This is a genomic window from Neptuniibacter sp. 1_MG-2023, from assembly GCF_030547185.1.
Lineage (GTDB): Bacteria > Pseudomonadota > Gammaproteobacteria > Pseudomonadales > Balneatricaceae > Neptuniibacter.
Genome location: NZ_JAUOQR010000004.1, coordinates 1 through 57,671, shown reverse-complemented (window position 1 = coordinate 57,671; position 57,671 = coordinate 1). Strand labels below are relative to the sequence as shown.

51 protein-coding genes (1 of these 51 running past the window's edge) are annotated in these 57,671 nt (G+C 43.0%); 23 read left to right on the top strand and 28 right to left on the bottom strand.

The genetic code is table 11. From position 1 onward, the window contains the following. Together Q4492_RS06445 and folX are read left to right on the top strand one after the other, a co-directional pair. A protein-coding gene (locus Q4492_RS06445; protein ID WP_303416433.1) for a sensor histidine kinase crosses the window boundary here: on the top strand, positions 1–779 show its 3' portion. It extends 184 nt beyond the left edge of the window; 779 of the gene's 963 nt are visible here — the last part of the coding sequence; its start codon lies beyond the left edge, outside the window; its stop codon occupies positions 777–779. 53 nt (positions 780–832) lie between these two features. Then, on the top strand, positions 833–1,195 hold the full coding sequence (gene folX / locus Q4492_RS06440) for a dihydroneopterin triphosphate 2'-epimerase (RefSeq protein ID WP_303416432.1): 363 nt from the start codon (positions 833–835) through the stop codon (positions 1,193–1,195). Here folX and Q4492_RS06435 read toward each other — a convergent pair. The 3 genes from Q4492_RS06435 to Q4492_RS06425 form a co-directional block, all read right to left on the bottom strand. Further along, positions 1,192–3,129 (bottom strand): M48 family metallopeptidase, encoded by a 1,938-nt coding sequence (locus tag Q4492_RS06435; RefSeq protein ID WP_303416431.1) that lies wholly within the window; start codon positions 3,127–3,129, stop codon positions 1,192–1,194. The genes folX and Q4492_RS06435 overlap by 4 nt on opposite strands. Before the next feature lie 56 nt (positions 3,130–3,185). Next, entirely contained in the window at positions 3,186–3,779 is a 594-nt protein-coding gene (locus Q4492_RS06430) for a LemA family protein (RefSeq protein ID WP_303416430.1), read from the bottom strand. Positions 3,780–3,936: 157 nt separating this feature from the next. After that, the gene (locus tag Q4492_RS06425) at positions 3,937–4,140 is read right to left on the bottom strand and encodes a 2-hydroxymuconate tautomerase family protein (RefSeq protein ID WP_067862089.1); all 204 of its coding nucleotides are present in this window, start codon (positions 4,138–4,140) and stop codon (positions 3,937–3,939) included. A 172-nt stretch (positions 4,141–4,312) separates the two neighbouring features. On the opposite strand from Q4492_RS06425, the gene Q4492_RS06420 reads away from it, so the two are divergent. Beyond that, positions 4,313–4,963, top strand: coding sequence for a DsbA family protein (locus Q4492_RS06420; protein WP_303416429.1), 651 nt, complete (start codon positions 4,313–4,315; stop codon positions 4,961–4,963). Positions 4,964–5,037: 74 nt separating this feature from the next. Here the strand turns inward: Q4492_RS06420 and Q4492_RS06415 are convergent, their stop codons facing one another. Next, positions 5,038–5,484 carry a cold-shock protein gene (locus Q4492_RS06415; protein WP_067862093.1) on the bottom strand — a complete coding sequence of 149 codons (447 nt, stop codon included), beginning with the start codon at positions 5,482–5,484 and terminating at the stop codon, positions 5,038–5,040. 249 nt (positions 5,485–5,733) lie between these two features. Between Q4492_RS06415 and Q4492_RS06410 the strand changes: the two genes are divergently transcribed. Beyond that, positions 5,734–5,946, top strand: coding sequence for a SlyX family protein (locus tag Q4492_RS06410; RefSeq protein WP_303416428.1), 213 nt, complete (start codon positions 5,734–5,736; stop codon positions 5,944–5,946). A gap of 11 nt (positions 5,947–5,957) precedes the next feature. Beyond that, positions 5,958–8,276 carry a glycerol-3-phosphate 1-O-acyltransferase PlsB gene (gene plsB / locus Q4492_RS06405; RefSeq protein WP_303416427.1) on the top strand — a complete coding sequence of 773 codons (2,319 nt, stop codon included), beginning with the start codon at positions 5,958–5,960 and terminating at the stop codon, positions 8,274–8,276. A 38-nt stretch (positions 8,277–8,314) separates the two neighbouring features. Here plsB and Q4492_RS06400 read toward each other — a convergent pair whose 3' ends face one another. The 5 genes from Q4492_RS06400 to mpl all read right to left on the bottom strand — a co-directional run bounded on the left by Q4492_RS06400 (position 8,315) and on the right by mpl (position 12,772). Beyond that, positions 8,315–9,127, bottom strand: coding sequence for a class I SAM-dependent methyltransferase (locus tag Q4492_RS06400; RefSeq protein ID WP_303416426.1), 813 nt, complete (start codon positions 9,125–9,127; stop codon positions 8,315–8,317). 25 nt (positions 9,128–9,152) lie between these two features. Further along, on the bottom strand, positions 9,153–9,956 hold the full coding sequence (locus tag Q4492_RS06395; RefSeq protein ID WP_303416425.1) for an undecaprenyl-diphosphate phosphatase: 804 nt from the start codon (positions 9,954–9,956) through the stop codon (positions 9,153–9,155). After that, a complete protein-coding gene (tsaB, locus tag Q4492_RS06390) occupies positions 9,957–10,640 on the bottom strand; it encodes a tRNA (adenosine(37)-N6)-threonylcarbamoyltransferase complex dimerization subunit type 1 TsaB (RefSeq protein ID WP_303416424.1) in 684 nt (227 codons plus the stop codon). It lies immediately after the preceding gene. A 111-nt stretch (positions 10,641–10,751) separates the two neighbouring features. Further along, positions 10,752–11,384 carry a flavin prenyltransferase UbiX gene (locus Q4492_RS06385; RefSeq protein ID WP_303416596.1) on the bottom strand — a complete coding sequence of 211 codons (633 nt, stop codon included), beginning with the start codon at positions 11,382–11,384 and terminating at the stop codon, positions 10,752–10,754. A gap of 11 nt (positions 11,385–11,395) precedes the next feature. After that, positions 11,396–12,772 carry a UDP-N-acetylmuramate:L-alanyl-gamma-D-glutamyl-meso-diaminopimelate ligase gene (gene mpl / locus Q4492_RS06380; RefSeq protein ID WP_303416423.1) on the bottom strand — a complete coding sequence of 459 codons (1,377 nt, stop codon included), beginning with the start codon at positions 12,770–12,772 and terminating at the stop codon, positions 11,396–11,398. Between the two features lie 225 nt (positions 12,773–12,997). On the opposite strand from mpl, the gene Q4492_RS06375 reads away from it, so the two are divergent. From Q4492_RS06375 to Q4492_RS06365, 3 genes are all read left to right on the top strand, one after another. Beyond that, complete coding sequence (locus Q4492_RS06375; protein ID WP_303416422.1) at positions 12,998–13,999, top strand: class 1 fructose-bisphosphatase; 1,002 nt, start codon at positions 12,998–13,000, stop codon at positions 13,997–13,999. Positions 14,000–14,102: 103 nt separating this feature from the next. Beyond that, positions 14,103–14,636: an inorganic diphosphatase gene (gene ppa / locus Q4492_RS06370; protein ID WP_303416421.1), complete on the top strand. Its 534-nt coding sequence runs from the start codon at positions 14,103–14,105 to the stop codon at positions 14,634–14,636. Between the two features lie 208 nt (positions 14,637–14,844). Then, the gene (locus tag Q4492_RS06365; protein ID WP_303416420.1) at positions 14,845–15,300 is read left to right on the top strand and encodes a hypothetical protein; all 456 of its coding nucleotides are present in this window, start codon (positions 14,845–14,847) and stop codon (positions 15,298–15,300) included. Between the two features lie 359 nt (positions 15,301–15,659). Here the strand turns inward: Q4492_RS06365 and Q4492_RS06360 are convergent, their stop codons facing one another. Beyond that, a complete protein-coding gene (locus Q4492_RS06360) occupies positions 15,660–16,430 on the bottom strand; it encodes a ParA family protein (RefSeq protein ID WP_303416595.1) in 771 nt (256 codons plus the stop codon). 317 nt (positions 16,431–16,747) lie between these two features. On the opposite strand from Q4492_RS06360, the gene aroQ reads away from it, so the two are divergent. The 9 genes from aroQ to purD all read left to right on the top strand — a co-directional run bounded on the left by aroQ (position 16,748) and on the right by purD (position 25,497). After that, a complete protein-coding gene (aroQ, locus tag Q4492_RS06355; RefSeq protein WP_303416419.1) occupies positions 16,748–17,185 on the top strand; it encodes a type II 3-dehydroquinate dehydratase in 438 nt (145 codons plus the stop codon). Positions 17,186–17,223: 38 nt separating this feature from the next. After that, a complete protein-coding gene (accB, locus tag Q4492_RS06350; RefSeq protein WP_303416418.1) occupies positions 17,224–17,673 on the top strand; it encodes an acetyl-CoA carboxylase biotin carboxyl carrier protein in 450 nt (149 codons plus the stop codon). Between the two features lie 31 nt (positions 17,674–17,704). After that, positions 17,705–19,045 (top strand): acetyl-CoA carboxylase biotin carboxylase subunit, encoded by a 1,341-nt coding sequence (gene accC, locus Q4492_RS06345; protein ID WP_303416417.1) that lies wholly within the window; start codon positions 17,705–17,707, stop codon positions 19,043–19,045. A 130-nt stretch (positions 19,046–19,175) separates the two neighbouring features. After that, a complete protein-coding gene (gene prmA / locus Q4492_RS06340; RefSeq protein ID WP_303416416.1) occupies positions 19,176–20,072 on the top strand; it encodes a 50S ribosomal protein L11 methyltransferase in 897 nt (298 codons plus the stop codon). Between the two features lie 12 nt (positions 20,073–20,084). After that, on the top strand, positions 20,085–21,023 hold the full coding sequence (locus Q4492_RS06335) for a DUF3426 domain-containing protein (protein WP_303416415.1): 939 nt from the start codon (positions 20,085–20,087) through the stop codon (positions 21,021–21,023). 151 nt (positions 21,024–21,174) lie between these two features. Then, the gene (gene dusB / locus Q4492_RS06330) at positions 21,175–22,161 is read left to right on the top strand and encodes a tRNA dihydrouridine synthase DusB (protein WP_303416414.1); all 987 of its coding nucleotides are present in this window, start codon (positions 21,175–21,177) and stop codon (positions 22,159–22,161) included. Positions 22,162–22,181: 20 nt separating this feature from the next. Continuing rightward, positions 22,182–22,466 (top strand): DNA-binding transcriptional regulator Fis, encoded by a 285-nt coding sequence (fis, locus tag Q4492_RS06325; RefSeq protein ID WP_067862124.1) that lies wholly within the window; start codon positions 22,182–22,184, stop codon positions 22,464–22,466. A 35-nt stretch (positions 22,467–22,501) separates the two neighbouring features. Then, complete coding sequence (gene purH, locus Q4492_RS06320; protein ID WP_303416413.1) at positions 22,502–24,082, top strand: bifunctional phosphoribosylaminoimidazolecarboxamide formyltransferase/IMP cyclohydrolase; 1,581 nt, start codon at positions 22,502–22,504, stop codon at positions 24,080–24,082. A 128-nt stretch (positions 24,083–24,210) separates the two neighbouring features. Next, a complete protein-coding gene (purD, locus tag Q4492_RS06315) occupies positions 24,211–25,497 on the top strand; it encodes a phosphoribosylamine--glycine ligase (RefSeq protein WP_303416412.1) in 1,287 nt (428 codons plus the stop codon). Between the two features lie 29 nt (positions 25,498–25,526). Here the strand turns inward: purD and Q4492_RS06310 are convergent, their stop codons facing one another. After that, positions 25,527–26,708 (bottom strand): CHASE2 domain-containing protein, encoded by a 1,182-nt coding sequence (locus tag Q4492_RS06310; RefSeq protein WP_303416411.1) that lies wholly within the window; start codon positions 26,706–26,708, stop codon positions 25,527–25,529. Further along, entirely contained in the window at positions 26,660–28,309 is a 1,650-nt protein-coding gene (locus Q4492_RS06305; protein WP_303416594.1) for a FecR domain-containing protein, read from the bottom strand. Before Q4492_RS06305 ends, Q4492_RS06310 begins: the two co-directional genes overlap by 49 nt. A 247-nt stretch (positions 28,310–28,556) precedes the next feature. On the opposite strand from Q4492_RS06305, the gene Q4492_RS06300 reads away from it, so the two are divergent. Continuing rightward, complete coding sequence (locus tag Q4492_RS06300) at positions 28,557–30,077, top strand: M48 family metallopeptidase (RefSeq protein WP_303416410.1); 1,521 nt, start codon at positions 28,557–28,559, stop codon at positions 30,075–30,077. A 72-nt stretch (positions 30,078–30,149) separates the two neighbouring features. Here Q4492_RS06300 and Q4492_RS06295 read toward each other — a convergent pair whose 3' ends face one another. Together Q4492_RS06295 and Q4492_RS06290 are read right to left on the bottom strand one after the other, a co-directional pair. Beyond that, positions 30,150–31,562 (bottom strand): hypothetical protein, encoded by a 1,413-nt coding sequence (locus Q4492_RS06295; protein WP_303416409.1) that lies wholly within the window; start codon positions 31,560–31,562, stop codon positions 30,150–30,152. A gap of 31 nt (positions 31,563–31,593) precedes the next feature. Further along, positions 31,594–32,808, bottom strand: coding sequence for a murein L,D-transpeptidase family protein (locus Q4492_RS06290; protein WP_303416408.1), 1,215 nt, complete (start codon positions 32,806–32,808; stop codon positions 31,594–31,596). Between the two features lie 336 nt (positions 32,809–33,144). Here Q4492_RS06290 and Q4492_RS06285 point away from each other — a divergent pair, with 336 nt between their 5' ends. Beyond that, complete coding sequence (locus Q4492_RS06285) at positions 33,145–33,516, top strand: histidine triad nucleotide-binding protein (RefSeq protein WP_067862141.1); 372 nt, start codon at positions 33,145–33,147, stop codon at positions 33,514–33,516. A gap of 110 nt (positions 33,517–33,626) precedes the next feature. Next, positions 33,627–35,531: an ATP-binding protein gene (locus tag Q4492_RS06280; RefSeq protein ID WP_303416407.1), complete on the top strand. Its 1,905-nt coding sequence runs from the start codon at positions 33,627–33,629 to the stop codon at positions 35,529–35,531. An 88-nt stretch (positions 35,532–35,619) separates the two neighbouring features. Here the strand turns inward: Q4492_RS06280 and Q4492_RS06275 are convergent, their stop codons facing one another. Together Q4492_RS06275 and Q4492_RS06270 are read right to left on the bottom strand one after the other, a co-directional pair. Further along, the gene (locus tag Q4492_RS06275; RefSeq protein WP_303416406.1) at positions 35,620–36,060 is read right to left on the bottom strand and encodes a PilZ domain-containing protein; all 441 of its coding nucleotides are present in this window, start codon (positions 36,058–36,060) and stop codon (positions 35,620–35,622) included. A 104-nt stretch (positions 36,061–36,164) separates the two neighbouring features. Continuing rightward, positions 36,165–37,199 (bottom strand): DUF2333 family protein, encoded by a 1,035-nt coding sequence (locus Q4492_RS06270; protein ID WP_368389433.1) that lies wholly within the window; start codon positions 37,197–37,199, stop codon positions 36,165–36,167. 759 nt (positions 37,200–37,958) lie between these two features. On the opposite strand from Q4492_RS06270, the gene Q4492_RS06265 reads away from it, so the two are divergent. The 3 genes from Q4492_RS06265 (at position 37,959) to Q4492_RS06255 (ending at position 42,394) form a co-directional block, all read left to right on the top strand. After that, a complete protein-coding gene (locus tag Q4492_RS06265) occupies positions 37,959–38,894 on the top strand; it encodes a bifunctional enoyl-CoA hydratase/phosphate acetyltransferase (RefSeq protein WP_303416405.1) in 936 nt (311 codons plus the stop codon). A gap of 2 nt (positions 38,895–38,896) precedes the next feature. Further along, complete coding sequence (locus tag Q4492_RS06260; RefSeq protein WP_303416404.1) at positions 38,897–40,084, top strand: acetate/propionate family kinase; 1,188 nt, start codon at positions 38,897–38,899, stop codon at positions 40,082–40,084. A gap of 279 nt (positions 40,085–40,363) precedes the next feature. Continuing rightward, the gene (locus tag Q4492_RS06255; protein ID WP_303416403.1) at positions 40,364–42,394 is read left to right on the top strand and encodes a methyl-accepting chemotaxis protein; all 2,031 of its coding nucleotides are present in this window, start codon (positions 40,364–40,366) and stop codon (positions 42,392–42,394) included. Positions 42,395–42,545: 151 nt separating this feature from the next. On the opposite strand, the gene Q4492_RS06250 is transcribed toward Q4492_RS06255, so the two are convergent. The 12 genes from Q4492_RS06250 to Q4492_RS06195 form a co-directional block, all read right to left on the bottom strand. Further along, entirely contained in the window at positions 42,546–43,778 is a 1,233-nt protein-coding gene (locus Q4492_RS06250; RefSeq protein WP_303416402.1) for a DEAD/DEAH box helicase, read from the bottom strand. Positions 43,779–44,100: 322 nt separating this feature from the next. Then, the gene (locus Q4492_RS06245) at positions 44,101–44,622 is read right to left on the bottom strand and encodes a DUF2569 domain-containing protein (protein WP_303416401.1); all 522 of its coding nucleotides are present in this window, start codon (positions 44,620–44,622) and stop codon (positions 44,101–44,103) included. Positions 44,623–44,948: 326 nt separating this feature from the next. Beyond that, on the bottom strand, positions 44,949–45,182 hold the full coding sequence (locus tag Q4492_RS06240; protein WP_303416400.1) for a hypothetical protein: 234 nt from the start codon (positions 45,180–45,182) through the stop codon (positions 44,949–44,951). Positions 45,183–45,656: 474 nt separating this feature from the next. Continuing rightward, a complete protein-coding gene (gene rlmB, locus Q4492_RS06235) occupies positions 45,657–46,397 on the bottom strand; it encodes a 23S rRNA (guanosine(2251)-2'-O)-methyltransferase RlmB (RefSeq protein WP_303416399.1) in 741 nt (246 codons plus the stop codon). A gap of 1 nt (position 46,398) precedes the next feature. Continuing rightward, complete coding sequence (gene hemH, locus Q4492_RS06230; protein ID WP_303416398.1) at positions 46,399–47,409, bottom strand: ferrochelatase; 1,011 nt, start codon at positions 47,407–47,409, stop codon at positions 46,399–46,401. 133 nt (positions 47,410–47,542) lie between these two features. Then, the gene (adk, locus tag Q4492_RS06225; RefSeq protein ID WP_303416397.1) at positions 47,543–48,202 is read right to left on the bottom strand and encodes an adenylate kinase; all 660 of its coding nucleotides are present in this window, start codon (positions 48,200–48,202) and stop codon (positions 47,543–47,545) included. A 280-nt stretch (positions 48,203–48,482) separates the two neighbouring features. Next, positions 48,483–51,095: a phosphoenolpyruvate carboxylase gene (gene ppc / locus Q4492_RS06220; RefSeq protein ID WP_303416396.1), complete on the bottom strand. Its 2,613-nt coding sequence runs from the start codon at positions 51,093–51,095 to the stop codon at positions 48,483–48,485. A 144-nt stretch (positions 51,096–51,239) separates the two neighbouring features. Continuing rightward, positions 51,240–51,620: a hypothetical protein gene (locus tag Q4492_RS06215; protein WP_303416395.1), complete on the bottom strand. Its 381-nt coding sequence runs from the start codon at positions 51,618–51,620 to the stop codon at positions 51,240–51,242. A 3-nt stretch (positions 51,621–51,623) separates the two neighbouring features. Continuing rightward, the gene (gene mazG, locus Q4492_RS06210) at positions 51,624–52,445 is read right to left on the bottom strand and encodes a nucleoside triphosphate pyrophosphohydrolase (protein WP_303416394.1); all 822 of its coding nucleotides are present in this window, start codon (positions 52,443–52,445) and stop codon (positions 51,624–51,626) included. A 36-nt stretch (positions 52,446–52,481) separates the two neighbouring features. Then, a complete protein-coding gene (relA, locus tag Q4492_RS06205) occupies positions 52,482–54,746 on the bottom strand; it encodes a GTP diphosphokinase (protein WP_303416393.1) in 2,265 nt (754 codons plus the stop codon). A gap of 270 nt (positions 54,747–55,016) precedes the next feature. Beyond that, positions 55,017–55,910 carry a cysteine synthase CysM gene (cysM, locus tag Q4492_RS06200; RefSeq protein WP_303416392.1) on the bottom strand — a complete coding sequence of 298 codons (894 nt, stop codon included), beginning with the start codon at positions 55,908–55,910 and terminating at the stop codon, positions 55,017–55,019. Positions 55,911–56,058: 148 nt separating this feature from the next. Then, a complete protein-coding gene (locus Q4492_RS06195) occupies positions 56,059–57,273 on the bottom strand; it encodes a bifunctional alpha/beta hydrolase/OsmC family protein (protein ID WP_303416391.1) in 1,215 nt (404 codons plus the stop codon). Positions 57,274–57,671: the final 398 nt, after the last annotated feature.

Below are 57,671 nucleotides of genomic sequence, written 5' to 3'. Positions count from 1 at the left end.
TAGCTACACTCGGTACCATAGCTGCGGGCATGGCCCATGAAATCAATAACCCCCTCGCATTTGTAAAAAGTAATATAGAGTCCTTAGGGCGATACCATTGTTCATATACTCGGTTAATTTCATTTATACAGAACATCAATGAAGCGCTACCAAGTACAGTACAAGCTGATTTGGAAAAGCTCTTCGAAGAGGAAGATATTGAATTTATTCAAGAAGACCTTCCTGAACTGATGACTGATACAGTTGAGGGATTAACTCGCGTACGCGATATTGTGATGAATTTACGCAGTTTTGCGCGAATACAGTCAACTGGCCGCAGTTCTGCAAATGTAGTAGACGGTATTCTCAGTACCTTAAAGCTACTCAATAGCGAGTTAAAGAACACCGTAGAAGTAAAATTAGATCTTGAGCCAATACCTGAGTTTCCCTGCAACTTAAACGAACTTAACCAGGTTTTTCTAAATTTAATCATCAATGCCAAGCACGCGACAGAAGACAGAGAAAAACCAATAATTGAGATATCTACTCGTACCGTACAATCTGAAATTATTATTGAAATCACGGATAATGGTTCAGGTATGAGCGAGGAGGTAGAAAAAGAGATTTTTGTTCCTTTTTATACAACTAAGCCTATAGGCTCAGGTACGGGGATGGGATTAGCCATTGCTTACGGTATTATAAAAGACCACGATGGAGAGATCAGTGTTCACAGCATTGAAGGTCAAGGGACAACATTTACAATTAAGCTACCCACTCATCCATCCGAATCGATCGAATAAGCGTATAAAACTTACTAACCTAATGCATTAAGGTTTTTCAAGGAAACAGGTTCATGCTCAGCAACGCAATTATTAACATCACCAATCTTCGCCTACGTACTTTTATCGGGTTTAATCCCGACGAGATGCAAAAACAGCAGGATGTTGTAATCAATATTGAGATTCAATACCCCGCTAGCAATGGCTTTGCCAACGATGATGTAGAACAAGCCTTAAATTACAAAACAATTACTAAAGATATTATTCAGCATGTGGAAAATGGCCGTTTCTTATTACTTGAGAAGCTGGTTTCTGATGTCTTAGAAATCTGTAGCAACCATCCTTGGACTCGCTACGCTAAAGTCACTATAGATAAACCCCACGCGCTTAGATTTGCCGACTCTGTATCACTTTCACTGGAGTGGCAAAAAGATTAATGTGGCTCAATAAATAGAGGAATAGGCGCATCCATAACAACGGCTATACTTGAGACGATCTCTCTTTCAAGTGCAGTCACCTCGCCATCTTGATAGATACATTTTTTAATACCTGTAATAAGACGAGGTTTAAGGGTGGGATAAGCGTATGACAACGCATTGACCGCCCGAATAAAACGCTCTAACTCACACGCATCTTCAGATAGCAGACTTATATTATATAAGCCCGCTGAGCCAGCCCCTCGATTAAATGCTCTCTGTGCATCGGCTTCCTGTTCATGGCCTTTATGCGCAAGTACCGACAAGATCAATTGGTATTCATCACTCAGTGCTTTAGCCTCTTTGTAACGTGGTTTAGAGGCCTTAACCGGTTCAAACTCACCCGCTAAATAATGGCGCACAAGTTGATATAAACACCACTCAAAGAGATCAGTCTTCGCATCGGCTCTAATCAGTAGCAATAAAGTATGCTTGAACCTTTTATATTGCTCCTGCGACATACACTTCAGGGCCGGTAGCAATAATTCAATTAAAGGTAAACGAGCACTAATATCTAAATGTTCAACGACAGGGTAAAGCTGACGCATTAATGGCTCAATTCCCTTAATTCCGCTTTGCGCTATAACCTGCCACTGTTTCTCTTGCAGAGAGGGTTCTATATGAGTAATCAATAAATAACATACAGCAATGGCGCCAAAAGGATCATGAGCTTGTTCATGTAATAGAGCAGGAATACCATCGATCTCTCGCCTGATCTGATCTAAATCAGCACTTCCAGAAAAGAGCACTTCTGGATCTATACCCGAGGTAACGGCAGCACCAGTAATAATCGCCTGAGAAAAAGCCTCACGCTTTTCTGCTTGAGTTAGCTTCTCCTCTTCCTTTTTACGTTCACGTGTAACCGTACTTCGATAAAGATAATTACCGTCCCAATCGGGATCGACTTTTAAAATCCTATCCACTAACGGTGGATGAGTCGCCATCATGTTGCTCAGCTTGCTAATCGCTTGACCAAAAAACAGATGGCTGACTTCACTGCGATGGCTATCATTGATCTCTGTACCGCTACTATAACCACCGATCAACTTTAAAGCATTAGCTATACCCTCAGGATTACGGGTAAATTGAACAGCACTGGCATCGGCTAAAAACTCTCGCTGACGGCTAACAGCTGCACGAATAAGATTTCCGAAAAAGGTACCTAGCCAACCAATCACTAGTAACGCAATTCCCAGTACGGCAACCCGACTATCTGATCGACGACTTCGACTCCCCCTAACCAGCAACTCCCCAACTAAACCAATAAAAACAATACCATGCAATAAGGCAATAAGTCGCAGATTGAGTCGCATATCGCCGTTTAGAATATGACTAAATTCATGGGCGATAACACCTTGAAGTTCATCACGTTTAAACTGCTGAACACAGCCTTTAGTCACACCAATGACCGCATCCGCAGGTCCATTACCTGCGGCGAAAGCGTTGATACCTATTTCATGTTCTAACAAGTAAACCGCAGGAACAGGCATACCTGAAGCAAGGGCCATCTCCTCAACTACATTAAGTACTTGTAGGTGATCTGCATCTTCACTATTCGGATAAAGACGGACCCCGCCCAATGATTCAGCAACCGCTTTACCCCCTGAACTTAATTGAAACCACTTGTATAAAATGGCACAACCAACAGCACCCGCAACAGCTAAACTAACTAGACCAAAAGTATTCCAAGAAAACAGCGCAGCGATAGTTTGAGTATCGGTCTGTGATACAACACTCAATCCCCGCTGCATGGTCTCCTCTTGGGTGACAGACCAGACCACAAGCCCGATTAACAGGTTCGTAAGTACAATTAAGCCAACAACCGCTAATATGAAAAGAGAAACCAGCCAGCCTGTTTGACGCCGAGCCTTATCCTGCTGTGTAAAAAAGTCCATTTATCCCTTACCTAACAAGAATCTCTACTAATCTATTCATAGCAAAGTTGGGCATATTAAAAACTAACTTTAGGCGCAGCTTGGATTTCAACACTATCTTCAAACTCTAAGAGAGAAGCATCTTTAGGGTGACCAAACATGGACGCGAAAAATACAGGCGGGAAAGATTGTCGATAAATATTGTAAGCGGTTACAGCATCATTAAAAGCTTGGCGGGAGAATGCCACACGGTTTTCAGTGGTTGTTAACTCTTCTGAAAGCTGCATCATGTTTTCATTAGCCTTAAGGTCTGGATAATCTTCCATCACTATATTCATGCGCCCTAAAGCGCCCTGTAAGGCATTTTCTGCACCGGATAGCTGCTGTATTGCATCATCAGTCAAGGTGGCTGCTGCACCCTTTAAAAGCGCAGACGCTTCATTTCGCGCATTAATAACAGCTTCGAGCGTCTCTCGCTCATGGCTCATATAACCTTTAGCCGTTTCAACCAAATTTGGTATGAGGTCGTAACGGCGCTTTAACTGAACCTCGATCTGAGAAAAGGCATTTTGATGCCTATTTTTTAAGGTAACAAGCTGGTTATAAATACTTACTACATAAAAGACAGCACCTAGAACTATCACCAAAAAGACAATCGTACCTACTTCCATTATGCAGCTCCTTTGTTATGGATCATGTAAGCTTTCGACTATAAATCAGAATAGTCAGGGAGGAAACCTACTTATTAGCAGCTCTTCCCATCTTCTCTTAATTAACTCCGTTCAATCTGAGCGGCAATATAGAAAAATGCTATGATCTACTGAGGCTCTACTTTCCTTGTTTTCTTCTTTCAGTGATAACCTCCCCACCTACTCCCCAGTTATCGGTATTAACCTCATCAATCACAACAACTGTCGTTGCAGGGTTTTTATTTAATACATCCACTAAAAGCTGAGTTGCACCTTCAATAAGTTGTTTCTTCTGCTCTGCTGTCACAGCTTCATCTGTAATCTTAATATTAACGTACGGCATACTTCATACTCCTTGGATAGCTTGATATTTAGCAACAAGCTTAGCGTGCAAGATTCCGCAACACTATAAGATTATAAAGAAGCATCTATTCACTTTTTTTGAACAAAAATAATGAACTAACTTTTTAAATAACAGTCTCTTAGTGACTGACTACTTATTTAAAAGCTGACATATGACATCACCTACTCAAAATGAACAGGTTTATCCACGATTTATCTATGTATTAGACCCAATGTGTAGCTGGTGCTGGGCTTTTAGTGACACAGTGCATGAATTACAACGCAGTTACCCATTTCCTTGGACTTTATTCATGGGCGGCCTTGCTCCAGATAGTAATGAGCCTATGCCCATAGAGATGCAACAAAAGCTGCAATCTATATGGCAGCATATCGAGCAGCAAACAGGCACTCCTTTCAATTACGATTTCTGGTCGAACAACACGCCCAAAAGAAGTACATATGCTAGCTGTAGAGCAGTCATTAGTGCAGAAGAACTTTCACCGGGAAGCGGCTTAGAGATGACTCGCTTAATACAAAACGCTTATTACCTAAATGCAAAAAATCCATCAGAGTTAGATACGTTAATAGAGTTAGCTCAACAACAAGGCCTAGATATTTCCGCGTTTAAAACACTAATGAGTAGCCCAGAGACTCAACGCCAACTTGAAAAACAGATAAATGCCTCCCATGGACTTGGTGCTCAAGGGTTCCCTAGCCTCTTTATTGAAACCAAAGAAGGGATCATCAAAGCACTTAGTTACGGCTACACGGACGCCATCAAGATAAAAAGCAGAATAGATTCGGTGCTAACAGAGACGGAATAAAATGGGGAAGAGCATTGGAAGGTGTAACAGCGAGACTGAATTGATCAGTCTCGCTGGGCGTGCTACAAACAGGTTTAGTCGCGAACGACTGAAACATCTTCTGCTTGTAAGCCTTTGTCGCTTTCACGTACGTGGAAACGTACCTTTTGGCCTTCCGCTAATGAACGGTGACCACGACCACGGATATTGCGAAAGTGAACAAAGACATCATCATCTTCACCGCGGGTAATGAAACCAAAACCTTTTGACACATTAAACCACTTTACTGTGCCTTGCTCACGATCGTCATTCTCATCAATATACTCTTCTTCAGCACCATTAAATGCCGAAGCCCCAGATTGAGCATTGTTACCAAGTGCAGCAAAGAAAGATGCAGCAAATGTCACAACGAACACAACTGCTAACGCAGCAATATTAGATAACTCAACTTCTATACCAGCTACCGGACCCAACAAAACAGTTACCAACACTGCGGCGATAGCACTCACAATCAGACTACGAATCAACTGATTAACCCTCATTTATTATATTGTCATTTATCACATTAAAAACACTTAGAATTGGCAGCATAAATCATTATTCCCACCAACTACAGAGGTATATCTAATTTTATGATTTTTTTCAACAGCTTATGCAAATAAAGCGAATAAAAATCAAACACCGTTTAATATCGGGGCCTGATAAACTATGCTAGTAGGCTACGAATTAAGTCTTATCACAACCTTAAACCGAACACTGTAACATTAGCCATTTTAGAAACGGAAACAATCATGACAGAGCAGGAACGTATTGATGAACTGGAAACTCGCGTTGCTTTCCAAGAAGATACGCTGGATAAACTTAACAGTATTGTTTCTACTCAAGAGCTAGAAATACTGAAGCTAACAAGAATGATGAAAGTATTCAGTCAGCAAGTAAAAAGTCTAACTCTTGATCTACCTGCAAATAGACCTGAGGATGAGCCACCTCCTCCACACTACTAAGGTAAGTGCACATGATCCCATTGTTCGAGCGCGGCATACACTCCTTAGGGGGTATGTTTATAAATTTAGTAACCCGTCCGAAGTTGGTTAATCCACAACTATTATTACCTACACAACCAACCTCAGATCATATTTATTACATACTTGAATCCAATAGGCTCAGTCACAAACTTCTTTTAAAAAATCTACTACGCAAACAGCAACGCCATATTAAAGAGGAACAAATCCTTTTTGCTGACTCAAAAGGCCAAGCCCCTCTACGAGAAGCCTTAGAAGTTTTGGTTAATGCCCAAAACAGCAGTGAAAAATTTAATACTCTAATTATACCTGTTGCGATCTTTCACGGCCGCCTCCCTAATAGAGAAAAATCATGGCTTAACCTTTTGTATGCCGAGACCTGGCATGAAGCTGGGCCTATAGGTAGTTTTTTCCAACTTCTATTTAATGGCCGCCAAACCTTAGTCCGCATAGACAAAGCATTAGATCTCAAACAGCTACTCCAACAAGAAGATGATAGTGAAGCCACCGCTCGTAAAGCTGCCCGGGTATTACGCACCCATTTCAGCATCACTCGCCAATCAATCATAGGACCTGATCTATCCCATCGACGCACATTAATTAACCTTGTTATAAAAGATCCAAATGTACAGCAAGCCATTGATCAACAAGCCAAAGAACGAGGCACTAGCCGGCATCGTATTGAACGGCATTGCGCACATACACTCGATAAGATTGCTGCCGATTTTAGTCCCATAACTACACGTATATTAGATCCACTTTTAAACTGGGTATGGGGACGCTTATACAGAAAAGTTAGGATCGCAAATATAGACCGCGTCCAAGAGATCGCTAAAACCCATCAACTTATCTATCTGCCTTGTCACCGTAGTCATATGGATTACCTGCTTTTATCTTGGGTACTGTACAGACACGGATTAATGATTCCTCACGTCGCCGCAGGCGAAAATCTAAATATCCCAGTCATAGGGCCCATACTAAAACGCGGAGGGGCAATCTTTATGCGCCGCCAGTTTCATGGGGACCCGCTTTATAGCTGTCTATATAAAACTTACTTAGAACAGATGACCCATAGGGGCCACTCTTTAGAGTATTTTATTGAAGGGGGTCGCAGCCGTACTGGACGCTTACTGGCAGCAAAGACCGGATTACTCTCAATGAGCGTGGAGTCTTATAGAGACAATCCTCAAAAGCCGGTTGCCCTCATTCCTGTTTGGGTCGGATACGACCGCCTTGTAGAAAGTAAAAGCTATCAAGAAGAACTGTCAGGCGGAAAAAAACAGCAAGAATCTATATCCACTGTATTAGCCACCAGCAAAATACTCGGACAAAAATTTGGTAATACTCTATTGAGCTTTGGTGAGCCTCTTCTTTTAGAAGAGCATATTCACCCTGAGTACTCATCAAAAGAGGATGTAAAACAGATAGCAGCAACGGTTATGCGCAGAATAAATCAAGCGGCAGAAATAACCCAAAGCAGCTTGTTAGCCACCTGCCTACTAGGCGGAAGTCCATTACAATCGGTGGCAGAGTTAAGCGACAAAAGCTCTCGCCTACTTAACCTAATCAAAACGCTGAACCCCCAGCTACAACTCATCCCTGAAGGAAAACCTTCCGATTGGATTAACGAAGCCGCAAAAATGCAGCAAGTTAATCAAAAGATCAATTTAATTAAAATAGATCAACATCAAGCGCAAGAGCTGTGCTTCTATCGAAACAATATTCAGCATCTGCTTATTCTACCCAGTATGTATTTACTACTTGCGCACAGGCTTGAAAACGGTAAAACCCAAAGCATTAACCGTACAATTCGGATGATCTATCCCTTTATTCAGGCAGAACTTTTCTTACAGTGGGAGCTAACTGATCTCACAGATTTACTTAAACAAGTACGTGAAGCGCTGATCGAACAGAATTTACTAGAAGGTGATGCAGATAAAGGCTGGACAACTACTGCCAACCCTCTCGTGAACACCCTAATCCTAACCGCTGAACCTATTCTTTTACGCTATTACATTGTGCTACGCATACTCGCTCGCTATAACGAGATTAGCGCAGAAGATCTGATTGAAAGCAGCCAAAATATTGCCGAACATATTCACAAAGAGTATGGCTACAGCACGCCTGAGTACAAAGATAAAAGAGTTTTAAACTCATTTATTGAGCAACTTCATGCGTTAGAGTTTCTACGGGAGGAAAACGGTCGCTTAAGCTGTAATTTCGATACAAGCGCTCTATTCGCCCAAGCTAAAAAGATTCTGAAACCACATATGATTTCACTTGTGGATTATAAACTCGGAAGTAAAGGCTAATCCAAAACACTATAGGTATAAGCTCCTACCGCAGGAGCTTATAGTTTTTTCAGCGGATAAATATCGTAGCGGCTCGATTTCCCCTCAAACTGTAAAGAGGGTTTACGATCAGCTAAAAAAGGAGCTTTTCTAGGCCGTTTAACCACTACACGATTTTCTGCAATGGCCAGAGCAGCCTCTAATAATTGGTCCGCATCCAGATCATCGCCAACAACGGGGCGAAAACTACGCATCTCTTTTTTTACCAATGCACTTTTATCGCTATGTGGAAACATAGGATCAAGATACACCACCTGATAATGTTCCCCTTGTAACGCCTGTTGCTGCATCCACTCGATGCTATTCGCTTGATACAACGTCATACGCTGAATGATCTCTTCGACCTCAGGAACCTGAGCTGCTCGAGCAAGCCCATCATTAAGCAATAGATGAATAATTGGCGAACGCTCAAGCAAGGTTACATCACAACCCAAAGTTGCAAGCACAAAGGCATCTTTTCCCAACCCAGCTGTAGCATCCAAAACCTGAGGTCTAACACCCCCTTTAATGCCTACAGCTTTGGCGATCATCTGCCCTTTACCACCACCGAACTGACGGCGATGGGCAACTGCGCCGGACACAAAATCAACATAAGTAGCGCCAGGTGCTTTTTTCCCCGTTGGTTGCAACTGAACACCTGATTCAGAGATCTGAAGTAACAGATTAAACGCGGTTGCAGATGATGAGTCGATCAGGGGAAGTTTAAGATGACCAGCTAACAAAGCAGCTTGTTCGCTAGTTTGCTGATCTAACGCGATAACGGCAATCATGCCGTCACCACCTAGATCATTTGTAAAGTCAGATACAGACATATAAAGCACGTTCCAAACAGAGACCTTAGCTACTGGTAAACCAAACAACCAACAAGCACACGCCCAAAATCATACGGTAGATAACAAATGGCTGCATTCCAATACGATCCAACCAGCGTAAAAAGAAATGAATACAACTAAACGCACTAATACCCGCGATTATTGTACCTATAAGCACCATCACCCAAGGCGCACTCTCACCCTGATGATACAGATCTAGACCTTTAATGAGCCCGGCCCCAAGAATCACTGGAATAGAGAGCAAGAAAGAAAAACGAGCAGCGGCCTGACGCTCAAACCCAAGCATCAATGCCGTAGAAATGGTAATACCACTACGCGAAGTACCCGGAATCAATGCAAGCGCCTGCGAACAACCTATATACAATGCATCTTTAACCGTTAAAGCGCTTAACTGACGCGTTTCAACTCTAAAAAGATCGGCCCAACACAGTAAACCACCAAAAATAAGCGTTGTTCCAGCAATGACTAAAATTGAACGTAAGTTATGATCAATAAAATCATTCAACAGCAAGCCAACGATCAGTGCTGGGAATGTTGCTAAAATAGTCAGCCACGCCAAGTTTGCATCTTCGCAACGCTTACCGCTAAAACTCGCACTCCAAGCACAAAACATAGAGGCGAGATCCTTACGGAAATAGATCACCACAGCCAACAACGTACCAATATGTACACCAACATCAAAAGCTAACCCCTGATCTGGCCACCCTAAAAGCTGTGAGGGTAAAATCAGATGGGCAGAACTACTGATTGGTAAAAATTCTGTCAATCCCTGCAGTAAGGCCAGTATAACGACCTGAAAGAGTTCCATTTATTGTTGATCCTTTTTTTTCCATGCGACCTCGTCGCGGAGATAGACAGGCAAAGCCTGTTCCGGAGACATTCCTTTATCTTGCGCCCAAGCATCCAATGCAAGTACAAGTATATCTCTTGCAGATGGATAATAAGTTTCAGTACTGACTTTAAGGGAATTTTTTATCTGCTCTGACATTCCATCCAAATAACGCCAACCACTTCCAACAGCTAAGTACTGATCACATTCAAGACTCAATGCATTAGGCGCACTCACCTGCTCTTTTAACTCAGTAATCGGTAGGCCATTATCTATACGGTAACTTGCTACATAGATCTCATCCATTCGAGCATCTAATGCGGTTACTATCTTTTCAGCACCCTCTCGTTTTGCAGCAGAAACAGCCAATGATTCTAAGGTAGAGATTGGCAGTACTGGAAGGTCTGCCCCATAAGCTAAGCCTTGAGCAACCCCAGTTGCAATACGAATACCAGCAAACGACCCAGGTCCGCGGCCAAAAGCAATCGCATCTAATGCCGAAACAGAAATACCCGCCTCTGCTAACATCACCTCAATCATAGGGAGCAATTGCTGTGTATGCTGACGAGGGATTATTCGAAAATCTTCTGTGATTTCGCCGTTCAAACTCAACGCGACTGAGCACGCATCAGTAGAGGTATCAAGTGCTAAGATTTTTGACATTAAATTGGATCACTTAAACAAAGAATGAGGATAGGCATACAATGAACAACAACTCGTTGAGAATTCTACTCCGCTGAGCTGACAATTTCATCCATGCAACCCAACAGTTAATTAAATTAAGTCGTCGCCCCATCTAGGCAGCAAATTTTGTTCTATATCTAATTGATTCATAATCCTTGCTACAACAAAATCGATCATATCTTCAACCGTTGTTGGACGATTATAAAAACCGGGACTCGCAGGAATCACAATCACGCCCATACGCGTTAATTTCAACATATGCTCTAAATGGATCTCAGAATACGGCGCCTCTCTGGGAACCAATATCAGCTGACGGCGCTCTTTCAATGCCACATCCGCAGCACGCTCAATCAGGTTATTACTCGCACCTGTAGCAATCGCCGATAAAGAGCCAGTACTGCAAGGACAAACAACCATTTTACTCGGTGCCCCAGAACCTGAGGCGACGGGTGCCATCCACTGTTCACGTCCAAACACCTTTAGCTGATTGGGTTTAGCCTTATACAGCTGGCTCAAGAACTGCTCTTGATCCGCTGGCGTACCGGGCATTTTAAAATCTGTCTCAGTACTAATCACTACCTGCGCAGCACGGGAAATCATAACAAAAACGCGTTTGTCGGCTGCTAACAAGCACTGCAGCAGCCGCAATCCATATTGAGCACCAGACGCGCCTGTTATTGCTAAGGTAATCGTCTCTGGAGTATCTGCAACATTGGCATTCATATCTGACATGATCACTCCCCTTTTAACGCCGCTAATAACCGATGATGAATGCCTTCAAAACCACCATTACTCATAATGACCACATGGCAATCAGGCTCTAATGTTTTTACCAGATCGTTGATCAAGGCACCCGTATCTGAATAAACAGCGGAAGGAACAGCACTTTGCGCGGCAATATCATCTAACGACCAATCCATTCCAGGCGGTTGAAACCAACAAACCCGATCAGCATTAACAACGGAGTCGGCCAATAAAGCCTGATGCGTACCTAGACGCATTGTATTTGAGCGGGGTTCGATTACAGCAATAACTTTTGCATCGCCTACCTGAGCCCTAATACCTTGTAATGTGGTCTCAATAGCCGTTGGATGATGGGCAAAATCATCATAAACCTTAACGCCACGCACATCACCCAGTAGCTCCATTCTACGCTTCACGCCAGCAAACTCATTTAATGCCTCAATCGCATGGTGTGGCTGAACACCTACATTTCGTGCCGCGGCAATAGCTACCAATCCATTATTTACACTATGTTTCCCAGTCATCTTCCAAGCAACCACTCCCACCATACTTCCTTGATGCCAAACCTCAAACTGGGAACCATCATCTTTAAGCAAAACCGCCTGCCACTCCACCTCAGAAGAGGGGTCAAAACCCCCTATACGGGTCTGAGCCACATCAGTCCACACGCCCATATTAATAACCTCTTTAAGCGCTGACTCCTCTTGCGGAAAAATGATCTGACCATTACTTGGCACAATCCTAACTAAGTGATGGAACTGTCTTTGAATCGCCGCTAGGTCAGGAAAAATATCCGCATGGTCATATTCAAGATTATTCATAATAAGCGTGCGAGGATGATAGTGAACAAATTTTGAGCGCTTATCAAAAAAAGCCGTGTCGTACTCATCGGCTTCAATTACGAAAAACGGCGAATCACCTAAGCGTGCAGAGACACCAAAGTCCAAAGGCACACCGCCGATTAAAAAACCCGGCTTCATACCTGCATGATCTAAAATCCAAGCAAGCATGGTGGAGGTTGTTGTTTTTCCATGGGTTCCTGCTACCGCTAAAACCCATTTATCTTTAAGCAAATGATCCGAAAGCCACTGCGGGCCAGAGATATAATCGAGCCCTTTATCAAGCATATATTCAATAGCTGGATTACCACGCGACATTGCATTACCCACCACAATCAAATCCGGTTCAGGACTAAACTGCGCAGGATCAAAGCCTTGAATTAACGCTATACCTTGCGACTCAAGCTGCGTACTCATAGGTGGATATACATTTTGATCCGACCCTGTCACTTTATGACCTAACTGTTTGGCCAAAATCGCCAACGATCCCATAAAGGTCCCACAGATGCCTAAAATATGAATATGCAAGGTCCAAACTCCGGCTGATAAATAATTAAAAAGTAAGCAAATATATGGGGCTATCATAACAGTTTTGCGGGTGCGGTAACTTGTCCACTAAACTTTATCCACTATCCAGCGGAAAATCTTATAATAAACCGCGGAAAATGCTCTACAAACAATGCATTCTCTCTAAGTTTCACGTAAAATTCTTCGCCAACTTTCCAACTATTCTATCTGCGAGATAATACAAGAATGCTGCTCCTGAGCCAGTTCCTGAAACAACAGGAAACCGAAGACAAATTAGTCGATTTGATTGGCACGTTAATGCTTGCCTGCAAAGAAGTTGCAATCCAGCTTCGTGAAGGCGAATTAGCCGGAGTTCTTGGATCAACGGATAACACCAACGTTCAGGGCGAAACCCAAAAAAAGATGGACGTTATAGCAAATGATTTGCTGAAAAAGTTTCTTTTAGATAACCCGCTAGTTGCAGGTATCGCATCAGAAGAAGAAGACCATCCCGTTGGCGGCAACCCTAAAGGGAAATATCTCGTTATTTTCGACCCTCTAGACGGCTCTTCAAACATTGATATTAATGTTTCAGTAGGAACCATCTTCTCGGTACTAGAAATCGAAGAAGGCATGGATCCAACTAAGGACGAAGCCTATCTGCAGCCCGGCCGTAAACAAGTTGCTGCTGGCTACGTATTGTATGGCCAGTCATCCATCTTATCGCTATCAACTGGCCAAGGTGTGAATTTCTTTACGCTTGCCCATACGGGTGACTTCATTCTTACCCGCGAACAGGTCAGCATCCCTAAAGAAACAAATGAGTTTGCCATCAACATGTCAAACCATCGCTTCTGGGAAGAAGAGATGCGTAACTATATTGGCGACCTTCTCCAAGGCGAAGAAGGTGTACGCGAAAAGAACTTCAATATGCGCTGGATCGCATCTATGGTTGCAGAAGTACATCGCGTACTCACACGCGGTGGAATATTTGCTTACCCTTGGGACAGCCGCGACTCAAACAAACCAGGAAAGCTTCGTCTTATGTATGAAGGTAATCCGATGAGCATGCTAATCGAACAAGCTGGCGGCACTTCCAGCACATGCTATAAAAACATTCTCGACCTAGAGCCTAAACATATTCACCAACGCTGCTCTGTAGCACTAGGCTCCACTAAAGAAGTTGAAACATTGCTTACCTATCACTCAGAATCAAGTGATGGCCGTGCAGCAAAATTAAATACATAAAAGCATCAGTTTCAGCTTTAAGTAGTATTCTAAGCGCCTCACGCTGCGCTTATAATTCGAGTTAGATATAACCTTTTTAAAAACAGTTTACAGGAAGACAATTATGGGCTTCGCACAAGTACCCGCAGGTAAAGACCTACCGAACGATCTGTACGTTATTATTGAAATCCCGGCAGACAGCGCTCCGGTAAAATATGAGATTGAGAAAGAAGAAGACGCAATCTTCGTTGACCGCTTCATGGCGGCACCAATGTTTTACCCAGCAAACTACGGTTATATCAACAATACGCTTGCTGATGACGGCGACGCTGTAGACGTACTGGTTATGACACCTTACCCAGTTATTGCTGGATCAGTTATTCGCTGCCGTCCAGTCGGCGTACTAAACATGACTGACGAAGCAGGCGAAGATGCTAAATTGATCGCTGTACCTCACGACAAGCTAACTAAAGCGTATCGTGACGTTAAAGATATCGAAGATCTTCCACAGCTTGAACTAGACCGTATTAAGCACTTCTTCGAAAACTACAAAGGCCTTGAAGAAGGCAAATGGGTTAAAGTTGAAGGCTGGGGCAACGCAGATGCTGCTCGCGCAGCCATTGTTGCTGGCGTAAAAGCTTACGAAGCTGCTAAATAATTAGTATTATTTATGCAGTATAAAAAAACCTCGCTTCGGCGAGGTTTTTTATTATAAAACCAGCCTATATGCAGCTCATAGCCCTCTGCGCTAAGTCCTTATGCACACATTTACTTGCCGTAAATTGCAAGTTACTACTTCACGTATCAGTAAAAATAGATATACTTACCCCAGCTGTCTCAGGGAAATATAAGAATAGAGGTGAATAATGACACTTCCCAAACTTTGTATATGCGTTATAAGCCTTTTAATGTCCAGCATGGTCATGGCCGATAAAAACAGTTTGTTAGTACAAAACTATCTTAACTCTTTTGCCAGCCGCGACGCTCAAGGCATATTCAATCTAATTAACTGGGAAGGGGTTGATAAAGAATCTCGCCGCTCTCTACAAAAATACATCAAATCAGGCTTTAAAGGCCGACAGATTCGTCGTATTTATATAGATCCAATTGCTCAAAATGCTCCGCAATCATATGTCCAAGATGGCAAAAAGTATGCTTTAAACTTAAAACCAACTGGCCAACTTAATATTATTTACATCAACAATAAAGGGAAGCGCACGACCAGCACCCTTTTTGTTGGCGAGCACAAAGGACAGTTGAAAATTGGCAGCGCAATAGTTGCACCCGAAACCATCGCGTGCAACGGAAACAAAAGCTGCTAAAGCACCGCAAACACTGCGTCTAAAGGGTACATTTTAGGTCTTATAGACTTTAGACGCAGCCTCTTTATTCCAACCTCAGATCACAGCATATGGGCATCTCTGATCAGCATGAATCAGACAACAAATAACCCCATCTTCTTGAAAAACTTTCTATTGCTCAGCCGTGTAATCTAATTAAAATCGAAGATTCGTATATTTACCTGGAAGTTAGATGGCTGAAATAATAATACTAGCAGTTAGCGTCCCACTACTTATAGTTTGGATCTTAAGTCTGCGAAAGAACGAAAATACTGAAGAGCAAAGCTAAAAGAGCAAGCGCAAGGATTTGCACCCACCCTTAAAACTTGAGTGCAAATAAGCTAGTGAGAGAGTTCTTCGAATAATTCGATAAACTGTAGCGTCAATTTATGTTTTGGCGCCATATGAATAAGTGGACGCGTCTCATCATGGGATTCTTTCATTTTCACTGACGCTGAAATTTTTGCCTTAAGCACAGGTAGATCGTCATCTAACAACTCTTCAACAATGCGTTTAGGCAGACTAGCGCGAGGTTGATACTGATTCACCACAATACCCTCAACAACAAGCGCATCATTATGATCCTCTTTCGTTTCATGCACATTAGCTAACAAGCTATATAGCGCCTGTCGCGCAAACTCATCACAATCAAAAGGGATTAAACATCTTTCAGAAGCCACTAAAGCAGAAAGCGTATAAAAGTTAAACGCTGGCGGTGTATCTATATAAACAGCATCATAATGATCTGATAACTGCTCTAGGGCATCTTTTAATTTATAAATTTTATGCTTCGATTCTAATTTTGACTGCAAATCGCCTAAATCTGAGTTAGAGGGTATTACACTTAAGTTCTCATAGGGCGTAGCATGTACATAGTGCTCCGGCCCATTAGGTTTTATTTGAAAAGTCAGCGTTTGCTCAAAAAAATCTTTAATATCAGGCTTAACATCTTGATAGCCTTCACCTAAAAGATAGTGACTAGAGTTACATTGAGGATCAAGATCAATCACCAAAGTACGTTTACCACGAGCTGCACTAATTGCTGCTAAATTCACAGCAATGCTAGACTTACCCACTCCGCCTTTCTGATTGAAAACTACGCGCTTAATCATCGCCATTTTCTTTCTCCTTCAATCCCACACAAAAAACACTAGTACCGCATTGCAATATCTATAATTATGAAGCTAACGTCAACAATCTTGAGCGTAAAAGAATAAAACTATAGCCAAAAGGACTAATATTAAAAAAACCTAATACATATCCGCAACAAATATTCATTTCATGTTCAGTATTCGCTGTGAATGAGAGGACATTTTCGGTAAAAAAGCACTAAAACAGCAAAAACTTGCTAAGTTATAGACAAGAGAAAAAGACTACGGCAAACTATAGTAGTTGATTAAGTCGCTCTGCCAATTTTCAGGAATAGACCATGGCAAAAATCCTGTTACTAAATGGCCCAAATTTAAATTTATTGGGCATGCGTGAACCTGAGGTTTACGGTACAGACACATTGGACGATATTTGCCAAAAACTGATACTGCAAGCGCAAGATCAAGGCCATGAATTACTGCACTGCCAAAGCAACCGAGAATACGTTTTGCTTGAGCGAATACATCAAGCTCAGCAGGAAGAGGTTGCTTTTATTATTATCAATCCGGCCGCCTTTACACATACAAGCATTGCACTGCGTGACGCTTTACTGGGAGTTAATATCCCCTTTATTGAAGTACACCTATCAAATGTGCATACACGAGAAACATTTCGCCATCATTCCTATTTATCGGATGTTGCGCAAGGTGTTATTTGTGGCTTTGGCGCCCAAGGATACGAATTTGCTTTGCAGTCTGTCATAAAACAGATTGCTTAAAACTAATTATTGTTGCTTTTAGAGAGACTGAGATCAGAATGGACATTCGCAAAGTCAAAAAACTGATTGAGTTGTTGGAAGAATCCAACATCAACGAAATTGAAATCAAAGAAGGTGAAGAGTCCGTGCGCATTAGCCGCGGTGCCCCAGCCCCTGTAGCACCTTACCCTGCTGCACCTATGCCTGCCCCTGTAGCTGCGCCAGTACCAGCTGCTGCACCAGCCGAAGCGGTAAGCGATGCACCTGTAACTTCAGGTCATGTTGTCCAGTCTCCAATGGTTGGCACGTTCTACAGTGCTCCATCACCAAGTTCTCCTGCATTCATTGAAGTAGGAAAAACAGTGAAGGCCGGTGATGTTATCTGCATTGTAGAAGCAATGAAGATGATGAACCAAATAGAAGCAGACAAGAGTGGCGTTATTGAAGCTATCCTTGTTGAAGATGGTCAGCCGGTTGAATACGATCAACCTCTTGTAACTATCGTTTAAGCCAATAACGCATAAGCAAGGATCACTTTCGATGCTAGATAAAGTAGTCATAGCGAACCGAGGCGAAATTGCGCTTCGTATTCTGCGCGCTTGCAAAGAGTTGGATATCAAAACTGTTGCTATCCACTCCCAAGCAGACAAAGATCTCATGCACGTCCGCTTAGCTGATGAAGCTGTTTGTATAGGTCCTGCATCTTCAGCAAAAAGCTATTTAAATGTCCCCTCTATTATCGCTGCAGCTGAAGTAACTGATGCTGTTGGTATTCACCCGGGATATGGTTTTTTAGCGGAAAATGCTGATTTTGCTGAACAAGTAGAACGCTCAGGTTTTACATTTATCGGCCCAAAAGCGGAAACAATTCGCCTGATGGGAGATAAAGTTTCAGCTATCGAAGCAATGAAAGAAGCTGGCGTACCTACCGTACCAGGCTCCGACGGCGCATTAGATGATGATACAGAGCGCACCTATAAGATTGCCGAACGCATTGGTTACCCCGTTATCATCAAAGCTGCGGCTGGCGGTGGTGGACGAGGTATGCGCGTAGTGCATTCTGAAGCTTCACTTATAAACTCCATTCATGTGACTCAATCAGAAGCCGCAGCGGCATTTGGTGATGACACTGTTTATATGGAGAAATATCTTGAGAACCCTCGCCATGTCGAAGTCCAAGTTTTAGCTGACGGACAGGGCAATGCAGTACATCTTTATGATCGTGATTGCTCAATGCAACGTCGCCACCAAAAAGTGGTTGAAGAAGCTCCAGCACCACATCTAGATCCCGATGCTCGCGCCCAAGTACTACAAGCATGCGTAGATGCTTGTATCAAAATCAATTATCGCGGCGCAGGCACATTTGAGTTTTTATACGAAAATGGCGGATTCTACTTCATAGAAATGAACACCCGCGTGCAAGTTGAGCATCCTGTAACAGAGATGATCACTGGTGTAGATATTGTAAAAGAGCAGTTACGAATCGCTTCTGGATTACCTCTTTCTTTAAAACAGGAAGATATTAAAATTCAGGGCCACTCATTTGAGTGCCGTATCAATGCCGAAGATTCAAAAACCTTTCTTCCAAGCCCAGGTACAATCAAGCACTTCCATGCACCTGGTGGGAATGGTATTCGTGTAGATTCACATATTTATAATGGCTATACAGTACCTCCTCATTACGATTCACTTATCGCAAAACTTATCAGTTATGGCGAAGATCGTGAGACCGCATTAAAACGTATGGAAATTGCTTTAGATGAGATGGTTGTTGACGGCATTCGTAGCAACATCGCCCTTCAGCAAGAGATTGTAAAAGACTGCAGATTCCAAGAAGGTGGCGTGAATATTCACTACCTTGAGAAGAAGCTAGGCTTATAACCGCATAGTCAAACAAAAAACCCGCTATCTAGCGGGTTTTTTATTACTTACACACTACCTAGAACTATTCATCCGCGCCTTGATGACTGGTACTATTGGCCTGTCTAACTGTCCCATATGGAAGAATATAATGCCTTGGCTGCAAATAAAAATTAAAACTAATCCCGATAATTCTGAAGCTTACGAAGATCTACTATTAAGCGCCGGATGCGCAGCAGTGACCTTTGAGGATAGTGAAGATCAGCCAATCTTTGAGCCAGACTTAGGAACAACCCCCCTATGGAGTAATACAACCATTACAGGGCTCTTTGCAGCAGAACATGATCTAAAAGCCACCCTTAGATTTTTAACTCAAGGCCATGAACAGCTTTTCCCCCACATGCCAGCACCAAGCATAAATGCAGAAATTCTTGAAGATAAAGACTGGGAACGGGAGTGGATGGAAAACTACCATCCAATGAAATTCGGTAATCGCCTCTGGGTTTGTCCTAGCTGGAAAGAAACACCGGAACCTGATGCTGTTAATCTAATGCTAGATCCCGGCTTAGCCTTCGGTACAGGCACACACCCCACCACAGCACTTTGTTTAGAATGGCTAGATTCACAAATGCTTACGGACCAATATATTATTGATTACGGTTGCGGCTCAGGCATTTTAGGTATTGCCGGATTATTATTAGGTGCAAGCAAAGCGATTGGCGTAGATATTGATCCTCAAGCTCTACAAGCCACTAAAGACAACCTACTTCGCAATAATTTAGCAGATGACATACTGCACGTTTTCCTACCAGAGAATGCACCTCAAGAAACCGCCGACACGTTAATTGCCAATATTTTAGCAGGACCTTTAGTTCAACTAGCCCCCACCCTAGCCAACTTAGTAAAACCTAAAGGCAAACTCTGTTTGTCTGGTTTGTTGAGTGCACAGGAAACAGAAATAAGAACAGCCTACTCCGAATGGTTTGATCTTGATCCTATCGCTGAGAAAGACGGCTGGATAAGAGTCACAGGCACTAGAAAAGGTTAACATCAGTTCATCATGCTTAGCGATAGTATCATCACTACATGTCCTAACTGTAAAGCGCAGTTTCGTGTCACTAAAGGACAACTAAAAATTGCCCATGAGCAGGTTAGATGCGGAAACTGCCTACACGTGTTTTCCGCGACTGAGCATAAAGAACAGAGCTTCCGTATCGATGACAAAAACAAGTCCAGTGAGATACAGCATAGCCTAACGACACCAACCCAAAGCGCTGCCGAAAACAAAGATATTACAAAAATCAAAAAAATAACGGCCCCACAAAAACCCTCAACTTCAGTCTCCTTATCCAGCGAAAAAGACCTAGAACCTCTAGCACAAACGAAACAAGCTTCCCCTACCTCCCCGCTAAGAACATTGGAGATAAAAACCGCGGCTGAGCCCACAGCTCCCATTCCAACCTTAACGATTGAACGGGAAGCCCTTGTACTTTCATCCGTTTCAGCAAAAAAAAGAAAGACGAAAAACACTTTCTGGCTTTTAACCTTAATCGCTGCAATCACTGGCATAGCTATACAATACTTCTGGTTCAATCGTGCTGAGCTGTATTGGCATAAACCTTACCAGCCTTTTTATGAGACGTTATGCCAACATTTAGACTGCAATATCCCACAACGATTTGAGCTTGATAAAATTCAAAATCAAAAACTCATCATCCAGCCTCACAAAGAACTAGAAGGCGCGATCAGCATCAACTTATTATTACTGAATAGCGCTTCATTTGAGCAGCCTTATCCAGCTATTGCGTTAACATTCTCTGATTTAAAAGGGAAAACTATTGCTCAAAGAGTATTCCAGCCTAAGGAGTATCTCAATTTCAGCAACAATATAGCCCCCCTTCTACCGGTTAACCGACCCGCTCAGATATCATTAGAATTAATGTCACCTAGTTTACGTGCAATCAATTACAAGGCCGAGCTACTAGCGCCTGAGCAATAAAAAATCAAGCTCAAATTGTACAAAAAATCATCAAAAAATCCTTGGAGACTCTGCTCCTTAGGAGTATGATTATCCGCCTCCCAAATACCTCTTTTAACCGTATCATTCGTGATACGACAGGTGTTTTTTTAACTATTTTTTAAGGCACAGCATGTTTCATATTGGCCCATACACCATTGACAGCCAAGTAATTTTGGCACCAATGGCAGGCGTTACTGACCGGCCCTTCCGCCAGTTATGTAAACGCATGGGTGCAGGCTTAGTTGTGTCAGAAATGGTTACATCAGACACTCGGTTATGGAAGTCACGTAAATCAGCTTATCGCTTAAATCACACCGGTGAAGTAGAGCCTCGCTCTATTCAAATTGCCGGTGGAGATCCTGACATGATGGCTGATGCAGCGATCATGAACGTACAACGAGGCGCTCAAATTATTGATATCAATATGGGCTGCCCTGCGAAAAAAGTCTGTAACAAGGCTGCAGGGTCAGCGCTATTGAAAGATGAGCAACTTGTTAGCGATATCCTCAACGCAGTTACCTCTGCCGTTGACATACCTGTAACTCTCAAAATACGTACCGGTTGGGATACAGAAAACAAAAATGCCCTAACCATTGCACGTATTGCTGAAGAAGCAGGTATCCAAGCGCTCGCTGTACATGGCCGTACTCGTAGTTGCGGATATAGAGGTGAAGCAGAATACGACACCATTGCCAGTATTAATGAAGCAGTTTCAATACCTGTCTTTGCTAACGGTGATATCACCTCACCTGAGAAAGCATTGAAAGTACTTCAGCATACTGGCTGCTCCGCAGTAATGATTGGCAGGGCAGCTCAAGGTAAGCCTTGGTTGTTCAGAGAGATTGATCATTATTTAAGAACAGGTACAATTCTGCCCCCTCCTAAGCTAGAGGAGATAAGGGACATTTTGTTAGGACACCTGCAAGAGTTGCATGATTTCTACGGTGAATACTTAGGTGTACGCATTGCGCGCAAACACGTAGGTTGGTACCTGCAGGACAACGCTAACGGAAGCAGTTTTCGCAAACAATTTAATATCATTGAAACAGCAGCAGATCAGGCCGCCTCTATTGAAGATTATTTCGATAGCGCTTTAAACAATGGCGTAGCCGCCTAATAGATTGGATAATAAGTACTGTGGAATATAAAGAAATTAAGCAACCAACATTCGCGCCAAACTCAACAGAAGCTGCAAATCACACGTTACGCGATAACGTAGAGCAGTCATTAAACAGCTATTTCCGTCAACTTGATGGACAGCCTGTCACCGATGTTTATCAGATGGTACTTTCTGAAATTGAAGCACCTCTTTTTGAAACGGTAATGACATACACTAAAGATAATCAGACTAAAGCATCCCAATTATTGGGACTAAATCGCGGTACGCTTCGTAAAAAACTGAAGCAGTACGGCTTGCTTTAATTCTCCTTTTTTTGACTATTCGGAATCCAGACACAATGGCAGAGAACATCACTTCCGTTCGCCGTGCTTTGATCAGCGTATCTGATAAATCAGGTATTGTTGAATTCGCACAAGCCCTAAGCACTCGCGGCGTTGAGATCCTTTCTACAGGCGGTACCTACAAACTGCTTAAAGAGAATAATATTCCCGCAGTGGAAGTATCCGATTACACCGGCTTCCCCGAGATGATGGATGGCCGTGTAAAAACTCTGCATCCTAAAGTGCATGGCGGCATTCTAGGTCGTCGCGGACAGGATGATGGCATCATGTCCGAACACGGCATCAATCCTATCGACATGGTTGTAGTTAACCTATATCCATTTGCAGCCACCATTGCACGCCCTGATTGCGATCTTCCAATGGCGATTGAAAACATCGACATTGGTGGGCCAACAATGGTTCGCTCCGCTGCGAAAAACCATAAAGATGTTGCCATTGTTGTAAATGCGTCTGACTACGACAACATCGTATCTGAATTAGATAAGCAAAAAGGCCTATCCCACGCAACACGCTTTGATCTTGCAGTAAAAGCTTTCGAGCATACCGCAGGATATGACGGCATGATTGCAAACTACTTAGGTGCAATTGTTGAAAGCGAAGAAGATAAAGCAGCAACCTTCCCTCGCACATTCAATACTCAGTTTATCAAAGCACAGGATATGCGCTATGGAGAAAATCCACACCAGCGCGCGGCTTTTTATGTAGAAGCTGATCCATCAGAAGCCTCCGTTGCTACAGCTCGTCAGCTGCAAGGCAAAGAGCTTTCTTTCAATAACGTTGCAGATACGGACGCAGCACTCGAATGCGTAAAACCGTTTAACGAACCTGCCTGCGTTATTGTTAAACATGCTAACCCATGTGGCGTAGCCGTTGGCAAAGATCTTCTTGATGCATACAACCGTGCCTTCCAAACAGATCCAACCTCTGCCTTTGGCGGCATCATTGCATTTAACCGTGAGCTTGACGCTGCAACAGCCCAAGCCATTGTCGATCGCCAATTTGTAGAAGTAATTATCGCGCCTACAGTAACTCAAGAAGCATCCGATATTGTTGCTACTAAGCCTAATGTCCGTTTACTACAATGTGGCGAGTGGGCAGCAGATCGCGCACATAGCTTCGACTACAAACGCGTTAATGGTGGCTTACTGGTTCAAGACCGTGATTTAGGTCGAGTAGATGCATCTGAACTGAAGGTTGTTACTCAAGTTCAACCTACAGAGCAGGAGATCAGAGATCTACTTTTCTGTTGGGAAGTTGCCAAAGCTGTTAAATCTAATGCGATTGTTTATGCAAAAGATGGACAAACTATTGGCATTGGTGCTGGGCAAATGAGCCGCGTTTACAGTGCTAAAATTGCTGGTATTAAAGCCGCTGATGAAGGTTTAGAAGTAAAAGGTTCCGTTATGGCATCTGACGCTTTCTTCCCATTCCGCGATGGCATTGATTCAGCCGCAGCTGCTGGTATAAAAGCCGTTATCCAGCCGGGTGGCTCTATGCGCGACCAGGAAGTGATTGATGCAGCGAACGAACATGGTATGGCAATGGTCTTCACCGGCATGCGCCACTTCCGCCATTAAGTACATTTAGCAATAGGTCTACTTTGCGGGTTGAATCCTAGTCAATTTAAACCTTAAGTAAGCTTATTGCCAAAAACCCCGGTCTGCATAATTCAGACGCGGGGTTTACTGTTTAGGAATTAATGAAAATGAACATACTCATTATTGGCTCTGGTGGCCGCGAACACGCTTTAGCATGGTCTGTGTCACAGGATGCTAATGTAGATAATGTCTTTGTCGCACCCGGCAATGCAGCAACAGCGCAAGAAGCTAAGATGCAAAACGTAGCGCTCGATGTAATGGACCTTGATGGCTTATCTACTTTTGCTAAAGAGAACAATATCGACCTTACTATTGTTGGCCCTGAAGCCCCTCTAGTAGCGGGTATTGTTGATCACTTCCAGAAAGATGGCCTGCGTATATTTGGCCCCACTCAAGGCGCTGCTCAACTGGAAGGTTCTAAAGCGTTCACTAAAGACTTCCTTGCACGCCAAAAGATTCCTACTGCTGAATATGAGAACTTTACAGAGATAGAGCCAGCCCTAGCCTATGTGCGTGAAAAAGGCGCTCCTATCGTTGTAAAAGCAGATGGCTTAGCTGCAGGCAAAGGCGTAATCGTAGCCATGACTCTGCAAGAAGCGGAAGACGCGATCAAAGATATGCTTGCAGGCAATGCCTTTGGCGAAGCAGGTAGCCGAGTTGTTATTGAAGAGTTCCTAGAAGGTGAAGAAGCCTCTTATATCGTTATTGTTGATGGCGACAATGTACTTCCTATGGCAACCAGCCAAGACCACAAACGCGTAGGTAATGGCGACACAGGGCCAAACACAGGTGGTATGGGTGCATACTCCCCCGCCCCCGTTGTAACCCCTGAGATCGATCAGCGCATTATGGATGAAGTGATCATGCCGACTGTAAACGGCATGAAAGCTGAAGGTAATGAGTACACTGGGTTTTTATATGCAGGCCTTATGATTCAAGCAGACGGCACACCAAAAGTTATTGAATATAACTGTCGTTTTGGTGATCCTGAAACGCAACCGATTATGCTACGTTTGAAATCTAGTCTCGTTGATATGTGCAATGCAGCGCTCGACAAAAAGCTAGATCAGACCACAGCAGTGTGGGATGAACGCAAGTCTGTTGGTGTTGTGATGGCTGCCGGCGGATACCCTGGAGACTATGGCAAAGGTGATGTCATCACCTTCCCTGCTAGCTGCCCAGAAGGGACCAAAGTATTCCATGCAGGTACAAAGTTAGTCGACGGCAAGGTTGTTACAGCCGGTGGACGTGTACTTTGTGTTACCGCGCTAGGCGATACAGTAACTGAAGCTCAGCAACGTGCATATGATCTACTTAAAGAGGTCAATTGGGAAGGCGCTTATTTCCGCACCGATATTGCTTACCGTGCGATTGCTCGCGAGACGAATAGCTAAACTGCCTGTCTAATTAATTAAAGCCCCAGTTAATCTGGGGCTTTTTTATTTATTAGTAATAAACCGCTTAAACGCCCGACAGCAAAGATACAGCTAATCGATATAACCCCAGCTAGCATAGGCATCATACTCAACCAGTAACCTAACGACAGCAACCACACCGGCACCCCAGCTAGTAGGAGCGCCATACAAAACCCAACCAATCGCCAACCTACTGGCAGCTTCGCCAAAAAAAGTCCCCAACACAATGTTGCTAATATACCCAGGGTAACTGCCCACACAGATAAGGAGGGCGACAACGTATATCCACGATTTAATGTACTAAAAAGAAAGGCGTGAATTTCTGTGGAAAAAAATGATTTTTGCGGTAAAACCTTTAACTTATTCTCAATGGCTGGAGCACTAATCCCCACAAAAACAGCCTTATTACGCAGCTTATCTTTGGGAACTGAGCCATCAAGTAAAGCCCACAATGGGTAACGTAGTACATGTTGATCAAACGAGACTAAGCCAAACGGCAACAAAAGCTCATAATCACGGCTCCACAACTTGGAGAAGCCCACATGCAGATAAGGTGTTCTTAAACCAGAAAAGTCATCTGCTTTCACAGGTGCATAGACATGAAGAGAAGCCAGCGCCAAACTAGGCCACCGAGGAAAGCCCATGCCGGCATAAAGATAGCTACGCCGAAGATATTCATCCTCGTCTAAAGAGAGATCGGCATGACCCATCACTGCTTTTGGTAGTTCAGCAGCATTTAAAGGTTTTAATTCTCGGCCATTCTCTGCGATCAAAGGCAATATCACTCGACCGCTCTGTTTGATTGCATCAACCAAACGTTTATCACCTAACTTGTTATCAACATCTTCACCGATAAACGCAACATTATAAGTGATAGATGAGGCTTCAGCTGAAGATAGCCCCTCTATCACCTCCGCATGGATGCCACGATTTAGCGGCCACCCCGAAAAGCGGTCGATACTTTCTTGGTCGATATCAATTAACACAACATCTTTAGGCCTATAGTCCACAGATGCGTAGTACTGATTCAACAAGTCATAGGCGAATCGATCAAACCAAACAGTCAAAGCTGAAGAGCTTACCAAAACAACAATCGTTAATGGCAGCGTCAGAAAGACTAAAAACCTAACCCCTTGGAGCATTACAAAATCAACAGTAACGTTGCCGCACCAGAAAAGATAAGTGGCCACCAATTCTCTATTGGCTGCTCAACCTGCTGTGGAGCCGTCCATTCACCTGCATAATCATCAGCATCGAATGCCCTAACTCTTATGTAATATGTACCAGGCTGTGGCTTATCTATAGCTAATTCAGCTTTATCAGTGTTTTTATCAACCAGAATATTGTTAAACTCTTGGTCACTTGCAAATTGCAGTTGGTAATATTTAATATCTGGTTCAGTATTCCAACTAAAAAACATCTCATTTTCACTACTTACCGGCGCCTGAAGTTCTGGTTTCGCAGGAACAGGCTTGACGGTAAATTCACCAGCAAAACCGAGTGGGCCCACTTTTCCTTGCGAGGTTACACTCGTTACACGCCAATAATAATCGCCAGGCTCCATAATATTTGCTGTAAAACGAGTATCTGAGATATCACTTTCCTGTAAAGCTAAGGTTTCAAAATGCTCATCCTTAGCTATATCAAGTTGAAAACGATCTGCTAGCTCTGGACGAGACCAAACAAATTCCACTTCACCAGAATAGATAGAATCAGAGGAGCGTGGTGCTTGCCGAACGGGTGGAAATGGTCGTGCATCAATAGTAATTTCCTTCACTGAGGAAAAACCTTGCAGGCCCTCTTCACTAATCGCACGAACCCTAAGCCAATAGCTCTTATCTTGCAGCGATGAAGGTAATCCCATTTTCGGCTGATCCGAAACAGAATCATAAACAATGGCGGTAAACAGCTTATCAGGTGAGATCTGTCCACGATATTTAGCCGCACCTTTCAATTCACTCCACACCAACTTACCCGGAAGGTAATGAATCGGCGCACTTAAATCAGGCAATTCAGGTGCAGGAAGAAGCTTTGTGGGCTTAGCTGGCGGCATATCCGCTTTTGCTAATGTCCCATAACCTTGATTTACAGTAGTACCACCTAAATTATTTTCAACACCGATTTTACCCTCGACAACTTCAGCCGCTGTACTTGAGCCTTGAGCACGCACTCGATATGTAGTGCCTTTGGTCGTTGCAAAGGCAACAGGGGTATCGATTAAGAACTGGGAACCCGGTACTTTTGCAGGGTTCGCTCTAATTTCTGCCTCACCCTCTTCAAGAAACACTTTAATATCTACAACTTTACGTTTACTGCCGACAACAGTCGCTTGCCTAATCTTTAGTAAGCTGTTTTCAAGAATCAATACCTGTGTGCTGTCATCAAACTCCAACAACACTGACGATTGAGGAGAGGTCTTTATCTGATCGCCCTGCCCTAAGCTTTGGCCTCGAACTAATGGCAAATGAGCTTTAACTGTACCGTCATTCATAACCACTTGTGCTGTGACTGTACCGCTAACATCCAGAATTGTAATATCCGACTGACGTTCTTTAATTAATGAACGCGGTATTTTAAGCACAGTACCCGGTAGCATCTGCCTATCGTTACTAATATTATTCAGACGCTCTATAGTTTTCCATTCTCGCCAATCCGTCAAAAGCTCATGAGCAATACTCCACACAGACTCCCCAGGCTGCATAGGATAATTCCATTCACTCTCTGTTTCTGCCAACACTGTCTGAGAAAACATTAATATGCAGAGCAATGCTAAACTTTGTTTTAATTTCATCACTGAATAACGTCCTGTTTCGCGTATTAAAAGAGATGGAGAATCGAGTTTTAATTAAGCTTCTATTAAGCCTAGTACAAACAACCGCATTAACATTAAAACTCTTTCATAGGCCCTATATATAACTTATCATTTTCCCACTAATTCAACTATCTAGCCAGCATGGAAAAAGCCGTTTTATAATATGACATACCCAATTATATGAGTATAATCATCCCTTAAATCATTACGTGATACGCTTTAATCCATGCAGACATTCGAAATAGATTCTAAAAGAAAACGACTCCGCACAGCGATTAGCGCTATTATTTCCACAGCTATTTTAACGGGCTGTGGTGCTCTTACCCAAAAAGCACCTCAAGAGTCGAACAACGAACAAGCAGATTCTGGCTTTTGCTACAACGGTGGACGCACAAACGAATATAGCTGCGACCCTGAAAAAGCAACCGCACAAGCAGACATGCGGACAGCAGATATCGATGAAGAATGGATGAGCGCAAAGCTATCAGAAGTTCGCTCTTGGCTAGCCGAAGAGAAACAAGCCATTCTTAATGGTGAAGCATCTCCAACGGATAAAAAAAGCACCACGCCTCAAGAATACATTACAACAGTCAGCATAAGCACACCTACACCTCAGCAAACCTCTCCTGAGATAGCAAAAATTTTACGTCTCAGCCAACAAGGCCAACATAAAGCGGCACTTACAGCGATTGATAAACTCATTGCTGAAAACCCCAATATGGCTGCAGCAAAGTTGACTAAAGGGATTGTTACCAACCAGATGGGCGACAAAACATCCGCTAAATCCATTTTTACACAGCTGATGGCAGCCTACCCTAATAGACCCGAAGCGTTTAACAATCTCGCGGTGATTTATGCTGAAGAGGGTAACTTTGCCCAAGCAATAGAAACCTTACAACAAGCCTTTCAGACCCACCCAAGCTATGCCCAAGTACATAGCAATCTAAAAGAGCTCTATGCGACATTGGCATCTCAGGCTTACAACAAAGCGCTTGACCTTGGAAGTATCGCCGCTAGCCCTGAACTCACAATGATCGATCGAGTGCCTAGCGATATCTCAGGTAATAGTTCTGATCAGTTACTGCTGGTTAGCAACGCCGCGACCTTAAGTGCACCACTACAACAGCAGGAAGCAAATCCAGCTGAAGTCATACCTACACTGTCGAAAGCTGATGTAACTAAGCAATCTCCTAATGTCGTACAAACCGAAAAAACAACTACTGAAATTGCGGCATTCAGTAACAAAAATCAGACTCCTGCAAATGAACCAATCATTCACGAGGCAGAACCTGAACCAACAGACCATATAGTAGAAGCACTAGATACAAAACTTGAAAACCAACAAGTTGCTGACCAAGCAGTACCTTCCAAAGCCGTTTCTGCTCCCCTTGCTTCAACAGAGCAAGAGATCACTCAAAGCCTACAGAACTGGGCTCAAGTATGGAGCAATAAAGATTATCAAGGCTACATAAACGCTTATACTCCTATGTACCGTCCAAACGTGAAGCTAAGCCACCAGCAGTGGGTTACTCAGCGCCAACAACGTATAACTAAACCTAAATTCATTCGTATAGATGTCAGTAATATTCAGGTTAAGATTCTTGGACAGGACTTGGCCGAAGTGTACTTTGAGCAACGCTATGAATCCGACACTTATAAAGATGCGGTCAAAAAGCGGGTAATGATGGTTAATTCCAACGGACAGTGGAAGATCAGCCTCGAAAGAAGCCTAGGTTTAATCCAGTAAAACTTATTAATGAGTATGAATAAAAAAACGTCCTTTACTGGACGTTTTTTATTGGTCACAAGCTCACAAATATTACAACTCAGATCCCGGTCGCTTTAATACGACGGTACCATCCGTTGCTTCTGACGCAATTCTCCAGCCCTCTGTCGTTAACTCCAACTCTAAACGCTTTGTAGTCTCATCAGCATAGCCCGGCTTTTCAAAACGCTGATAGAATTCAATACGATACCAATGGGTATTTAAACGTGTAAAGGTTGGTGTTCCTAGTTCAAGCTTTATCCATTCTGGCGACAATAATCGTTCTTTCCTAAACCGCCTCCACTCCTCTACTGGCATATCTACGCCATACAGAGAAGCATCTTGAATATAACTCCCTATATACGCATCCCAGTTTTGAGATTGCCAAGCTTGATGCCAAATCTCGAACACTTTCCTTACTTCATCTTCATTATTAAGCGCAGCAACTGAGGTCACTTGCTGTTTGGATGTAGCACCCTCTAACAAAGAATGATTCAACACCTTTCCTGGAGTGGCAGAGATGACCTTCAGAACATCTCGACCATCAGGGCCCCCTCTATGGTTTGGGGGCAAGTCGGCATTATTAGCAACCATATATCTCTGAGTTAGCTCACTCTTGTCGCGCTGCAAACTACTTTTTGCCTCTTCTACGACTACGCTCAAATCGGCAACAAGAGCCGGATTTAACATCATTGGGCTCTGAGCGGCTGGGCCAGCATGATCAATATTTTGAGTAGCTCGTGTCGACTCTGAAATAACAGCCTCATTATTTAACTCAATCGGCGGTGTTATCGGCTCTGGAACTTGCTCTACTACCTCACTCTTAGCCACTTCTGCATCATCCAGAAGTTCGACCGTTAAAGGCACCATTGAATCTTTAACAACCTCATCAATAGTCGCTGAAACTTTATCCTCTGGAGCCAGGTCAATAAAACCACTATACCAACGCCAAAGACCCAGCCCGATTACAGCAATAAACCCAACCCAGAGCATATTCTTAGCAAAAAAGGCGGAAGACCTGTTGGCATTAAAACCATCTTGATAGAAGCCATCCAGCTTAGCCGCTAGGGAGGGATTAACCTTCAAAGCCAATACAAGCGCGGGCGTGCTCACTAACAAAACAACAACAGCAGTGCCCTGCTCATCACATATCGAAGGCAAACTCAAAAGATAAGTTAATGCCTGCACATCAACACTTTCGCAATTAATTGTGATTAACAGCTTACGACCCACGGACAGGCGTTTTTTTAAGGCTTGAAGAATTAAGGAAGCACTTTGTTCAACGGAAAGGTAGCTGGCCAACGCCGCCTGTAAACTAAGGAGTTCTAGCTTACCTTCACATTGGAAGTGATCTGGATAATGTTGCTGAGTTTGTGCTAAAAGCTTATTTATCCAAATCTCAGAGCCCTCAATACGAACAACCTGATGCTGATCTATATTTTGAAGTAATAGCTCAGAAGCGTTCATATATTATAGCGCCCAACTCACTTAGCATGGATTAAGGCTTACCTACAGAAGGTAAACCTTCATAAGCAATTCGCCAGCGATCGTTCTCAAACGTCCAATATTGACGTTTAATAGACTTCCCTTGAAGGTTGCTACTTTTATAATCTTGGCGGAAAGTAGCCACAACGAGATCTGGATTGTCGGGATAACGGTAGAGACTTAAGTTATCAACATTAACATCTATGAATTCTTTACTGCTATTTACGCGCTTTTTATAACTAGAAAACTGTTTCAGATCTCTTTTCCCGTCATGATAGTTTGTCGCATAATTCTGAATATAGCGCGAATGATCAAGGCTTTCCCAATCAGCAGCCCAACGTTCAATTAAACTATTAAAACGTTCACTTTGCGCTAACCAGTCCTGCTTTTTAATCCAACGAATGTTATGCCCCACCAAGACAGGGGTATCTTTAAAATCTATCTTTTGGTCAAGTTCGATGAAATCTGGATTCGTAAGGGAGATACAACCTTCACTGGCTTTAGGTGGGCGGCTGTATGTTTCAACCGGAGATCCATGTAACCATATACCATTACCTGTTCTCCCTAAGCGCTCATCCCACACATTAGGGTAATTGAGTGGCAATGCGCCAGATCCATAACGTGAGGGTAAATTCTTATCCTCTAAACGCCCTGTAATAAAATAAACGCCTAGCGGTGTTTTTAAATCCCCTCTTTTCTCTTTGCCAACCCCACCTCGTCCGTAGGAAGCATAGAAATCTTTAACTAAAACAGGAATACCATCATGATTTTCAAACAGAAATAACCGTGAGAGTCGCGTATCTACAACGACTGCATATTTCTGATTTTCTGACATTTTCAACATATCAGCCGGTAGCATATCAATGGATGGCTTTTCCATCTCCATCAATAAGCGCACTTTAGCTTCAGAAATTAATCCATCAATTTTCTGTTTATCACTATGGCTGCCAGAACTACTTAAAGGCGCTCCTTGTGCTTGAGCAGATAAAATATCTGCATAGACAAGCTGAGCAAGGCGAAAGTCCGGGCGGCGTTCAGTCAACTGTTTCAGGTCAGTTAATGCCGAATCTAACTCATGACTACTCAGGTTCTTTAAACCACTTAATAAAAGCTCTTCATTACCATCAGATAAACCATAAGGACCTTGAGATAACTCATCCGCTGCGGCATTCCCAAATGAAGAAAGTATTCCCCAAGCAATTACAGAACCGATCAAACCTTTTGTCATTTACCCAAACAACCCCAACGTAATTTAAGCTCTGATTATAACGATATTCAGTGTTAATGGGACTTAATTTATCTAGATAAACGGCTAAATTCGAAGAAAACTCTGCCATAACGTCATTTTATCGTACCTAAATCAACACTTTCTAACCCCCCCCGCCCCATTAAGCTTGTAATCGCTTATTTAAAACAAAGCTTTCACCCAATCAAAGCATACTTTTAGTGGCCACTAACTAAAACAGGTCAACCTCCCTTAAATTCAACCAACAACGATCAACCCTGTTGTTTAAACTCAATTAATCTCGCTATACTGCTAAAAAAGCTTTATTGAGAGAGAATTATGGACTGCCTTTTTTGTAAAATTATCAATAAAGAGATACCTGCACAGATCGTTTATGAAGATGAGCATGTAATTGCTTTTAATGATATTAATCCCCAAGCGCCAACCCATTTACTGATTATTCCTCGCATACATATATCAACACTCAATGATATTAGCGAAGAACAAACACCTCTCATCGGTCACATGATAAAAAGTGCGGCTACTATTGCTAAACAGATGGGTTTTGAGGAAGACGGCTACCGCACGGTTTTTAATTGCAATGAAGATGGTGGACAAACGGTTTACCACATCCACCTACATCTGCTCGGTGGTAAAGCTATGGGTTGGCCCCCTTATCAAGATAAATTGAAAACAGCGATAGAACAGTAAACAGCCGACTGAATAACCTTGAGGCACTCTGTAATTGGAAGTCGTATCCAAAAGGAATATAATTGCAGCTAACTTATACATATAGAATGTAATCGAGATTAGCCTTAATCATGCTACAGGAAAATCAGCTTCACGCTGAGAGTAACCACGGATCAGAGAATAGTGAACAACCTTTAATAACCCCTTATCGACATAGGGGTTATAAAAAGGCACTTTATGCTTTGCGTGATGCTCTCGATAATCACAGCGCAGTCATCCTCAAAGGGGTGGAAGGCACAGGTAAAACCACACTTGTATCTGAGCTGATTAGTGATTATCAACACAAAGGGGTTCCTGTCGTACGGTTCGATACGGCACTGACTAAACCTTCACAGTTTTATTCGAAACTAGCCGAATGTCTCAAGGTACCCAAACAAAAAAAAGATCTGATTCAAGCACTGCGTGATACTAAAGATGCGGGTCAATATTGCTTAGTCGTTATTGATCAAGAAGCTATAGATTCATCGGCAACTGTCGCTGACGCGCTTAAACAGCTTTGCTTAACATCAGAAACAACGGCTGGTGCAATTAAACTCATCGTTGTTCGCAAAGACTATTTAGTTATCCACACAGGTAAAACACCTGAGGCTGATTTTCATAATTGGATTAAAACTGAAGTCACTCTTAATCCTCTACAAATAGACGATATCGAAGGCTATATATATTACCTGTGCGCTATAAAAGGCCTACCCCCTACACCTTATGAAATAGGCACAGATTTCTCAATGATAGAACAAACAGAGGGGCGGATCAGCCGTCTAAAAGCCCTTTTGTTGCCTTTGATTCACAAAGATGTGATTACCCGTAAAGACTTTGCAAACAATGAACATAACAGCAAGCCTTTGCATACCAATCATTCAGGTATTTTTGCCTTAGCTTTTGTCGCCATACTGGCCTTAGGCGTCGGCATAAATCACTTTTTATTTACAGATGAACCTCAGCCATCTTCAGAACCCCCAGCAGTGGCGGTCTTTGCTGAATCAGAACCCACAGCTTCAGGAACCCAGCAGGCAGCGAATTTCAGTGTAACGCCGCCAAGTGTTGCCAAAGATAAATCGCAAAGCACGGTTAAGACTACGGATCTTAAAACCACTGATTTAACAAACCAAGACACCAGCCTATCGACGGCTAGCGCTAATGATAATGCAGCTAACAAATCTGAGAACCCTCTAGCTACCAACGCTTCACCCGACCTATTTCAAACTGAAGTAAAAATGAAACTACTACAGTTAGAGACTGAATTAACCGAGGCTAAGATAGAAAACAATCGCCTACAACTAGCATTGATTGAGGCGCAAAAAGAGCAAGGCGCTAAAATAAAACACGCGCTAGATACGAAAAAGAAAGAGGGTCTTAACTCCGCTGTAGAAACAAAACCGGCATTCAGTAACTCAGACAGCTCCTCAAAAGAAAGCCTTGCAGCGAATCAGGCTGAAGCGCTACCAGCGATTGCTGAAACCTCAGCACAACTAACTTCAGAACCTCTGAGCGTAGATCAAGCCAGCGTTACTACAGCGTCACAAGGTGATACAACTCAGGAAGTCTCTGCTACAGACAAGGTTGTAAGCACAGATAACAACACAACCCTTACTGTTGCAACCTCGCAGAAAGAAAAACAGCCATTAGATCAAGCGACAGCGCTTATTAATCGTTGGCAGAATGCTTGGCAAACTCAAAACCATGAAGATTATATTTTCACTTACACATCCGTCTTTAATGGCCCATACAAAACCCATCAACGCTGGTTACAGAAAAGACACACCGCTTTAACAACACCGGAATGGATTAAGTTAGAACGAACTGAGTTCTCAAATATCCAGCTGTCTGATTCGATGGTAACGGTTGATTTTTGGATCAACTATGAAGCAGCCAACGGCTATAAAGATAAAACCCTTAAACGCCTCACCATAGAGAATATCGAGGGTGAGTGGCTTATTAGCAAGGAACAAAATTTAGAAGTGCAACCACTGCTTTAACAGTACTTGTCTTGCAGATACTTTGAATTTAAAGGATGTACAACTATTACTTAGGTAATGGTTGTACTCTGTTTTTTTTACTGATTATCTAACAAGGGTATAAAGGAAACTCTGCAGCATACTTATCTATCCACTCCTCTGCGGCCCCCTCTGAACTCAGCTGACGTCCCTCTTCATCAAGCACCTTCTGGCGATACTCCTCTATATGACAAACTTGCTCAACCATCCTTACCGAATAAGCCGTAGCAAAATCAGAAAAACCTATACCTACTAGGTACCCAGCACCATCTCCTTTACACCAAAGAACATGACCAATCGTTTTAAATGAGGGATCATTTAACCAAATTTCAACCTCAACAGCTTGCCCTGCACTCATTGCTTCAGATGATTCACATGAAAGCCCACCCACACTAATATCGTTCGTTTGAACACAGCGCGGAGCGTAACCCGATAAGCGTTCTGAGTTATAGTTAGGTATGGAAAGTTGAATCGGTATTCCCGTAGGATGTCTTATAAAACGGCGAGGCATAACTCTCCTCCTTTGCCTTTAATACATCTCAGTGTAGACCTAATATAAAAAAAGAGAGCATAAATGCTCTCTTTTTAGTTTCAAAACACGCTGACCAATGAGTATTAGCCTTTGCTCAATAGATCTCGCAAGTCAATAATTGACGCATTCGCTCGAGAAATATAATTAGCCATTACCAATGAGTGATTTGCAAAAAGACCAAATCCCCCACCATTTAAGATCATTGGGCTCCATACGGTATCTTGAGTAGCCTCAAGCTCTCGTATAATTTGACGTAGACTTACCCGGGCATTTTTCTTTGCCAGCACCGGCCCAAAATCATGCTCGATCGCTTTCATAATATGCAATAAAGCCCATGCAGATCCCCGTGCTTCAAAGAAGACATCATCAATCTCTAGCCATGCGGTTTTTATTTCGGTCTCGCTCGCGACTACCGTGGACTGTTCAGCCTCAGCATCCCCCGCTAAATCCGTATTCAAACGCTTCTGACCTACACTGGCACTCAAGCGTTGAGACAAACTTCCCAAACGCGTTTGTACATCACCCAGCCAGTTATTAAGATTATCTGCTCGGGCAAAAAACTGAGCTTCAGTTTCCTCTGTACTTGCCAAAGCAAGTTGATAACTTAACAAGGCGTCTAAACCCTCTTTATATTGCGATTCAGACGAAGGGATCAGCCAGCTATTAGCATCAAAGTTGAGTTGCGGCTCAGCTACTGTCAGTGCTAAATACTCTACAGATTGAGATTGAGAACGACTAAAATCTTTCCGCATCGCTCTAGCTAAGTCACGGGATTGTACTAATACGCCGTACTCCCAGTTACTAATATTATCTAACCACACACCTGGAGGCGCTATATCATTACTAATATATCCACCCGGCTTATGTAGCAATGTATCAACCAAACGCTGTAGGGTAAAAACCGTAGTGTACCCAGTGGTAATCTCTAGACCTCGCTCATCAGCATCAATCTCCGCTTCAGATATAGGATCAAACGCACTTGGGGTAATACTCCAATAAACGCCTAAAGGTATAGAAACAACAATCGTCAACAAAATCGCTGCAAAGAATGCGCGACTTATTTTACCGCCCGGCATGTTATCCCAAAAATCCAAAAACCAATCAATCAATAATCCCATGAAAGTTCCTCAACCCATAAAGCGGCTATTACAATCTGACAACCTGATCAAACTCGCTATAACGCACATATTTTGCGTTTTAACGTACAAGAAAGCTCTATTCTAACAGCCCATAACTTTAGATGCGCACATTAAGTTCTTGCCTTAACAAAGATATATCAACATAACCTAATAAAAAATCTTTCCACACTAAATATTACCTATTCTTTATCACTACTACCTATAAAACTAAACAAAACAGGCCCTACAAAACACAGATCAAGTACCATAAATCATAAGAGGAGCCATAAATACGTCGCAATGTAACCCTAGCTATAGAGATTTAGCATCTGCGATTATTGCCACCCTAAGCACTCCACAGATAAACCTTCTAAATCGTTTAATAAAAAGTCTTAAGGGTGGAACTAACAGCCACGGAAAACCCTTTGCAGCATGCCTAATTATCCGTAAAAAAGGAGGCAAAAATAGCGTTAAATTGGATACAATCTTGCAGAACCGACCTGTACAAAACAAGTACATATTATTTTAAATTCACCCCAAAATTAAGTCTTAAGCAAGATATCAAGTAATAATAAAACCTCCTTCTAAGTTTTAAATATTAATATTTTCAAACTCTTAACTAAAAATGACATACATCATTAGAAAAAATGTTGCAGTGCGTCATAATTAAGCAATAGACTAAAGATATTCTTTTGTTAATACGTCGCTTTAGAATAAGTATTGGCATGTTACTTTTTGATAAAAAATCCCGAGGTCTCAATGGTTATTCAAGAAAAACCGCCACTGCATGATCAGTTAGAGTTTTTTATAAAACAAGCTGAAAAAGCACGCCCAATTCGCACGGTTGTTGCTCATCCTGTTGACAGTAACAGCCTTATCGGTGCTGTTGAGGCCGCGGAACATAATTTAATTATCCCGACATTAGTTGGCCCAGAAGATAAAATTAGGGCTGTTGCGGAAGAGCAGAATCTAAACATAAACGATTTTGAGCTGATTAACACAGAACATAGCCATGCCTCCGCTGAGATCGCTTGCGAGCTAGTAAAGCGTGGTGAATCTGAAGCCTTAATGAAAGGCCACTTAGGTACATCAGAGCTATTACGTGCCGTAGTACATAAGATTAAAGGGATTCGCACTGAACGACGTTTAAGCCATGTCTTTGTCTTTGATATTCCCAACTACCACAAGCCACTCATTATTACTGATGCTGCCATCAATATAGTTCCAGACCTCTATTGCAAAGCAGACATCACTCAAAACGCTATCGATTTCTGCCATGCTTTAGGTGTTGATATACCTAAAGTAGCCATTTTGTCAGCGGTAGAAAAAGTTAAACCTAATATTCAAAGCACGATTGATGCTGCAGCACTTTGTAAAATGTCTGATCGTGGACAGATTACAGGTGGCTTACTCGATGGTCCTCTTGCCTTTGACAATGCAATTTCACGGCAAGCCGCCATTGATAAACATATAGTATCGGAAGTTTCTGGCGATGCAGATATTCTTCTAGCTCCCGACTTAGAAGCGGCCAACATGATAGCTAAACAATTGATTTATCTAGCCAATGCAAAATCAGCTGGTATAGCTTTAGGGGCAAAAGTACCGATCATTCTGACTAGCAGAGCAGATAAAACATTGGCACGTTTAGCTTCTTGTGCCCTTGCGTCCCATATGGTTCACCACAAGAATTCATAATTATGCAGACTATTTTGACCGTTAATGGCGGCTCCTCAAGCCTGAAATGCGCCCTATTTGAATTAAGAAACGGTGCACTTACATTATTGTATGGCTTTAAGTTAGGGAATATTTTAAATACCCCACGATTTAAAGTTAAAGATGCCAGCGGCGCGACACTTGAGCAAAGCACGCCTGATTACCAATCAGTACCTAAGGAAGAGCGCCACCAGGCGTGTTTACAAACTATTTTAAACTGGCTAAGCCAGCATCTACCTGAGAGTAGCCTAGTTGCCATAGGTCATCGGGTTGTACATGGTGGAGAGATATTTAGTGAACCTTGCATAGTGACCAGCGAAGTTAAGGCTCAGTTAGAGAAATTTATCCCTCTAGCCCCTTTGCATCAGCCCTACAATCTTCGTTTAATCGAAGCCTGTCAGGCACTCGAGCCCACACTACCTCAAATTGCCTGCTTCGATACAATGTTTCACAGCAAGCAAAGCAACTTAGAAAAAAACTACGCCCTGCCTCGACAATACACAGACGAAGGCGTTCGGCGTTATGGCTTTCATGGTTTATCTTACGAATTTATTCAGCGCCAACTCACTCAACTACAAAGTCCATCACTGAATACAGTTGTCTGTCATTTAGGTGCAGGGGCCAGTATGTGCGCTATTAAAAATGGCGTATCAATCGCCTCATCTATGGGCTTTACCGCTGTTGATGGCTTACCTATGGGTAGTCGTTGCGGTAATATAGATCCCGGCGTTCTACTTTACCTCCAACGCCAACATCAGATGGATGCCGACCAATTAGAAACACTGATCTACAAGCAAAGTGGCTGGTTGGGTGTGTCAGGAATCAGCTCAGATATGCTCGAACTTCATCGTGCAGAGCAACCTGAAGCCGAAGAAGCTATCGAGATGTTTTGCTATCGCGCAGCCTTAGAAATTGGACGATTGTCTGCTGCATTAGAAGGGTTAGGGCAAATTGTATTCACCGGCGGTGTTGGTGAAAACGATGCTGATGTGCGCCAAAGAATATTAAATCGCTGTCGCTGGTTGGGCATAACTTACTCCGAAGATGCCAACCAAAATAATGAAAATATCATTAGCTTAAATGATTCAGCTGTAACTGTACGCGTTATAGCCACGAATGAAGAAACTATGATTGCGACCCATGTTTTAGAAATCACAAAAGCCCATAGCTAACGAAGAATAATACCTAACACAGTAAAACGATAAGGCGGCACTGTTTAATTTTCAGCAATGTCGCCTCCTCTCTTTCCGCTCATAGAATAATACTTTTGGCTAATAACCACCCATAAAAACAGAAACTTTGGGTCAAAATCCATCCATTTATCACGCCCTCTATCGTGCATAACCTCCTGAAAACTCCGCTTTACCAACATCCGGTCGTAATAGACCTCATGGCATCCATATTGCTTTTGAGAAATGAAAAATATAAAAAATATTACCAGAGAGCTTATTATGAAAATGACTATTGGACTCAAGATAGGTGGATGCTTTTTGCTCACCCTCGTGGTTCTAATCATCAGTAACCTTTACGCTTTAAACGGTGTTAGCAGTATTCGCAATGCACTCGAACAGATTTCAGGTGAAGCGTGGCAAAGTGCTGATAGTTCCTCTTCTCTTAGACTTCATATTAACCAAAGTAGCCAACAGCTTATTAATGCACTTGTCTATCAAGAACCGCTAAGCGAAACGACTCAAAACACCATTGAAAAACATCTTAGCGCAACTGAAACCGCCCTTTCACAGCTAAATAAAAGTAAATACCAAGCAGAGAGCCAAGCACTTAATGCATTGGTTGAGCAATTAAAGTCGATAAAACAAAAGGTTCTTGAGCAACACTCCGCTTATGTTGCGGCGATAGAACACAGTAATAGCGAAACACAAAACTTCAATAAATTCATGCAACGACTAGGTTTCTATGGCAACTATCAAATCTCCTCATTAGAAGATGCTTTTCAACGTAACCAAGTAACGTCATGGAGTGGCGATATCGAAGAAAAGTGGGAGTTTGTTATTGCAACCTATCGCGCACGTATTGCCTTAGGCGAATCAGTAGTGGCCCTGCAAAAACAACTACAATCATCTACCCCCTCAAAAGAAAAAGAATCTGTAATCGACGCATTAAACAACCTAAGCGATTCACTTTCTGAAATAAGCCATTCTCCCTTAGCCACCAGCACTATTAATAGCGGTAACTGGAAAGGAACCTCCTATTCAGAAGCCATAGAAAAAACACTTCAATTACACAAAACCGCAACAATCCAAGTTCAAACCAGCCAAGAACAATTTCTTAACACACGCGATCAACTTTTGCAGATCACCCTCGCACTTAGCGCCCATACTGCAAGTTTGAATAACAAAATTTCAACAGAGGTTTCACAACAAACGCTAACAACTGTTGACGATGCAAATAGCTTAAACGCATCGATGATTGCGAGCCTCCCAATAGGCATAATACTGACACTCATCGCCATCTGGTTAAGTTATAGAATGGTCATCAAGCCGGTAATAGAAGCCAGTACACAGATGGCAGAGATCGCTTGTGGAGAAGCCGACTTAAGCGTCCGCTTACCCGAAAAAGGAAATGATGAGATCTCCGATTTAGCTGCTAACTTTAACCGTTTTGTTACCCGGATAGCCGAAACGATTCAAAGCGTATCAAAAAGTGCAGCCGATCTCGCCCAAACCTCAGAGACACTTAAATCAAATTCCACACTGACATTAAAAGCCGTTGAAACACAAAATATCGAATGTGATCACGCAGTCACCGCAATGGAAGAGATCAACAGTACAGTTAACGACATCGCAAACAATGCTAGTGAAGCCGCCGAATGTAGTGAGGACGCTAAACAAAGCGCCAATCAAAGCTGTAATATTGTTGAAGAAAATCGACAAGCGACAGAGAACCTTTCTCGGGAAATTCTCGCCGCAACCCAAGTGATCTCAAACCTTGCAGAAGAAAGTAATAAAGTTAGTAGCATTATCAGTGTTATTGAAGGGATTGCCGAACAAACAAACCTCCTCGCGCTGAATGCTGCGATAGAAGCTGCACGCGCTGGCGATCATGGGCGTGGTTTTTCAGTGGTTGCCGATGAAGTACGTGCACTATCACACAGTACACAGCAAGCGACGGAAGAAATCAGATCGCTCCTCGATACTTTACAACTTAAAGCTGAGAAAGCAGTGTCCGTGATGGAGTCAGGTCAGACGCTCGCCCTTAACAATGTTGATCTGTCCACCAATGTACAAACTCTTATTAAAACGGTTTCAGCAGAGATCGATAGAATCAATCAACTCAACTTGCTTATCGCTACAGCAACCGAAGAGCAAGCTCAGGTCACATCTCTAACAAAAGATAGTTTAGAGCGGATTAATAAGGCTAGCGGAGAAACCGCTAACAACGCTCGGAGCAATAGCCATGCAAGCAGCCATTTAGAGGGTCAAGCAGAGAAGCTTGGTGAGATTCTCTCTCAATTTAAGTTTTAACATTCGTTAGCCCTGTGGTTTAAAAAGTAAACCACAGGGCCCACCAGCGAATATGCAGATTGTAATTAACCCACAAGGGTATCAATTATAACGGCCTGTAAATGCTATCAAGTCCTTTACTAGGGCCTAAAAGCGCATACTCAACAAAGCCTTAACGCTTAGCCTTACGCGGCGCTTTTTTCTTAACAGCACTGTCTTTCTTCTTTTTCTTACTGCTGGCCGCTTTACCTGAGGCTTTGAGTTTTTTCGGGCCTTTATAGTTACCCACTAAGCCTTCTATCAATTTACGTCTAAAACGCGTTTTTAGATAACGCTCGATAGAAGACATCAAGTTCCACTCAGTGGCATCGACTAACGAAACCGCCTCACCCTCAGCGCCTGCACGGCCTGTTCGGCCAATACGGTGTAGATAAACATCACCTTTACGCGGCATCTCAAAGTTAATCACCAGATCAACATCCTCAACATCTAACCCACGGGATGCAAGATCGGTTGTTACTAATACGGTTGTCGTTCCTTTACGGAACCCCTCAATGGTGGCAAAACGTCCCTTTTGCTGTACATCGCCATGTAAAAGCGCCGCTTTTAATTTATGGTAACGAAGAAAACCATCTAAACGACGTGCTTGGGTTTTACTGTTACTAAACACAATCGCTTTAGTGTATTCCTCATTTTTTAGCAGTGCGCACAGCTGTTTATCTTTATGCGCTACATCGTCAGAGAGTATAAGGTACTGCTTAATCCCCTCTGCCGCTTCACGCTTTTGGCCCACTTGCACCCATTCCGGCGCATCTAATATCTCATTAGCCAATGAACGTATAGCCGTTGGCAGCGTAGCCGAGATCAACAAGGTTTGGCGAGCATCAGGGCAAACGGACAGAATCTGTTGCAAGCTCTCCTTAAACCCTGTTTCCAACATACGATCTGCTTCATCTAACACAAGAAAATCTAAGCTATCAAACTCAATAGATTGGTTTTCGATATGAGGCAGTAAACGGCCTGGGGTTGCGATCACTAAATCCGCTGACGCTAAACGCTTTTCTTGTACTTTAAAGTCCTCTCCCCCAACCACAGAAACCGCAGAAAGCTCTGTGTTCTGCGCTAATTTACTAAACTGCTGGAGTATCTGATCCGCCAACTCCCGTACGGGAACTAAAACTAACGCACGTGGCTGTTTAGCCGGCGACTGCTGCCCCACCATGCTCTGGATTAACGGAATCAGAAACGCCGCCGTTTTACCGCTACCGGTTGGCGCACTCACCAGTAAATCCTGCCCTTCCAATAATAAAGGCACCGCTCGTTGCTGCACCTCCGTAGCTTCAAGATAGCCCGCCGCTTTCAAATTATTCTCAAGTTCAGGATGCAATGCGATATCGGTAAACATGGGTGTACTCATTAACAAGAAAAGCGATGAGATGGATAGCAAAACCCAACCTCACCGCCTTAAAAAAACGATGCACGTCGATATTAACGTACAAAAAAGTAGTCACGCGGAAAGACCGCTAAAAAGAGATAAATATTACAAATCAAACCACTACAAAGAAACGGGCGTAGTTTGATCGCTTATATGAAAGATCATTACCCATTTTAACAGAATAAACCCTCTTCACATGACTTCTGTGTAAATTTGGCTAAATGTACTCTGACCTCATTAATTCTATAAAAGCCATCTTGATCCTCGGAAATATTAGCGCCTAGCGCCCAACTCAACCAACACTTTCAGCGGTCGGATGCATTTGTTTGTTAGGCAAATTTTCTACGAATGTCACTTTTACTCTTTTTGATAAAAGCATATAAGGAATCCAAATCACACCAGCAATAAACGATCTCATAAATTCTTTTGTTGTATCCGGGTTAAACATAGGCTCACCAGGAAATATAAGTGTTACAACCCATGCATCCAAGGGAATAAATATCAATGATGCCGTTACAATAGCTATATATAGCTTTGGAAATAAATTATGTTTCGAAAAGAATAAATATATTAAATAAATAGAGGCGGCGACCATTATGGCATTAAATGTTATTTCACCTACCAATAAAGAGCCTAAATATGGAATATAGGCTTCAGAGCCTTCTGTAGTTATAGCCTCCCAAGCTCCATCTTCAAAGACTGGTTTGAAAGTAGGGATTAGCGTGACAAGTAATCTAATCGGGTTTAATACAACTCCGATTCCTACTAATATCAACCATCCACCTAGGCCTTTTAATTCATTATTATCAGTCATTCTCTACTTTCCTATTGGATTGCCTAACGCCCAAATAACAGGCTAAGTAATGATTGGCTAAAATGTGTAGCGAAGCGAAACGTAGCCAGCTGTAATTTGTCCGTCTTGAAAAGACTTGTTAGGCATTTATTCTACTCTTCAATGAATGTACCAACCTAGATGCATTTTCGCTCAAGATTCTTTGATGAAGATTGTACATAGACTCTGCCAGATCATAAGGTTCAGATGGTAAAATTGTTCTTTCGTTATCTTTGAGCTTACTTGGTACAATTTTTTCTGGTGCATTTGAAGCAAAGAAGATTTGTCCATGAACTAATCTATTTCTCTTATTTAGTAGATTCAAAGCTTTTATCCAGAGAGTCTAATTTAGTATTGTTAAGTTCTTTGATTTGACATTTACACCATTTGATTTTATCACTCACTCGTTTAGTTTCGTGATGTTCCGGTCGAGTAATCCCCATAGCTAGAAAGTTACAAATTTCCTCTATTGTGCGCTCTAGGTGAGATGCTTGAATAACCATGTATCCAACACCTCTAATTAAATCATTATCTCGATCCATAATTGATGCCTAACATTTGTATATACGGGGGCCCGTGTATCTGCCCACATCGCTATTAATTAAAAATAGATGTAATTATTTGAAAAGGAAGGGGAAACTAAAGAATTCGATCGTACTCTTCCGTGACAAAACGAGCATGCGCATTAACAATTGATATGCACAGCCCATACAAAAAGGCTACGTTTATCTACCCATGCCAGACATCCATCTGTCTGATTTATAAATATATTTAACCTAGCCTAGATAGGAATACAAGCATCCTTAGGAGTAATAAGCTCAGAAAAGAGCAAACTTAAGGGGTATGCATCCTTGTGAAAAGTAACCGTAGAACAACTGATCTTAATAAATCTACGCTGGCCTTATTTACCCCAATTTCGCTCAGGGGCTGAGCTCCTACACTAAGATCGTCCCTATAGGCGGCCAACCTTTGTCCGATGCCAGTCGGCCATAGTGAAGTGTTAGATTATGAATTGCTTAATTTTGTCTCTGTCTAACCGCCTCAAACAAGCAGATACCTGTCGCTACAGATACGTTTAAACTGCTCACTTCGCCCGCCATAGGGATTTTAACCAGTTGATCGCAATGTTCGCGAGTTAAACGGCGCATACCTTGCCCTTCAGCCCCCATAACCAGCGCCATTGGCCCAGTTAGGTTGGCTTTGTAAACATCCAGATCTGTTTCGCCTGCGGTACCGGTTGTCCAGATACCACGCTGCTGTAGGCTTTTTAACGTTCTGGCTAGATTAGTGACCAACACGTATGGAACCACTTCTGCAGCGCCACAGGCGACCTTTGATGCAGTTGCATTGAGGGGAGCTGATTTATCTTTGGGTGCGATCACCGCATGAACACCCGCCGCATCGGCGGTTCGCAAGCAAGCGCCTAAGTTATGCGGGTCCGTTACGCCGTCGAGTACTAACAGAAACGCGGGCTCATCTAAATTATCGAGTAGTTGCTCAAGGTACTTTTCAGTCCGGGTTGGAATCGGCTTACAGAGGGCAACAACACCTTGATGTACGCCACCCTCAACCAGTTCTTCCAGTTCACGTTTGCTTACTTGCTCCACTTGAATTTTATGGCTCATGGCCGTTTCAAATAGGCTATGCATACGTTCATCATTGCGACCCTTTAAAATAAGGATTCGCTGTACTCGTTTAGGATCGCGCTTTAAAACAGTATTGATCGCGTGGATACCAAATAGGTGTTCATACTGCATATTAACGCTCTCCTACCCAATCGCCTGCTTGTTCTTTTACCAAGACAGCCAAGAGGTCTATAAAACTGGCCTGCGCATTCAATGCAGGAATGTAATCATACTGTTCGCCGCCCGCTTCCAGGAACACATCACGGTTTTCTATAGCGATCTCTTCTAGGGTTTCTAGACAGTCTGCGGAAAACGCCGGACAGGTAATATGCAGTGTTTTAACCCCTTTTTCGGGCAGCGCCTCAAGGGTTTTATCGGTATAGGGCTGCATCCACTCAGCGGGGCCAAAGCGCGATTGAAAGGTGGTTACCCATTCATTATCAGTCAGTCCCATCTTAGCGGCGAGTAGTTTAGAGGTTTCATGGCACTGTGCAGGGTACGGATCCCCTTTATCTGCATATTCCTTAGGAATACCGTGGTAGGAAAGGAGTAACTTATCTGCCGTGCCGTTCTGCTCTTTAAACTGCTGTATGTGGTTCGCCAACGCGCTGATATAAGCAGGATGACTGTAATAAGAATTAACAATACGAATATCAAGCACGCAACGCTGTTTTAACTGGTACTTAGCCACTTGATCATAGATAGGTGCTGTCGTTGTCGCTGAGTATTGTGGGTACATAGGCACGATGAGGATTTTTTTATAACCGCTTTCGGACAGTTTTTCTAATCGCGCTGTTAGGTTAGGCAAACCATAGGTCATGGCTGCAAATACATCGGGGGCCGTGTCACCATAGTTTTTTTGCAGCAGGAGGTGTAGCTCAGCCACCTGCTTATCTAGAATTTTGCGCATGGGCGAGTCATCTTCCCAAATGCTAGCGTAGGCTTTAGCGACCTTTTTCGGCCGTAGATTAAGAATAATGCCATTTAACACACTTAGCCAAAGCAGACGGCGCAGCCCTTTACCTTCAACAACCCGCGAGTCAGACAAAAACTCTTTTAAATAACGGCGTACCGCACTCGGTTCTGCTTTATCTGGTGTGCCTAGATTAACTAAAACGACTGCAGTTTTTTCAGATTGACTCATTCAACGATATTCCTTCTACTTTGGCCGATTATTATCCCCAAACTATACGTAAAAGCCTATTAAAACGATCATTTGGGCATAAAAAAACCGCACCCTTTCAGGTACGGCTTTTAAATGACTAAAGATTTGAGGGTTAGACGCTAGCTAAGCCTTCAAATACTTTGTCACGAATGTCATCTACAGAGCCAACGCCCGCTACATAGATATATGCAGGTGCTGTTGCGGCATCTGTTTCGCCCCAACCTTTGTAGTAATTAATCAGTGGAGCTGTTTGATCATGGTAAACGTTTAGACGATCACGAACGGTATCTTCCGCATCATCAGCACGTTGCACAAGGTCTTCACCTGTTACATCATCTTTACCTTCCACTTTTGGTGGATTGAAGATGACATGGTAAGTACGACCGGAACCCGGATGTACACGGCGACCCGCCATACGTTTAACGATCTCTTCGTCAGCAACGTCGATCTCGACAACCGCATCAATATTAACGCCCGCATCTTTCAACGCATCAGCCTGAGGAAGCGTACGTGGGAAACCGTCAAACAAAAAACCTTTTGCACAGTCAGCTTCGGTAATGCGCTCTTTAACTAGACCGATGATAATGTCATCAGAAACTAGCTGGCCAGCGTCCATTACTTCTTTGGCTTTCACGCCCAGAGGGGTACCCGCTTTTACTGCAGCGCGCAACATATCACCAGTAGAGATCTGAGGAATATCATACTTTTCAGTGATGTATTGTGCCTGAGTACCTTTACCTGCGCCTGGTGCGCCCAGAAGAATAATACGCATACAGGAAACTCCTAACTTAATAAGTTTAAAAAAATAGAAAAATGGTTATGTTCCCGACCTATATAAGCTATCGAAAACAAGAAATTCTTTGCTACAAATAAACGCTGACTGCGGACAATACCACGCTACAAATGTCGAACAATTCGACATTAGCACTACCAACCCTAAACTAAAGTCCGGAAAAATTAATCAATCAGTACAAAAAACAATGACAATCATTTTAAAAAACAAACAGATAGTCAACCCAACCTAAATAAGTAGGGCCGACTACTCTACCTTATTAGCCGGTATTTCGCATCCCCGCTGAAATACCTGCCATTGTCACCATTAATGCTTGCTCTAGACGCTGATCCGGCTGATTACGATCTCGATTCAGCAACTCAGCCTGCAAAAAGTGTAATGGATCTATATAAGGGTTCCTAACATCGATAGATTGCCGAATAACCGGATTACCTTGGAGCAGGCTATCCTGTTCTTTGATTGCGTTAATCAAGGCAACTATATTCAATAAACGGCTACGTAAGCTAGAACCTAATGTACACAGCTCTTGGGAGACTAAGCGTTTATCGTAGTAAGCCGTAATATTGGTATCGCTCTTGGCTAATACCATTTCAAGCATATCTATAGTGGACCGAAAGAATGGCCACTGCTGATACATCTGTTTGACCAAACTGCCACTACTCCCGTCGTTAAGCGCTTCAGCTAAAGCGGTATCACTGCCCAACCACGCAGGCAGCATAAGACGAATTTGCGTCCAAGCAAAGATCCAAGGGATCGCTCGTAAACTTTCCACCCCGCCATCTTGGCGACGCTTAGCCGGTCTTGACCCTAAGGGAAGCTTAGCTAGCTCCTGTTCCGGCGTTGCAGCACGGAAATAAGGCACAAAACTAGGATCTTCACGAACAATCGCACGATAATCCGTTAGCCCTTTTTTCGCCATGCTCTCCATCTGTACGCGCCAAGATTCTTCTGGGCCTGGAGCTGGATCTAAGGTTGCTTCAAGTACAGCCCCTGTGCATAACTCTAAGTTACGCACAGCTAGATCAGGCATACCGTATTTAAAGCGGATCATCTCTCCCTGCTCAGTTAAACGCAGGCTATGATCAACAGAACCCGGCGGCTGTGCCAATATTGCCGTATGACTTGGACCACCACCGCGACCAACCGTACCACCTCGACCATGAAACAGCGTTAAATGAACACCATGATCTTTACATAATTGAGTTAAAGCCTCTTGCGCCTGAAACTGCCCCCATGCGGCGGCCAGCTGCCCAGCGTCTTTTGATGAATCAGAATAACCGATCATCACCTCTTGATGGCCTTCCGTATAGGCCTTATACCAATCCACCTTCAACAGAGCATCAATGCAGTCTCGTGCACTCTCTAAGTCATCTAAGGTTTCAAAGAGCGGTACAACCCGCATGTTATGACCTATCCCCATTTCCCGTAGCAATAGGATAACCGCCAGTACATCAGAAGGTGTACTGGCCATAGAGATGACATAAGACCCGAGTGCATTTGGCTCGGCTTGAGCAACGACTTGGCAAGTATCAATAACCTCTTGCACCTCTGCAGAAGGCACCCAGTCTTTAGGAAATAGTGGACGACGGCTCTGTAACTCTTTTAACAGGAAGTTCTGACGCCCCTCTTCACTCCAACCATTGTATGAACCTAAACCATAAAACTGCGAGAGTTCTTCAAACACTTGGGCATGGCGATCTGAGCTCTGACGAATATCGAGTTTCACCAGAGTTAAACCAAAACAGGCGATGCGGCGGATAATATCTTCTAGAGCACTTTCGGCTATTACCCCCATTCCACATTCTTGTAGCGAGCGATAGCACAACATGAGAGGCTCCAATAACTCCTCTTCACGGACAAAAATATCACAGGCCTCTTCCCTATTACCGTTAAGCTGCCTAGCCACCCAGTTTTTAGTAGCAGAGAGTTTTTCCCGCACATCACCCAATAACTTACGGTAAGGTTCTGCGCAATCACCAACTCGATTACGTAGCTCTTTATTCGCTTGATACATAGAAAGTTCGGCACGTAACATATCTATATCATTAAGATAAAGATCTGCGGCCATCCAGCGGGATAAGAGCAGAACCTCTTCCGTTACTTTCGCCGTAACATTTGGGTTTCCATCACGATCTCCCCCCATCCATGATGCAAAACGAATAGGTGAGCAATCTAGCGGTAGGTTTTCACCTAATGTTTCATTCAGCTGAGAATCTAAACGGCGCAAGAATTTAGGTACAGCAGTCCAAAGGGAGTTTTCTATAACAGCAAAACCCCATTTAGCTTCATCAACCGGTGTAGGCCGCTGTTTTCGGATCTCATCGGTATGCCAGATCTGGCGTATAAGCTCATCAAGACGATGTTGCGCACCTTCATCACCACGATCCAAACGCCGTAGGCATTCAGTAATATCATCATATTTCTGGATCAAGGTTCGACGGTTTACTTCTGTTGGATGAGCCGTGAGTACTAAATCAATCTGCATTTTACTGAAGGCATCAGTAATGTTCTGCGGCGAAAAGCCTTTCTGGCGCAGTTGAGCAAATAAAGTACATAGGGAATCGGGTGTACACACATCGGTTTCTTCTAGATGGCGACGTACTCGATGGTGTTCTTCTGCAATATTGGCTAAATTCAAAAACTGAGTAAATGCACGTGATAAGGGAAGCACATCATCTTCGCTCAAACCTTTTAACGCGTGCAGTAGCTTCTCATGTTCAGGCTCAGCGGTGTTTCGTCCGGCCTTTGCCAATTGGCGTACTGTTTCTATTTTTTCAAATAACTCGTCACCTAAGTGAGCCTTGATTGTGTCACCTAAGCTAGCACCTAACATTCGAACATCATCACGTAAAGCTTCGTGCAGATCGGTCATATACCCCTCCTGACGCAGAAATTAGCATCTGATTAACTCGATGCTACCCCATTAAAAAGAATAAAAACACTGGCTTTTCAGGTGATTAGTCTCATACAACAGAAGAAATACCATAGATAAATAGGGAGAGGTAATGCTAATCGATCATAAAAACGAATGGATTTTTTTAAGCTGCTTCTCTGCCATCCACTCATCAGAATAAGCGATCTCTTTATAAGGTTGCTTATCCCCAGTACGATAAAGTGCGAGTCGGTAGTTTTGGTCAACTTCCGTTCCACTATCGTAGATAACCTCTAATTTTTCTAGCGCAGATAGGGAAATAATTTCATAATTTGTTGGCCCAACCACCGCAATTTCACGGCGCTTAAGATCTAATAGAAGTCGTGGCGAGCCCTTGAGATCTTCACTAATAGTAAAACCCGTAGCTTGGAGCTGTTTAAGCTGCTGATCCGTTTTCTGCCAGTTCCAATAGCCTAAACTTAGAATGATAACGAAAGCGATAAGAAACCACTGAAACGGCGTCACCTTTTACAATCCTTTTGCTTTAGCTTGACCCCAAAATTGATCGAGTTCATTTAACGAGAAGTCTGACCACCCTTTGCCTGATTCACGTACCCGATCTTCTACAAAACCAAAGCGACGCTCAAACTTCTGATTAGTACCACGAACAGCATCTTCGGGATTAACACCTAAATGTCGCGCTAAATTAACTTGGGCAAAAATAACATCACCCATTTCATCCGCTACTGCAGCCTGATTACCCGATTGGATAGCTTCGCGTAACTCCGCCAACTCCTCTTCGATCTTATCTAGTACTAACTCTGCATCATTCCAATCAAAACCTACTTGAGAGGCACGTTTTTGTAATTTAACAGCACGACTTAATCCCGGTAATGCTTTAGGAATATCATCCAGCACACGGCTCACACCAAGATCTTCTTTACCATCCCTTTCCTGTTGTTTGATTCTCTCCCAGTTTTGCTTAATCTCGTTGTCAGTCAATGCTCGCTCAGCAGGGGGAGAATGCAATGTACCATCAGGAAAAACATGCGGATGACGACGAACCAGCTTAGTCACAAGATTAGAAACAATGGTGGAGAAATCAAAGCGTTCAGCTTCATCCCCTAACTGAGCATAAAAGATCACCTGAAACAGTAGGTCGCCTAGCTCATCGTTTAGATGAGTCCAATCTTTACGCTCAATTGCATCAGCCACTTCATAAGCTTCTTCAAGCGTATGGGGAACAATAGAGGCGAAATCCTGTTTAAGATCCCAAGGGCAGCCATGCTCAGGATCCCGCAAGCGGGACATAAGGTAAGTCAGATCATCAATTGTATAAGTTTGCTGCATTACCAACGGCCTCATATCACACTATGTGAAATGTAATTAACGAATAACACCACTACGCTGACGATGAACTTCCATAACATTGGAAACTTGATTCACTTTATCCATCACACGTCCCAACAGATCTAAGCTGGAGATCTCCACAGTTAACGTCAATCGAGCAATGTTTTCATGCTTATCAGAGAGCGTATTAGCAGCAACGATATTTACATTTTCAGCCGCCATAATCAGCATAACATCACGCAATAGACCTGGGCGGTCAAAGGCTTCAATGAAAATATCAACAGGGTATGTTGTTTCGCCCGACTCACCCCAATCAACTTCAATAATTCTTTCCGGCTCTTTCTCTTGTAGCTGGATAAAATTACTACAATCTTCTCTGTGGACAGATATTCCACGCCCTTGTGTAATATAGCCGGCAATTTGATCACCGAGAACCGGCTTACAGCAGCTCGCCATAGTCGATAATAAGTTACCGACACCACGAACCTTCAACCCTTCGGGTCTTATTTCGGCTTCATGGAGAACAGGTAATGCAAGATCTAACTGCTCATCTGCTTCATCAGACAGAATCTGACTTTGTGCGGAATTGATAATTTGAGAAAGTCTAAGATCACCGGCGCCTAAGGCCGCATACATATCTTCGATATTTTTGTAGTTGACCTGTTCACAAATCTTAGAAAAGTTTAATTCTTCCAGATCAATCGCCAGACGCTTAAACTCTTTAACCACCATTGCGCGGCCAGCATCGGCATTCTGCTCTTTTGCTTGAAACTTAAACCAATGCGCAACTTTAGCCCGTGCACGAGGCGTCGTAACAAAGCCTAAATTCATATTTAACCAATCACGGCGCGGGCGTTCTTCACTACCGGTCATGATTTCAACTTGATCGCCCGTATGTAAACGCCTATTCAATGGCACTATACGGCCATTAATTTTAGCGCCACGACAACGGTGGCCAATCTCAGTATGTACACGGTAAGCAAAATCGATTGGTGTCGCCCCTTTAGGCATATCGATTACATGGCCATCCGGTGTAAATATATATAAGCGGTCTTGCACAACATCGCCGCGTAGCATCTCGCCAAAGCCTTCACTTTCGCCAAGATCATCATGCCATTCAAGTACTTGACGCAACCACGCGATCTTGTCTTCGTAGGCATCGCTGTTGGATTTAGTGTCCGTCCCTTTATAAAGGTGGTGCGCACATACGCCAAGCTCGGCTTCTTCGTGCATATCAAAGGTACGGATCTGAATTTCTAAGACTTTTCCATCTAAACCAAACACCGCTGTATGCAATGAGCGATAACCGTTCGGTTTAGGGGATGCGATATAATCGTCAAACTCATGGGGTATATTGCGCCATAAACTATGCACAATCCCAAGCGCTGCATAGCAATCACGACTTTCTGGCACCAAAATACGAACAGCCCGAACATCATAGACTTGGCTGAATTCAATGTTTTTACGCTGCATCTTCCGCCAAATACTATAAATATGCTTAGCTCGACCGTTAACTTCACCGTCGATATTGGCGTTTTCAAGCTCACTTTCTAAACGAACAACAATTTGGTCGATATAATCTTGACGATCAAGACGCTTCTCATCTAACAAATTCGCAATATGTTTATAGTCATTGGGCTTTAGGTAGCGAAAAGAAAGGTCTTCCAGCTCCCATTTAATATGACCTATGCCTAAACGATGAGCGAGAGGGGCATAGATATCAAAAACTTCGCGCGCAACTAAATAACGCTTCCGACGAGAGCCATTTTTAACTCCTCGAATAGCACAAGTACGCTCTGCAATTTTAATGAGGGCAACACGCACATCATCAATCATTGCCACAAGCATTTTACGCAGATTATCCATTTGGGTTGTGTCACTACCCAAAACATTGTCATCAATACGAGGATTCTTACGACTGCCAATCGCCGCCATCTGCAGGACGCCCATAATCAACTGGGCTATAGGCTTACCAAACTGTTTACGTACACGTTCCATAGGAAGCTTACGTTCACGAACGGCACGATAGAGAATTGCAGCAATCAGAGATTCTTGATCCTGATGAAGATCAGCAAGAATTTGTGCCATCTCCAGACCGGTTCGAAAGCAACCTTCCGTGTTTTCAGCCCAAACATCTTCTACTTCATCGGTACTTTTCTGTGCCTTTTTGGCCATTTCACAGGCACGACGAACGGCATCGATGTCATCAATATCTGTTAAATCTTGAAGGTGTTCTAACCATAACTCTATATCAACGGACCCATCATCTCTAATGGGTTGATCTTGGCGAACTTTAACCATGATGAACCTGCGCCATAAAAACTGCTACTCCCAAAAATTAAGCCGCATCTTTTATTATTATTCTTATTAGACAAGAAAATATGGGCTCTTCCCTGTTATTCAACCCTTATCCTGTGGTCGGCCATTCTATTCTTTATAAGATAAAATCGCGAATCTGTTTCCCCTCGCTCTATCAAAAACAAACAGCAAGCACGATTTATACCCAGATAAATCAGCCTTATAAAAAAAGCCCCTAAGGGCTTTTAAAGTTACATACGTTATCTGAGGAAACTAATTAAAGACCCCAGTGGATAGATAACGGTCACCTCTATCGCAAATAATACAGACGATCACCGCGTTCTCGACCTCTTGAGCCAAACGTAAAGCCCCAGCTACCGACCCACCAGAAGAGACACCACAGAAAATCCCTTCCTTCTGCGCTAGTGCACGCATAGTTTCTTCCGCTTCGTTTTGATCAATATCCAACACAAGGTCGACACGGCTTTCATCAAAAATTTTAGGTAAATACTCTTGAGGCCAACGTCGAATACCGGGTATCTGAGCGCCGTCACTAGGCTGAAGACCAACCACTTGAACCGCTTCATTTTGCTCTTTTAAGAAGCGTGATGTGCCCATAATCGTGCCTGTAGTACCCATAGCACTGACAAAATGAGTTATTTTTCCCTGGGTTTGCTGCCAAATTTCAGGGCCTGTACCTTGATAATGCGCTTCAGGATTATCCATATTGGAAAACTGATCGAGTACGATCCCTTCACCTTTTGCTTGCATAGCTAAAGCAAGATCTCTGGCGCCTTCCATCCCCGCCTCTTTCGAGACTGGGATTAACTCTGCTCCATAGGCTGTCATTGATGCTTTACGCTCGGCACTTGAGTTGTCCGGCATAATGAGCTTCATCTTATAGCCTTTAATCGCAGCAGCCATGGCTAAAGCGATACCTGTATTACCTGATGTTGCTTCGATTAAAGTATCACCAGGCTTAATTTGTCCGCGTGTTTCTGCGTGCTGAATCATGCTTAAAGCGGGGCGATCTTTTACTGAGCCTGCTGGATTATTTCCCTCTAACTTGCACAAAATCACATTACCCCGACCTTGACCAATACGCTGTAAGCGCACTAACGGGGTCTGACCAATATAATCTTCAATGGTAGGGAACTGAGCTTGCATAAATTAATCACCCATCAAACATAAAAAAAGGCATAAGAAACTATTTTCTTATGCCTTATAAGAAGACCCGAAATTCTACCGATGGTTCCATTAAAGCTCAAGAAATCACTTTTATAATTCAGAACTTCAACCGGCTGCCACCTTAACCTCAGACAAGTACCGTCATAATGTGAATTTTACCTTCCAATGTCCGATGAACAGGACAACGATCAGCAATTTCAAGTAATCGTTGACGCTGTTCATCCAACAGATCACCTGTCAGCGTAATTTGACGCATAAATTGATCGACCTTCCCCTTCTCTTGTTCACAGCTAGAACAATCTTGTGCATGAATTTTACTGTGACTCACATCCACTTGAACATGATCTAAAGGGATCTTCTTTTGTCGTGCGTACATTCGAATCGTCATAGATGTACAAGCTCCCAAACCGGCTGCTACCAATTGGTAAGGGCTTGGACCTAAATAATTACCACCATAACTTTCAGGCTCATCAGCTATGAGATGATGCCCCTCAACACTAATATCTTGGGTAAAACTACTAGGATCCGCTTCGCTGACACGCGTAACCCCCTCTGGGGCATTCATAAGTTTTGGCAATAAAGCCACATCTATATAACGTTGTACCCATGCAGATATTAATTCAGCAGCATATTCTGCATCTTCAGGACGTGAAAGCAGATGGTCGGCATTATCTAAAGTAACGAAGCTTTTAGGGTGCTTGGCCATTTTAAATAACCTAGCCGCATTTTCTAAATCGACCGTTTCGTCTAAAGGAGCATGCATAACCAACAAGGCTTTTTTAAGATGACCTACACTCTCCTCTAACGAAGTACCCGAAATATCATCTACAAAAGAACGCTTAATAGTAAAAGCACGCCCTCCAAGACTGACCTCGGCCTGACCTTCAGAACAAATATCACTCACATGATGACTGAAATTATGCAACACATGATCAGGCTCAGCAGGAGCACCAATAGTCACGACAGCTTTCGCCTCAGGTATACCTTTTGCTGCAGTTAGTATTGCTGCCCCTCCTAATGAGTGACCAATCAGTAACTGCGGTGCTTCATACTTTTCACGTAAAAAATTAACCGCTGCCAATAAATCCTCTACATTTGAGCTAAACCCTGTATTAGCAAATTCACCCTCTGAATGCCCTAATCCAGTAAAATCAAAACGTAAAACCGCAATACCTAGAGATGCTAAACGCTGAGCAATTCTACGTGCGGCGGGTATATCCTTAGAGCAGGTAAAACAATGGGCAAAAAGAGCGTACGCAGCGGGCTTTCCAACAGGTAGATCCAACCTCGCCGCTAACGTAGAACCATCATGCCCAACAAACTCTAAGCGCTCAGTTTTCATCTTTAATCTCTCCGCGTAAAAAACGATTGGCTAATTGCATACCTCAGTGGCGACTTAGTATTAACTACCTAGTCACTACACGCCATTTAGAAATGGCTATAGACAGGATAGGCTGGCTTTATGAGAAAAAGCACTTATCCCAACCAACTTTCTATTATTTTCTCAATACACAATTAACAAACGAAAAATATAGTTAGGTAATGATGCAAAAAAATGCACTGTCATAACATTAGCAAAGATATTACTTTATTCAGCCATTTGTTAAGAGGGGTAACAAATGATGAGTAACAGGATTAAGTAAGCATTAAATAAGCAAAGGCTAGACGCAAAAAAGCCGACTTAGCATTCACTAAATCGGCTTTCTCTAATCTGGTAGCGGGGGCTGGATTTGAACCAAC

Excerpts from the sequence above, each read along its gene's own strand:
- Q4492_RS06365 (WP_303416420.1), top strand. The coding sequence starts at position 14,845 with ATGACACTTCCCAAACTTTGTATATGCGTTATAAGCCTTTTAATGTCC.
- tsaB (WP_303416424.1), bottom strand. The coding sequence starts at position 10,640 with ATGTCAAAAATCTTAGCACTTGATACCTCTACTGATGCGTGCTCAGTC.
- ppc (WP_303416396.1), bottom strand. The coding sequence starts at position 51,095 with ATGACCGATCTGCACGAAGCTTTACGTGATGATGTTCGAATGTTAGGT.
- Q4492_RS06280 (WP_303416407.1), top strand. The coding sequence starts at position 33,627 with ATGCTACAGGAAAATCAGCTTCACGCTGAGAGTAACCACGGATCAGAG.
- Q4492_RS06265 (WP_303416405.1), top strand. The coding sequence starts at position 37,959 with ATGGTTATTCAAGAAAAACCGCCACTGCATGATCAGTTAGAGTTTTTT.
- Q4492_RS06255 (WP_303416403.1), top strand. The coding sequence starts at position 40,364 with ATGAAAATGACTATTGGACTCAAGATAGGTGGATGCTTTTTGCTCACC.
- Q4492_RS06300 (WP_303416410.1), top strand. The coding sequence starts at position 28,557 with ATGCAGACATTCGAAATAGATTCTAAAAGAAAACGACTCCGCACAGCG.
- Q4492_RS06425 (WP_067862089.1), bottom strand. The coding sequence starts at position 4,140 with ATGCCGTACGTTAATATTAAGATTACAGATGAAGCTGTGACAGCAGAG.
- Q4492_RS06285 (WP_067862141.1), top strand. The coding sequence starts at position 33,145 with ATGGACTGCCTTTTTTGTAAAATTATCAATAAAGAGATACCTGCACAG.
- Q4492_RS06375 (WP_303416422.1), top strand. The coding sequence starts at position 12,998 with ATGCTGCTCCTGAGCCAGTTCCTGAAACAACAGGAAACCGAAGACAAA.
- Q4492_RS06295 (WP_303416409.1), bottom strand. The coding sequence starts at position 31,562 with ATGAACGCTTCTGAGCTATTACTTCAAAATATAGATCAGCATCAGGTT.
- rlmB (WP_303416399.1), bottom strand. The coding sequence starts at position 46,397 with ATGCAGTATGAACACCTATTTGGTATCCACGCGATCAATACTGTTTTA.
- plsB (WP_303416427.1), top strand. The coding sequence starts at position 5,958 with ATGATCCCATTGTTCGAGCGCGGCATACACTCCTTAGGGGGTATGTTT.
- Q4492_RS06430 (WP_303416430.1), bottom strand. The coding sequence starts at position 3,779 with ATGGAAGTAGGTACGATTGTCTTTTTGGTGATAGTTCTAGGTGCTGTC.
- accC (WP_303416417.1), top strand. The coding sequence starts at position 17,705 with ATGCTAGATAAAGTAGTCATAGCGAACCGAGGCGAAATTGCGCTTCGT.
- relA (WP_303416393.1), bottom strand. The coding sequence starts at position 54,746 with ATGGTTAAAGTTCGCCAAGATCAACCCATTAGAGATGATGGGTCCGTT.
- folX (WP_303416432.1), top strand. The coding sequence starts at position 833 with ATGCTCAGCAACGCAATTATTAACATCACCAATCTTCGCCTACGTACT.
- dusB (WP_303416414.1), top strand. The coding sequence starts at position 21,175 with ATGTTTCATATTGGCCCATACACCATTGACAGCCAAGTAATTTTGGCA.
- Q4492_RS06305 (WP_303416594.1), bottom strand. The coding sequence starts at position 28,309 with ATGAAATTAAAACAAAGTTTAGCATTGCTCTGCATATTAATGTTTTCT.
- aroQ (WP_303416419.1), top strand. The coding sequence starts at position 16,748 with ATGGCAAAAATCCTGTTACTAAATGGCCCAAATTTAAATTTATTGGGC.
- accB (WP_303416418.1), top strand. The coding sequence starts at position 17,224 with ATGGACATTCGCAAAGTCAAAAAACTGATTGAGTTGTTGGAAGAATCC.
- Q4492_RS06240 (WP_303416400.1), bottom strand. The coding sequence starts at position 45,182 with ATGGATCGAGATAATGATTTAATTAGAGGTGTTGGATACATGGTTATT.
- mazG (WP_303416394.1), bottom strand. The coding sequence starts at position 52,445 with ATGCAGCAAACTTATACAATTGATGATCTGACTTACCTTATGTCCCGC.
- Q4492_RS06290 (WP_303416408.1), bottom strand. The coding sequence starts at position 32,808 with ATGACAAAAGGTTTGATCGGTTCTGTAATTGCTTGGGGAATACTTTCT.
- Q4492_RS06420 (WP_303416429.1), top strand. The coding sequence starts at position 4,313 with ATGACATCACCTACTCAAAATGAACAGGTTTATCCACGATTTATCTAT.
- ppa (WP_303416421.1), top strand. The coding sequence starts at position 14,103 with ATGGGCTTCGCACAAGTACCCGCAGGTAAAGACCTACCGAACGATCTG.
- prmA (WP_303416416.1), top strand. The coding sequence starts at position 19,176 with ATGCCTTGGCTGCAAATAAAAATTAAAACTAATCCCGATAATTCTGAA.
- Q4492_RS06270 (WP_368389433.1), bottom strand. The coding sequence starts at position 37,199 with ATGGGATTATTGATTGATTGGTTTTTGGATTTTTGGGATAACATGCCG.
- Q4492_RS06385 (WP_303416596.1), bottom strand. The coding sequence starts at position 11,384 with ATGAATGCCAATGTTGCAGATACTCCAGAGACGATTACCTTAGCAATA.
- purD (WP_303416412.1), top strand. The coding sequence starts at position 24,211 with ATGAACATACTCATTATTGGCTCTGGTGGCCGCGAACACGCTTTAGCA.
- Q4492_RS06415 (WP_067862093.1), bottom strand. The coding sequence starts at position 5,484 with ATGAGGGTTAATCAGTTGATTCGTAGTCTGATTGTGAGTGCTATCGCC.
- purH (WP_303416413.1), top strand. The coding sequence starts at position 22,502 with ATGGCAGAGAACATCACTTCCGTTCGCCGTGCTTTGATCAGCGTATCT.
- hemH (WP_303416398.1), bottom strand. The coding sequence starts at position 47,409 with ATGAGTCAATCTGAAAAAACTGCAGTCGTTTTAGTTAATCTAGGCACA.
- Q4492_RS06245 (WP_303416401.1), bottom strand. The coding sequence starts at position 44,622 with ATGACTGATAATAATGAATTAAAAGGCCTAGGTGGATGGTTGATATTA.
- Q4492_RS06335 (WP_303416415.1), top strand. The coding sequence starts at position 20,085 with ATGCTTAGCGATAGTATCATCACTACATGTCCTAACTGTAAAGCGCAG.
- Q4492_RS06360 (WP_303416595.1), bottom strand. The coding sequence starts at position 16,430 with ATGATTAAGCGCGTAGTTTTCAATCAGAAAGGCGGAGTGGGTAAGTCT.
- Q4492_RS06260 (WP_303416404.1), top strand. The coding sequence starts at position 38,897 with ATGCAGACTATTTTGACCGTTAATGGCGGCTCCTCAAGCCTGAAATGC.
- Q4492_RS06195 (WP_303416391.1), bottom strand. The coding sequence starts at position 57,273 with ATGAAAACTGAGCGCTTAGAGTTTGTTGGGCATGATGGTTCTACGTTA.
- Q4492_RS06435 (WP_303416431.1), bottom strand. The coding sequence starts at position 3,129 with ATGGACTTTTTTACACAGCAGGATAAGGCTCGGCGTCAAACAGGCTGG.
- Q4492_RS06400 (WP_303416426.1), bottom strand. The coding sequence starts at position 9,127 with ATGTCTGTATCTGACTTTACAAATGATCTAGGTGGTGACGGCATGATT.
- Q4492_RS06275 (WP_303416406.1), bottom strand. The coding sequence starts at position 36,060 with ATGCCTCGCCGTTTTATAAGACATCCTACGGGAATACCGATTCAACTT.
- Q4492_RS06395 (WP_303416425.1), bottom strand. The coding sequence starts at position 9,956 with ATGGAACTCTTTCAGGTCGTTATACTGGCCTTACTGCAGGGATTGACA.
- Q4492_RS06410 (WP_303416428.1), top strand. The coding sequence starts at position 5,734 with ATGACAGAGCAGGAACGTATTGATGAACTGGAAACTCGCGTTGCTTTC.
- Q4492_RS06250 (WP_303416402.1), bottom strand. The coding sequence starts at position 43,778 with ATGTTTACCGATATCGCATTGCATCCTGAACTTGAGAATAATTTGAAA.
- adk (WP_303416397.1), bottom strand. The coding sequence starts at position 48,202 with ATGCGTATTATTCTTCTGGGCGCACCAGGCGCAGGTAAAGGTACTCAG.
- cysM (WP_303416392.1), bottom strand. The coding sequence starts at position 55,910 with ATGCAAGCTCAGTTCCCTACCATTGAAGATTATATTGGTCAGACCCCG.